Below are 56,712 nucleotides of genomic sequence, written 5' to 3' on the forward strand. Positions count from 1 at the left end.
GCACAGCACGACGTCGGTTCCGGCGATCACCGGCTCGACCCAGGTGCCGTCGTGCAGCACGTACTGCAGGCCCTGGTCGGACGGGGGAAGCTGGAGGCCGAGCATCTGGATGCCGGAGTGCTCGTGGGCCAGCACCTCGCGGTCGCCGACGTCCCGGTAGTGGATCACCCGCAGGTTCGTCGCGTCGTGCGAGAGGTCCAGCTCGGGCGTGCCGGGCGGCATCATGCCCCGGACGACCTCGCCGAACAGCGAGATCAGCCGGAAGGCGAGGTCGAACACCTCGGCGGCGCGGGCGCCGAAGGCCGGGAAGGCCCGCAGCACGTCACCCGCCCCGGGCGGCTGGTCGCCGATCATGGCGCCGCTGACGTGGATGAACTCCTTCGGGTCGGGCACGCCGTTGGCCAGGCGCGGGATCTCCGAGTTGTACGGGAAGAACCCGTGCGTGCCACCGACGGCGAGCTGCGGGACGACGTCGTAGGCGTAGTCGGACAGGCTCGGCCCGGTCGCCCGGCAGGCCGCGGCGAACTCGTTCATCATGGCCTTGACGCGCTCGCCGATGCCGGGCACCTCCGCGGCCATGAAGCCCCATCCGGTCAGCTGCGACCTGATGGCGTCGGTGGCGGCGGCCATGTCGGCCTCGATGTCATGCAGCCTGACGACGGGGGCGCGGCCGCTGAGTTCCATGAGAGGGACGTCCATTGTCACTCCGTTTCTCGATGACCGTTCGGGGATGGTTCGTCGTACGTGCTACGTGCCGGTGCTGCTCAGGTGGCGCGGGGTGCGGACGGCGGGATCGAGGCCGAGACGCTGGGCGACCAGGGCGACCTCGGTGCGGTTGGAGCAGTTGAACTTGACGAGCAGGTTCGAGATGTGGCGCTTGACGCCGTGGATGGAGATGCCCATCGAGCGGGCGATCTGGTGGTTGCTCATGCCGCGCAGCAGCAGCGCCAGCACCATGTGCTCGCGCTCGGTCAGGCGGCCGAGCAGGTCGGGGCCGCCCCCGGACGGGACGGGCGCGTCGCCGCGCAGCAGCCGATCGAAGGTGCCCGACAAGCCGGCGACATTGATCTCGTCCCACAGCAGGCAACCGGCCAGCCCGTAGCGCTGGGCGACGCAGGGGGCGAGCTCCTCCCCCTGACGCACCATGGCCAGGATCTGCGGGCGGGCCCGGCGGGGGCGTCCGCCGAGCACGTCCGGCAGGACGGCGAGCGGGATCACCGCCACGTCGAAGTCCTCGCCGGCCAGCAGCAGCCGGGCCTCCGCGCAGCTGCGCACGACCGCGACCCCGGCCACGTTCGACACCTTCATCAGCAGCGGCGGGAGCCCGTAGAAGGAGACCTCGTCCTCGGCGAGCCAGAAGACGGACAGCCTGGAGCACCTCGCCCGGAGGCTGGAAGGGGAGGCCGGGATCGGCTGGCCGGCCTCCAGCGTGATGGCACTCATCGCATGATCCTCTCTGCGTCGGCGAACGGCGGTCGGTCGGTACGCGGCGACGGCTCGCTCAGTCGCGGCGTCTCACCAGGTGGAAGGAGAAGTCGGTGCCCCTGTGGTAGTCCTGCGAATACAGCACCGGCCGTCCGGCGCTGTCGTGGTGGGTCTGGAGGAGCAGCAGCCAGGCGCCGCCGTCCTCGTGGGTGCCGATGCGCTCGGCCTGGGCGTGGCTGAGGGTCACCGCGCGGACCTGGGCGACGGCGTAGGCGATGGTGTGGCCGTGCTCGGTGAGGAGCTGGAACAGCGAGCCGGTCCAGTCCACCTCGTCCATGGGGCGGCCGATGAGCGAGCGCGGGAACAGGTCGATGGAGTACAGCAGCGCGTCGTCCCGGTGCCGGCGCAGGCGTTCCAGCCGGACGATGGCCTCGCCGGGCGGCAGTTGCAGCAGCTCGCGCTGGTGGCGGTCCGGCTCGGTCGCCATGACGTCGAGGACGGTGTTGTCGGCGGTGAACCCGCGGCTGGCCAGCATCTCGGTGACGCCTTCGAGGCGGGTCAGCGGCCGGTCCAGGCTGGGCTGCGAGGTCAGGTAGCGGCCGTCGCCGTGCCTGGCCTGGATGAGCCCTTCCTGCTCCAGCAGCTTGAACGCCTCTCTGATGCTGGTGCGCCCGACGTCGAAGCGGGTCATGAGCTCGTTCTCCGACGGCAGCCTGTCACCGGGGCGCAGCCCCTGCTCGACGATCAGGGCGTGCAGCCGGTCACGGATCTGGATGGCCAGGGTGGGATGACGTCGTGTCACGCGGGTCTCTCCTGCACGGACGGACCGCGGAGCGGGGCGATGCCGAGCTCGGCGGCCGATGGGTAGCTGGGGGCACAGAACCGGCGCGTGACCGAGACGGTCGCCACCTGGCAGGCGAGCCGGACGCCGCGCACCAGGCCCGTGCCGGCGCAGAGGGCGGCCGCCAGGGCGCCGGTGAAGGCGTCACCCGCGCCGGTGGTGTCCACAACGCGCACGCTGGGGACGTCGATCAGCATAGTGCCGCCGTCGTCGGCGATCTCGGCGCCGTGCTCGCCGCGGGTGACGACGACGGTGCGTCCCCTGGTCCTGCCGCGCAGGTCGTCCAGGTCGCCGGGGGTCTGGCCGGCCAGCGCGGCCAGCTCGCCCTCGTTGAGCACCAGCACGTCGGCGCGGGCCAGCAGCTCCTTCCCCGTCCCCTCCAGGAACGGTCCCGCCGGGCTCGGGTTGAGCAGGACGCGCACGCCCGGCGGCGCCGCCGTCGCGGCGGCGAGGGAGATCTCCAGCGGGATCTCCCCCTGCAGCACCAGCACGGACCCGGCGGGCAGGCCGGCGGCGACGGCGGCCGCCTGGGCGGGCGGCAGCAGGTCGGCGGCCCCCGGCCAGGTCATGACGAGCTGCCCGCCGCCCGCGTCGACGTAGACGAAGCTGCGCCCGGTCGCGACGCCGACGGCCGTGGTGCACTCGCCGACCCCGATGCCCTCGGCGCGCAGCTCGGCCAGCGCCACCGGCCGGGCGGCGTCGTCGCCGAGGCAGCCGACGAACCGGGCGGCGGCGCCCAGCCGGGCCGCGGCGACCGCCACGTTCGCGGCCTTGCCGCCGTGCGCGGTGGCGTAGTCGGCGGCGTTGACGCTCTCGCCCGGCTCCGGCAGGCGGTCGCCGAACATGTAGAGGTCGACGATGTAGGCCCCGACCGCGACGACGGTCACGAGCCCAGCCCCAGGGCGCAGGGCGCGATGCTGTCGGCGTCGACGGTCACCCGCACGTCGGGGTGGTGGTGGGCGAAGGTCACCGGGAGCAGCACGTCCGGCTCGGTGGTGAGCAGCAGCACCCGGACGATGTAGCGCTTCCAGGCGCCCCCGTCGGTGATCAGGTGCAGCCGGCGGGCGGAGAGGATCTCCGACATGCCGACGGTGATCGCCATCCGCGGGATCGCCTGCGTGTAGCCGCCGGTCACCCGGTGGGAGTGGGCCACGATCGTGTCGTCGAGCAGCGGGACGACGCGCGTGGTCGAGGCGGCGAACTCCGCGGCGGTGTACTGGTGCCAGCGCGTGGACGGCGGCTCGTTGAAGGCCAGGTGTCCCCGGTAGCCGAAGCCCGCGTAGCAGGTGTCGGCGCCGCCCTCGGCGCGCAGGCGCGCGCCGAACGCGTCCGGGTCGAACACGTCGGGGAAGACCACGTTGCCCGGGTGGGGCCGCAGGTCGGGGTCGAGGAGCTGGTAGAGGTTGCGGTCGCAATAGCCGCGGAAGCTGAACGGGTGCGAGGGGTCGACCGGCCGGCCCTGCCAGTCGAGGAACTCGTCCATGTGGAAGGCGAACACGTCGGCCCAGCTGATGCGCTCCTCGTTGCAGATGCGCGCCAGGATCGGGTACTGCGCCTTCGGCCCCACGGGCAGGATCCAGCGGGTGGGCTCGCCGCGCATGTTGCGGGCGCGTAACTCGTCGGCCATCTCCCGGGCCAGCCGGTAGTAGAGCTCGGTGGTGTCGGGGTAGACGGTCAGCGGGTGGCGGGCGATGGCCGCCAGTTCCTCGGCCGGCATGGACAACATCTCGTCGGTCAGCTCGGCCGACGTGCGGGGATAGGGGTAGTCGAGGTGCCTCGCGCTCGCGGTGGTCACGTCACTCCTCCTCACAAGCTGCGGGTTGCAGGAATCGGGACAGGACGTTTCGGGTGATTCGCCTGATGTCACCGTCACAGCAGGCGAGGCTGGTCACCCAGTTGACGGATCCGGCGGCGAACACCGCGCCGCCGGAGCCGAGCAGTCGCAGGGTCATGTCGGCGCGTACGGCCTGCGCGCCCGCACCGGCCTCCTCGGTGGGGGGCCGGTAGTGGTGGCCGTGGCCGCCCGCGGAGGTCGCGAGCACCAGGGTGTCCGGCGGGGTGCCGAGCTCGGGCGCGGCCCGGTCGATCTCGTCCCCCGCCGCCCCGCCGAGCGCGAGACCGCAGCAGCCCACCGGGTCGGTCCCGACGCCCTCGAACACCCAGGACGCCTCCTCCCGGTGGCTGTCGGGCAGGCGGGTGTAGCCGGGGGCGGGCCCCCAGCCCTGGGCCGCGAAGCCGACGCCGAGCAGCTCCTGCGGCGCCAGGCCGCGGTGCCGCCAGAGGCCGCCTGGCTCGCCGGTGGAGGTCAGCACGTCCTCGCCGGGCTCGTCGTCCCACCAGTCGCCGACGTGGCCGCGGCGGACCTCGATGGCGTGCGGGTGCCGGGGGTCGACGCCGGTCACCCAGTAGAACCCGTTGCCGCCCAGGTACATGAGCCGGCCGCCGCCGGAGACGTACGCGGCGAAGGCCGCGCGTTCGGGGGCGGTGACGTACTCGGGGTGGCTGCCGGTCAGGACGACGCGGTAGGCGGACAGCAGGTCGGCGCCGCCGTCGTGCACGTCCTCGTCGGCCAGCACGTCGAAGGCGAAGCCCGCCGAGCGCAGCCAGCGCAGCAGCAGCAGGTCGGCGGCGAAGTGGCGCGGCGCGCCGGTCATCCACCAGCGGTAGTCGGGGGTGAGGTTGAGCACCGGGCGGCGTCTGGAGGAGTGGGTGACGTGGCCGCCCTCGCGCCGCTGGTCGTACAGCGACAGGCCGAGCTCGCGGTGCTCGTTGAGGTAGGCGTCCACCGGGGAGAGCGTGATCACGCGGTCGGTGACCTGCCGGTAGTCGCCGAAGTACTCGGCCTCGCTGGACTGCCGGTGGTTGGCGTAGGCGAGGTAGGTGAACGTGGGCAGGACGACCGCGACCGGGCTCCGGCGCGCCGCGTCCGGGCGCACCACCACCGGCAGCACGCACGACTGCCCCGCGGTCCGCAGGCGGACGCCGAGCACGGTGGAGCCGGCCTCCCGCGGCACGGCCGGCTCGCAGGTCACCGGCCAGCGGGCGTCGTCGAGGTCCTCCGGGCTGACCTGGAGCGCGGTGCGGGCCGCGCCGCCCGGCCCGAGCAGCCCGGCCAGCGGCCGGTTGACGGCGCTCACGTGGTGCCCGTTGCCGCTGACGTCCGGGACGACGGGCGCGCCGGGGCTCGCGGACGGGTCCCACAGGGCCAGCAGCTCGGCGCCGAGGTGTTTGACCAGCTCGGGCCCGGTCGTCAGGTCGGGCAGCGGCACGCGGCCGGGCATGGTGAGCGAGCCCTCGGTCAGCATGGGCAGCGCGATCCGGCCCGCGTACGGATGCTCGTCGCCCGCCCCGACCCGCAGCTCGCCCGACGGGGACGGCAGCGGCAGCCGGGCCCGCCCGGCGCTCACGCCCGCGGTGCGGAAGTCGTTCAGGTGCAGCACGGTCATCAGCGGCGCCGCCTCCCACGCCACGGCCAGCAGCGACCACTCCCCCGCCGGGACGGCCGAGCGCAACCGGCAGCCCATGCTCCCCGACGGCGTCAGCACGGTCGCCTCGGGCCGGCCCTCCTCGTCGAGGGCGAGCAGCAGCCGCCATCCGGCGCCGCCCAGCCGGGCCACGACCTGGCGCGGCCCGAGCCGCTTCGGCCGGATCCAGAGTGCCAGGCCGCCCCTGGCGGGCGTCGGCACCGAGGCCGCCTCCAGCCGGGAGCCGGGCCGCAGGGGCCGCGGCGCGATCGTCACCGGCACGGCCGGGGTCAGGTCGCTCTCCCCGACGAGGTCCACCAGGGTGACGTCCGCGTCCCCGTCCGGGCCGGAGGCGTGCACGGCCAGCCGCTCCCCGGGCGCCGCGGACCAGCGGTCGGCGTACCCCATCAGGCGGGGTTCCCGGTCGACGGCCATCACGCTTCTCCTCGCCGGTAGGGGATGCCGACGTAGGCCGGCATGCGGAGCCGTTGGGCGACCGTGACCAGCACCAGCAGCGTGGTGAGGTACGGCGTGGCGTACACGAGCTGGGTGGGGACCGAGTCGGTGCCCTGGAAGACCGCGAAGGCGGCGGCGCCGAGCAGCGCCAGCGTCGCGGCCAGGCGCAGCCGCGTACGGACGAGCGCGACCGCCGCGACCCAGGCCAGCACGGCCCCGAGCAGCAGCAGCACGTGCACCGCGCTCGCCTGGCGCAGTTGCAGCGCGTCGGCGTAGCCGAACAGCAGCGCCCCCGCCGCCGTGCCGGACGGCCGCCAGTTGCCGAAGATCATGGCGGCCAGCCCGATGAAGCCCCGGCCGCCGGTCTGGCCCTCGCGGTAGACGGTCGAGGAGACGGTGACCAGGTAGGCCCCGCCGAGCCCGGCCAGGCCGCCGGAGACCAGCACGCCGTAGTACCGCATGCGCAGCACCGGGACGCCGAGCGAGTCCGCCGCCGCCGGGTGCTCGCCCGCCGACCGCAGCCGCAGCCCGAACGCGGTACGCCAGAGCAGCACGAAGCTGAGCGGGACCAGCGCGACGGCGACCACGGTGAGCAGCGAGACCTCGTGCAGGAACCCCCGCGCGATCCCGGCCAGGTCGGACACCAGGAAGAACCGGCCGCGCTCCAGCGCGCCGAGCAGGTCGGGCGTGCCCCCACCGCCCGCCAGGACGGGCACGCTGACCGTGCCGATCGACCCGCTCACCGGCGGCGACTGCGTGGCCCCGGCCCCCGGCAGGCCGCTGAAGGCGATGACCGACATGAACCGGGCCACGCCCACCGCCAGGATGTTGATCGCGATGCCGCACACCACCTGGTCGACCCCGAAGGTGACGGTGACGACCGCGTGCAGCAGCCCGGCCGCGACCCCGCCGAGCGTGCCGGCCAGCACCCCGGCCCAGACGCCGAACCCGTACCCGGCCCAGGCCCCGCAGACCGTGCCGATGATCATCATGCCCTCGATGCCGAGGTTGGCGACGCCCGCCCGCTCGCTCCACAGGCCGCTCAGCCCGGCGAGCCCGATCGGGACCGCCAGCCGCAGCGCGGCCCCCACGACGCCCGACCCGGTGAGCTCGTCGGCGCCGGTGAACACCCTGACCACCGACATCGCCAGCAGCAGGACGAGCGCGGCCCGCCACCACCGGTACCGTCCCGCGCTCATACGGACGGCTCCAGCGCCGGGGACGCCTGCTCCCGTACGAGCCGCTCGGCCCGCCTGCGGTCCATCCGCCGCGCCACCTCGTAGGCCACCACGACGCTGAGCACGATGACGCCCTGCATGATCGTGACGATCTCCTTGGGGACGCCCTCGATGTCGAGGATCAGCGCCGACCGTTCCAGGAACCCGAAGAGCAGGGCGGCCAGCGCGATGCCCACGGGCGTGTTGCGGCCGAGCAGGGCCACGGCGATCCCGGTGAAGCCCGCGCCGGAGGGGAAGTCCATGCCGTACCGGTAGGTCTGGCCCAGCAGGTCGGGCAGCCCGGCCAGGCCCGCCAGGCCGCCGGACAGCAACATCGTGACCAGGATCATCCGGCGCGGGTCGATGCCCTGGACGCGCGCCGCCACCGGGTTCAGGCCGCCGGCCCGCAGCTCGTAGCCGTAGCGGGTGCGGGTGAGCAGCACGTGCACCGCCACCCCCAGCACGACCGCGCCCAGCGCGGCCGAGCCGAGCTGGTCGCCCGACGGCAGCGTGAGCTGCGGCAGCCGGGCCGACGGCGGCAGCTCCTGCGTCGAGCCCGAGGTGCTGCCGGCGGCGAAGACCTCGGCCAGCAGGTAGGCGACGACGGCGGTGGCGACGTAGTTCAGCAGCAGCGTGGACAGCACCTCCGAGACCCCGCGCCACACCTTGAGCACCGCGGCGATCCCCGCCCAGAGGGCTCCGGCCAGCACCGCGACCAGGCAGACGAACGCCAGGTGCAGCGGGCCCGGCAGCCGCACGGCCGCCCCGGCGACCGCCGCGAACAGCGCGGCCACGTGGTACTGGCCCTCGACCCCGATGTTGAACAGCTTCATCCGGAAGGTGACGGCCACGGCGAGGGCGGCGAAGAAGTAGACGGCCGCCCGGTTCACCGCGGAGACGAGCGAGTCCGGCCGGACCCCGAACTCCAGCATCGTCAGGTACGTCCGCCCCGGCGCGGCCCCCACCGCGGCCAGCAGCGCGGTGGCGACCGTGAGCGCGATCAGCAGCGCGAGCGCCGGGACGGCGAGCACGCCCAGCGCTTCCCGGCCCGCCGCCCGCGCCCGGCTCACCGGCTCTCCGCCGGCCTGGCGGGCACCTTGATCTCGCCCGAGACGATCCGCTTGCGCAGCTCCTCCAGCCGCGGCTGGATGTCGGCCAGCTCGCCGCCGCTGGTGGCGTAGCCGACGCCGCCCTCCTTGAGCCCGAACTCGCGCACCCCGGCGATCGGCCGGCCCGCCACCGCGTCCCGGACGATGCTCAGCACCGCGACGTCGAGCTGCTTGGTGGCGCTGGTCAGGATCACCCCGGCGAGCCCGGGATCGACCGTCTTGCGCTGGTCGACGTCGACGCCGATCGCCCACTTGCCGGCCGCCTTGGCCGCCTGGAAGACGCCCAGCCCGGACGCCCCGGCGGCGTGGTAGACGACGTCGGCGCCGCCGTCGTACATGCCGCGGGCCGCCTCCTGGGCCTTGTCGGGGGCTGAGAAGCCGCTGAAGTCGGGCGGCTGGGACATGAACACGCTGGAGAGCTGGATGCCGGGTTTCACCGCGCGGGCGCCGGCCGCGTACCCGGCGAGGAACTTCTCCTGCGGCGGCGTCTGCACCCCGCCGACGAAGCCGATCCTCCCGCTGGCCGACTTGAGCGCGGCCGCCGCGCCGACCAGGTAGCTGGCCTGCTCCTCGCGGAACACCACGTTGGTGACGTTGGGCAGCTTCACGGTGGCGTCGTCGATGATGACGAACTGGGTGCGGGGGAAGGCGGGGGCGACCTTCGCCAGCGGCTGGGCGTAGAAGAAGCCGACGGCCAGCACCGGGTTGTGGCCGGTCTGGGCCAGCAGCCGCAGGATCTCCTCCAGGTCGGACCCGGCGGCGTTGGGGCTGAGCTCCTTGGCGGCGACGCCCAGCTCGGCCTTCGCGCGGTCGACGCCGGCCCCCACCGAGTCGTTGAAGGATCTGTCGCCGCGCCCGCCGCGGCTGAAGGCCACGCCGACCGAGGTGGCGCCCTTCTTCTCGGCGGCGGGGCTGACGGCGGTGCAGGCGGCGAGCGAGCACAGCGCCACGAAGAGCGCGAGGACGCGGACGAGCACAGGGGCAACGGCTAATCGGGGCACTGGGGGCACCTCTCAGACGGGACGCCCGCGCCCGGCGCGGGCCCTGGCGGCCTGCCTCCGCAGGCCGATCCTGGCCGGTGCGTTCCCGGCTCCAGCGACCATCATGAATACTCGTCAGACAAGCGTCAATACTTCTCTGAGAAATCGGCCGTGGCGTGCCGTTCGAGCCACGCGGCCACCCCGTCGTCGTCGTTGGAGGCGGTCACCTCGCCCACCGCGCCGAGCACGGCGGGATGGGCGTTGGCCACCGCCACCGCGGTTCCGGCCCAGGTCAGCATGGGGATGTCGTTCGGCATGTCGCCGAAGGCGATCACGTCGGCGCTGCCCAGCCCGAGCCGGGACGCCATCGACTCCAGGGCCGCGGCCTTGGTCACGCCGGATCGCATGACCTCGCAGAACACGTCGGCCGAGATGGTCACCTCGCAGCCGGTCAGCAGTCCGCGCACGGTCTCGTAGTACTGGCGGGCGGCGCCTTCGAGCTGGACCATGAGCTTGCCGACGTCGTGCCGGTCGATCTCGTGCTCCAGGCGGGGCACCCGGCGCGCGTCGCGGGCCAGCGGCTCGGGCAGGTGGAAGGCGTCCTCCAGGAGCAGTTCGAGGCGGCACTCGGCGCCCAGGCGCACGCCGGGGAACCGGTCGCGCAGCAGCGCCAGCGTCGCGGCGAGCGGCTGCCGGTCCAGCGGGCGGTAGTCGACCACCTCCTCGCTGCCGAAGTCGAAGGTGATCGAGCCGTTCCCGCAGACGGCGACGGCCGCGTGGTCCAGGGCCGCGGCCACCGGACGGGTGTCGCGGACCGGCCGCGCGGTCGCGATGACGAACACGTGCCCGGCGGCGCGGGCGCGGCGCACGGCGGTCCTGGTGCGCTCGGAGACCTGGCCGCGGGAGTCCAGGAGCGTCCCGTCGAGGTCGCACACGATCATCCGGCGGCTCACGGCGTGACGTCCTTCCCGACGCGCGACTCGATGACGTCGAGCGCCCCGGCGGCCAGGATGCCGCCGATGGTCTCGGCCAGGCCGCGCCGGGCCGCCAGCCCCTGCACGACCACCAGGCTCCCGGTCAGGCCGGTGCCGGCCCGCCAGGACCGCTCCGGCATCGACCCGGCCACCCGCGGCAGGTCGCGCGTGGTGGTGCGCACGGTCAGCAGCACGTGGGCCGCTCCCCCGTCGACCGAGGTCAGCAGCCGCGCGACCCGCTGGATCGCGGCGCGCCTGCGGGCGTCCCGCCAGGCGGCGGGGCTCGCGACGACCTGCGGGGAGCAGGTGCGCAACGTGGCGACGACCCGCAGGTCGTGCTCGTCGAGGGCGGAGCCGGGGCCGTCGGTCTCGACGACGGCGTCGGCCAGCTCGGGGACCTTGGCCTCCGTGGCCCCGAACGACGGGACGATCCTGACGGGCAGCGGCACGCTCTGGAAGAACTGCCGGGAGATCTTCGGGAACCCGGTCGCGATCCGGGCCCCGGCGGGCAGCCCGGCGGCGTCCACGGCCGGATGCCCGGAGGGGACGGCGAGCACCAGCCGCCAGGGCGGCACGCACCGGCTCTCCTCGACCAGCTCGACCTTCGCGCCGGTCTCCTCGATCCAGTCGGCGCCGGTCACGCCGAAGTCGAAGACGCCTCTCTCCACGGCGAGCGGGATCTCGCGCGGCTTGTGGAAGGCCACCTCGATGCCGCCGTCGTAGGCGATGCCCGCCCGGTAGCTGCGCTCGGACGGCCGGCGCACCTCCAGCCCGGCCGCGGCGAACAGGTCGAGGACGGGACGCTCCAGGAACGTGCCCTTGGGCAGCGCGAGCGAGACCATGCAGTCCTCCTCGGAACAGGGGGACCGGCCCCCGGCGACTCGGCGTGCGGCGCGCACCGGCAAGCGTCCCCGTCCGGCCGGGCGGCGGCAAGTGAACCATGGTGGTGGCCGAAGGTTGACTTCGATTCCTGACCAGTGTTCGCGATGATGGAAAAGGGGGGTTCACGGGAGAGGAAACGACGAGTGTCCACATGCCTGACCCTCCTGCCCGCCGTCGACGTGCGCGGCGGCCGGGCCGTCCGCCTGCTGCGCGGCGAGTCCGGATCCGAGACCTGGTACGGCGACCCGCTCGACGCGGCGCTGGGCTGGCAGGACGCGGGCGCCGACTGGGTGCACCTGGTGGACCTGGACGCCGCCTTCGGCACCGGCTCGAACCGGGCGCGGATCGCCGAGGTCGTCGGCGCCCTGGACATCCCGGTCGAGCTGTGCGGCGGCGTGCGCGACGACGCGAGCCTGGCGGCGGCGCTGGCCACCGGCTGCGGCCGGGTGGTGCTCGGCACCGGCGCGCTGGAACGTCCGGCGTGGGTGGCCGAGGTCATCGCCCGGCACGGCGACCGGGTGGCCGTCGAGCTGGACGTCTGGGGCACCACCGTGCGCAGCCACGGCTGGACCCGCGACGCCGGCGAGCTGTACGACACCCTGGCCCGCCTCGACGCGGCCGGCTGCGCCCGGTACGTCGTCACCGACATCGCCAGGGACGGCACCCTGGGCGGCCCCAACCTGAAGCTGCTGCGCGACGTCTGCGCCGCCACCGGCCGGCCCGTCGTGGCCTCCGGCGGCATCGCCAGCCTGGACGACCTGCGCGCCGTCTCCTCCCTGACCCCGCTGGGCGTCGAGGGCGTCGTCGTGGGCAAGGCGCTGTACGCCGGCCGCTTCACCCTGCGCCAGGCCCTGGACGCGGTACGCAAACCGGAGCTCTAGACCGGCCGCATGGCCAGCGCGCGCAGGGCCAGCTCGACCATGCCCGAGCCGGGCGACTCGGCGGCCAGGCGGCGCAGGGCGTCGCCGTCCAGCCAGCGGGCCTCGTCGAACTTGTCCTGCTCGATCGCGGGCCTGGTCAGGTCGCCCTCGACCGTGGCCAGCACGTCGATCTCGCGCCGCAGGCCGCCGTCGCCGCCGGTCCAGTCGAAGACGTCCACCAGGCCGCCCACCCGCAGCAGCCGCCAGCCGGTCTCCTCCTCGATCTCCCTGGCCAGCGCCGCGCACAGCGTCTCGCCCCGCTCGACGTGCCCGCCGACGATGTCCCAGCAGCCGGGGAAGAGCCGCACGTGGGCCGCCCGCCGTTGCAGGAACACCTCGCCGAGCGGGTTGATCAGCACGGCGCCGACCACGCAGCGCACGCCCGTGGCGGACGCCTCCCGCTGGATCGGCTCGAACTCCGCCGGATGGGGGGCGCAGGTCATGCGGTCTCCTGGTGCGCGTAGTAGGTGGCGTAGAGCGCCGCGAACGGGCCGTCGCGGCGCAGCAGCTCGTCGAAGCGGCCCTGCTCGGCGATCTCGCCGCCGTGCAGGACGAGGACGCGGTCGGCGCGCCGGATGGTGGACAGCCGGTGGGCGATCACCACGACCGTGCGTCCCGCGCACAGCCGGGCCAGCGCGTCCTGGATGCCGCGTTCGGTCAGCGGATCGACGCTGGCGGTCGGCTCGTCCAGCAGCAGGATGTCCGGCTCGCGGACGAACATCCTGGCCAGGGCGATGAGCTGCCGCTGCCCGACCGACACGCCCTGCCCGCCGGCGGCCAGGCGGTCGTCCAGGGACATCGGCATGCTGCGGTCCCACACGCGGCGGCCGATCCGCTCGACGGCCCGTACGACGTCGTCGCGGCCGGCGCCGGGGCGGCCGTAGGCGATGTTCTCGGCGAGCGTGCCGGCGAAGATGAACGGGTGCTGCGGGACGACCCCCACCCGCCGCCGGTAGGCCCGCAGGTCCAGGGTGCGGATGTCGCGGCCGTCCACCAGCAGCTCGCCGCCCTGGAAGTCGTAGGCGCGGGCGATCAGCTTGGCCAGCGTGGACTTGCCGCCGCCGGTGTGCCCGACGACCGCGACCGTCTCGCGGGCCGCGAGGCGCACGTCGAAGTCGCGGAACACGGCGGCGCCCGAGCCGTACCGGAAGTGCAGGCCGCGCGCCTCGATCGCGCCGGTCAGCGCGGTCACCGGCTCGTTGCCGCTCTGGACGACGGCGTGGTCGCTGTCGATCAGCGCGAACACCCGCTCGGCGGCGGCCAGCCCCTGCTGGAACAGGCTCCAGAACGAGGCGGCCTGGGTGACCGGCTGCCAGAGCATGCCGAGCGCCTGGAGGGCGAAGTACCACTCGCCCGCCGACAGCCTGCCGATCGCCGCGAACCGCCCGCCCTGGTACAGCACGACCGCCGTGGCGAGGCCCGCCAGCAGCGTCAGGACCGGCAGGATGACCGCGTAGATGAGGCCCTGCCGGACGTAGACCCGGTACGACAGCCGGTTGACGTCGTCGAAGTCGTCGTGGACGGCCCGCTCGCGGCCGAAGCTCTTGGCGACCGCGATGCCGAGCATGGTCTCGTGCACGTTGGCGTTGACCTTGGCCATCACCCGCCGCGTGGCCGCCGCCGCCGTGCGGGCCACCCGGCGGAAGGCCAGGGCGGTGCCCAGCAGGAACGGCAGCGCCGCCAGGATGACCAGGCCGAGGCCGGGGTCGATCCAGAACACCACGCCGCCGAGCAGCACCACCAGGAAGAGCTGGCTGATCAGGTTCAGGGTGAGGGTGAGCACCGAGCCGAAGCCCTCGGTGTCGCCGGTGACCCGGCTGAGCACCTTGCCGACCGAGTTCTCGTCGTAGAAGGCGACGTCCTTGGCCAGGGCGGCGTCGGCGGCCTCGCACTGCAGCCGGTAGACCATGCCGCCCACCAGCCGCGCGGTGATCGCCTGGCGGGCCCAGTTCATCGCCCAGGCCAGCACCGCCGCCGCCACCACGAACAGGCACAGCAGCAGGCCGGGGCCGCTGCCGCCGCCGGCCTGGTCGATCAGGCGGGAGACGACGATCGGCACGGAGGCGGTCAGCAGCACCGAGCCCGCGACGAGCAGGGCCGAGCCGATCATGCCGGCGCGGTGGGCGCGCAACTGCCGCAGGATGCGGGCCAGCAGGCGGCGGTTGCCGTACACGCGGTCGTAGGCGTCGGCGTGCAGGCCCGCGAACAGGTCGCTCACGGGCGCCGCCGATCCTGGGCGTCAGCCACTGTAGATCTCCCGGTAGAGCGCGCAGCGCGCCATCAGTTCGTCGTGCGAGCCCTGGTCGACGACCCGGCCGCCGTCCAGCAGCAGGATGAGGTCGGCGCGGCGGATCTGACCGGGGCGGTGCGAGACCAGCACCGTCGTGCGGCCCGCCGTCGCGCGCTCGATCGCCTCGGTGATCGCCGATTCGGTGCGGGCGTCCACGGCGCTGGTCGCGTCGTCGAGGGTGAGGATGCGCGGCTCGGTCAGCAGGGCCCTGGCGATGGCCAGCCGCTGCCGCTGCCCGCCGGACAGCGTCGTGCCGCCCTCGTTGAGCACGGTGGCGTAGCCGTCGGCCATCCCTTGGACGAACTCGTCCGCGCACGCCTGCTTGGCGACGCGCAGGACGTCCTCGTACCCGGCGGCGTGCGGGGCGCCGAAGGCGATGTTGTCCAGCACGCTCTTGGAGAACAGGAAGATCTCCTGGTCCACGTGGCCGATCTGGCGGCGCAGCGCGCCCGGCTCCCACTCGCGCACGTCACGGCCGTCGATCAGCACCCGGCCCTCGGTGGCGTCGTACATGCGGTTGACGAGTTTGATCAGCATGCTCTTGCCGCTGCCGGTGGGGCCGACGACGGCCAGGGTGCGGCCCGCGGGCAGGTGGAAGGAGACCTCGCGCAGGATGTCGCGGCCCTCGTGGCGCAGCGACACCCGGTCGAAGGTGATCGTGCCCTCGACGGCGGCCGTGGTGCCGCGGGTGTCCTCGCGCTCGCCGGGGGCGCCGTCGATGATCTGCCGCATGCGCGCGGCGGCCGCGAAGCCCTCCTGGATGACCGGCACGGCCTGCTCGGACATGGTGACGGGCTGCGCGAACAGCAGCAGCCAGCCGAGGTAGGTCACCACCTGGGACAGCGCCAGCTCGCCCTGCGAGTAGAGGTAGAGGGAGTGCAGGGAGCCGGTCACCATGGCCAGGGCGAAGCTCAGCGCGGGCAGGTAGACCGCCTGCGCCCGGCCGCGCCGGACGAAGGCGTCCCGGTAGGCGGCGGCGGCCGATCTCAGGGCGTGCCGCTCGAAGTCCTCCTGCGTGGCGGCCTTGACGGTGGCGATGCCCGACAGCGTGGTGGAGAAGCGTTCGTTGAGGTCGGCGAAGGTCTCGCGGGTGCGCATGACCAGCGGGTAGAGCCGGCGCAGGTGGTAGCGCAGCGCGTAGGCGAACACCAGCACCAGCACGCCGGGGGCCAGCAGCAGCCGCGGGTCCAGCGAGGCGATGAACAGGATCGGCACCAGCAGGGCCAGCACGCCGTTGGCGGCGGTGGCGGCCCCGGGGCTGAGCATGTAGTCGACGAGCCTGGCGTCGTTGATGGCGCGGGCCAGGATGTCGCCGATGCGCTGCTGGTCGTGGAAGGCCATGCGCTTGGTCAGCAGGCTGCGGTACAGCTCGTCGCGCACGTCCCGCTTGACGCGCTGGGCGACGACCTCCATCGAGCCGTTCGACAGCAGGTCGGCGACGAACCGGCCGACCGCCAGCAGCGCGGCCGCCAGCGCCGCCACCCCGACCGCGCCGAGGTCGTGGCGGGGGCCGGTGGCCTCGGCGAACGCCGCGCCGATCTGGACGGGGACGAGCGTCGAGCACAGGCTCGCGGCCGCGGCGGCCACGGTGAACAGCAGCAGCGACGGCCGGTGCCGGCGCAGGTGACCCGCGATCCACCGGCCCACCCCCCGCGACCCGGCCGGATCCCGTGCGGCGGCCGGATCAGGCGACCCGGACGGATCCCGCGACGCGACCGGCCGCCCGCCCGCGGCCGGTCGCGCCCGCTCGGTCATTCCTCCCCCTCCTCGTCGGCGGCCCGGCCTAGGCCGAGGCCCGGACGGACCCGGTCAGCAGGCCGAAGCCGTTCGTCGCGGCGGTGTTGAGCTCGGCCATCACCCGGTCGCACAGGGCGGAGGCGGCCAGCGCGTCGGAGACCGACGGCACTCCCTTGACCGGAGGACGGCCGCCCGTCTGGGGCTCGGCCGACCGCTGCGCGCAGGCGTCCACGAACGCCTGCAACTCGGGCCCGAAGCCGCTGCGCCCCCACCCGTGGTCCAGGTTGCGGGTGGCGTGCAGCTCCTGGCCGTACGGCACGCCGTCGGACAGTTCGAGCGTCACCCGTTCCAGCGACGGCGCGCTGTACCGGCTGCCGTCCATGCCCTGGACGGTGACGCCCACCATGAACCGCTTGACGTGGTTGCCCATGCGGAGCGTGGACAGCGAGCCGTCGTGGTGCCGCAGGAACAGGTTGATCTGGAAGCGGTCGGCGTCGCTGGCGATGGCGTGCGCGTCCACCTGGACGACCGGCGACGGGACGAACCAGCGGGCCAGGTCGAGGGCGTGCACCCCGTTGTGCCGGATCCACGCCTCCAGGGTGGTGTCCACCCCCCACTGCGGGGCGGACGGGTGGCGGCTGTAGAAGTCGATGGTCACCGAGCACGGCGTGGCCCGGATCCCCTCGCTCAGCTCGTGCAGCCGCTGCAGGGTCTCGGCGTAGCGGAAGTTGAAGCCCACCTGGACGTGCCGCCCGCTGCGGCGCACCACGTGCTCCAGGTCCTGGAGGGCGGGCGTGGACGGCCCGGCCGGCTTCTCGACGAAGCAGTCCACCCCGCGCTCGGCGAGCTGCCGGACCAGCAGGTACGACGGCTCCGGCGGGACGGCCAGCACGGCGGCGTCCACCATCTCCAGGTCGAGCTCGTCCACCGAGGAGACGCAGGTCGCGCCGCCGGCCAGCGACTGCACGTCGGCGGCCAGCGACAGGTCGGGGTCGACGCAGGCCACGACCTGGTGGCCGCGGATGCGTTGCAGGAACGGGAACAGGTTCTGCTGCATCTGCCGGCCGCAGCCGACCAGGGCGAGGCGCAGGAGGTCAGCCACGGCCGGCCCCCGCGGGCGCGCTCCACGCCTCGAAAGCCTGCCGCACCCGGTCGCGCAGGTCGCCCCAGTCGATGTCGCGGTGGGCCAGGCACACGAAGGACGGGTGCCCTTCGAGCAGCAGGATGCCGACCCCGGCCAGCTCGGCCAGCAGCGCCTCGCGACGCTCCTTGTCGCCCAGCAGCCCCACGTCGTGGTAGACGAGCTCGAACATGCCGCCGCCGAGCACCGGACGGGCGCCCACCAGGGCCTCGACCCCGGCGTCCGCCGCGGCCGCGGTGAAGGCGGCGGCCACCTGCGTGCCGATCCGGCCGAGCTCGGTCCAGCCGTCCGGCGAGTCGCCGACGGGCTTCTCCAGGATGTCGCGGGTGGCCAGCGCCGCGTAGACGGCGATCATCTCCTTGGAGAACGTGCCGCTCAGCCGGGCCTTCTCGGCCAGCGCGAGCAGGTCGGCGTCGCCGGCCAGGATGCTCAGCGGGGCGCCGTTGGCCAGCGCCTTGCCGATCACGATCAGGTCGGAGCCGAGGGCGTTGTCGTGGTCGTAGCCGAGGGCCGAGATCCGGCCGCCGGTCTTGGTCTCGTCGAAGACGGTGAGCAGGCCGGCCTCGCGGCACATGGCGACGGCCTGGCGCAGCACGTCGGCCGTGGTGAAGGAGGCCAGGTAGGCGTCGAAGACGAAGCAGCCCAGCCGGCCGCGGTGCCGTTCCAGCAGCTCGGCGAGGGATTCCAGGCGCAGGTCCACCCAGTTGGCCACCGGCTCGGACTCGCCGACGCCGCGCATGCCGTCGGTGTAGCGCAGCTTCTCCCGCAGCGGGGAGTGCAGCGGCTCGTGCCACTTGAGCGAGTCGGCGATCTGGGAGTCGTGCCAGCCGACGTAGCCGCTGCGGATGATGCCGAGCCGGCCCGTGCGCATCGCGGCCAGCCGGAAGGCGGCGGTGACCGCCTCGGAGGCGGTCTTGAAGAACGCGCCGCGGTCGCCGGGCCGCTCGCCGAGCAGCCGGTCGAGGTATTCCTGGTGGAACGTGGTGTAGCCCGGCAGCATGACTCCGTTGCCGAGATAACCGCAGAGAATTTCGTTGAACTGGGCGTCCGCGTGACCGATTATCACTGGGCCATAACCCATGACGAAATCGATGTACGGTACGCCGTTCGCGTCGGACACCTCGCCCCGCCGCCCCCGCGAGAACAAGAGCTGCTGCCCCGCGGACCTGAACTTACGCGTGATCTTCGAGTGAGCTATGCGCTCATATTCCGACAACGATCCTCCCCCCATTGGGATTCTAATTAAGATCGGAATTTCAATTTCTGAAGACAGTACCGTCCGGCCGCCGGGACCCGTCAAGTACTCTTTCTTCCAGTGCTCCCGGCGAGGGCGGACGACATATCAAGACCGCGAGAGCCGCGTCAAGTGCTCCTTTTTCCAGGGTCACGCCGCCTTGACAGCGAGGTGCCCGCAATATCAAGTTGTGTGGGCCATTGTCGGCGGATGGAGGCCACGTGGATAACGGATCAGATCCGGGAACTCCGGCCGGCCGGGGAGAGCCGGATATCGTCGGGCGCAGTAAGCGTCTGTGGCTGCTGCCCGACGGGCGGTGCCTGGTGCAGATAATCCCCAGCCTGCGCAGTTTCACGTACCACCGCGATGAAATCGTCGAGCGCACCGGGCCGCTCCGGCTCGATTTCTACGAAAGGGCGGCGGCCCGGCTGGCCGACGCCGGCGTGCCGTGCGCGTTCCGGGAACGGGTCTCGGCCGACTCGTACGTGGCCGACTACTGCCCGGCGCCGCCGTTCGAGGTGATCGTGAAGAACCGGGCCACCGGATCGACCACCCGCAAGTACCCCGGCCTGTTCGAGGACGGCGCCCCGCTGCCGCGCCCGGTCGTGAAGTTCGACTACCGGACCGACCCCGAGGACCAGCCGATCGGCGAGGACTACCTGCGGGCGCTCGGCCTGCCGGTGGAGGAGATGCGCGAGCTGTCCCTCGCGGTCAACGACGTGCTGCGGTCCTGGCTGCGCCCGCTGGAGGTGTGGGACTTCTGCCTCATCTTCGGACAGACCGCCGACGGCGGCCTGACCGTCATCTCCGAGATCTCCCAGGACTGCATGCGCCTGCGCCACCAGGACGGCTCCCCGCTGGACAAGGACCTGTTCCGGGACGGCGTGGCGGGCGAGGAGATCGTGAACCAGTGGAGCCGCGTCCTCGATGTCATCACATGAGACACGGGCCGCGCTGGTCACCGGCAGCAACCGGGGCAGCGGGCGGGCCATCGCCGAGGAGCTGCGCGAGCGCGGCTACCGCGTCTTCTCCCTGAACCGCTCGCTCGCGGGCGAGGACTGGCTCGGCGAGCACAGGTGCGACCTGGCGGACCCGGCGCAGATCGCGGAGGCGACCGCCCAGGTGCTCGGCGCGGCCGGCCGGCTCGACGTCTGCGTGTCCAACGCGGTGGACCGGGTGCTCGACCCGATCGCCGACCTGCGCGCCCAGGACTGGGAGCGGCTGGTCGCGATCAACCTGAGCGCCTGCTTCCACCTGCTCAAAGCCGTCCTGCCGGCGTTGCGGGCCGCCGGCGGGATGTTCGTCGCCATGGGCAGCCACGCCGGCACGCGGTACTTCGAGGGCGGGGCCGCCTACAGCGCCACCAAGGCCGGGCTGAAGGCGCTGGTCGAGACGCTGCTGCTGGAAGAGCGCCGCAACGGGGTGCGCGCCTGCCTGGTCTCGCCGGGCGCCATCGCCAACCTCGACGGCGACGGCTCGCCGCACAAGATGAGCACCCGGTCGGTGGCCCGCTGCGTGGCCACCATCGTCGACTCCTGGCCGGACGACCTCGTGGTGGGCGAGATCGAGGTGCGGCCGTCGTGCCTGCCCGAGCCGCCCGTCGTCGGCATCGACCGGCTGCTGCACGTGTGACCCCCGCGCCCCCGCCGCGCCCGCCGCTCCCGTCAGGAGGAACCATGATCTCGCTCGCCCTGCCGAAGGGCTCGCTGGAGCGGCGGGCCCTGGAGCTGTTCGCGACCGCGGGGCTGCCCGTACGGCGGCGCTCGGACCGCTCCTACCGCGGCACGGTGGACCACTCCGGCGTGTCGCACGTGGCCTTCTACAAGCCGCGCGAGATCCCCCTGGTCGTCGGGGACGGCACCTTCGACCTCGGGCTCACCGGCGCCGACTGGGTGGAGGAGACCGGGGCCGAGGTCGAGGTGGTGGAGTCGTTCGACTACTCCAGGAACACCGAGCGGCCGTGGCGGCTGGTGCTCGCGGTGCCGTCCGGCCATCCCGCCCGCAGCGCCGCCGACCTCGACGACGGGGTCAGGGTGGCCACCGAGTACCCGAACATCGGCCGCCGCTTCTTCCGCGAGGCGGGACGGCGGGCCGAGGTGGTCGTGTCCTACGGCGCGACCGAGGCCAAGATCCCCGAGCTGGCCGACGCCATGATGGACGTCGTGGAGACCGGCCACTCGCTGCGCCAGAACGACCTGCGCGTCATCGAGACCGTCCGGACCTGCGGCGCGCAGCTCGTCGCCAACCCGGCCGCCTACGCCGACCCGGCCAGGCGCGGCGTGATCAGGAACGTCGCCCTGCTGCTGCGCGCCGCCTGGGTGGGCCCGGCCCACGTGCTGCTGACCGTGCGCGCCCCCGCCGACCGGCTGGCCGAGGTGGCGCCCGCGATGCCGGGCCAGTCGTGGCGCGCGGGCGCCGACCTCGCGGACGGGACCATGGTCGTGCTCCAGGGCGTCCTGCCCAGGCGGGAGGTGCCCGAGACGATCGACGCGCTGCTGTCGGCCGGGGCGGTCAACGTCACGGAGTCGGGCATCGGCATCTTCGCCACGGGGGAAGCGGGTTGATCGGCGCCGCCGGCATGGCGAAGATCGGACGTGGGAACCCCGGCCCGCGAAGCGCAGTGCGAAGGAGACTCATGGACCCCCGGTCGGCGGCAGAGATCACGGAGGCGTCCCCGCGGCGCTCCCCCTGGCTGACGATCCTCCTCGTCTACGTCGGCGGGGTGGTCGGCGCGATGAGCCTCGGCAAGTTCTCCTCGGTCGGGCCGGCGATGGCGGCCCAGCTCGGGCTGTCGCTGTCGGAGCTGGGCTGGGTGATCTCGGCGGTGGTCGGCGTCGGGGCCGCGGTCGGCCTGCCGGCGGGCTATCTCGTCCGCCGCTTCGGCACCGGGCGGTCGCTGGTCACTGGGCTCGTCCTGATCGCGGCGGCGGGCGCGGCGAGCATGGCGGCGAACGACTTCGCCTGGCTGCTGGTCGCCCGCGGCGTCGAGGGCGTCGGCTACGTCCTGGTCACCATCTCCTGCCCGGCGCTGATCCTGCGCCTGGCCCACGAGCGCGACCGGGGCACCGCCCTGTCGGTCTGGGCGACGTTCGTCCCGGTCGGGCTGGGGGCCAGCACGCTGGCCGGCGGCGCGGCCGGCGACGCGCTGGGCTGGCGCGGCTGGACCGGCCTGATCGCCGGGCTGACGCTGCTGGTCGCCGCGGTGACGTGGGCGCGGCTGCCGCGCGGCGGCGCGGCGCAGGCCGCCGGCCCGGTGCCCCGGGCGCGGGCGCTGGCCTGGCCGGGCGTGCTGGCCGCGGCCTTCTGCCTGACCGCGCTGGTGACCATCCCGGTGATCGTGCTGCTGCCCACGCTGCTCATCGAGCAGTACGGCCGCTCGGCCGCCGCCGCGGGCGCGCTCACCTCGGTGATCTCGCTGCTCGGCGTGGCCGGCGGGCTGGCGGTGGGCGTGCTGCTGCGCAGGGGCGTACGGGTCGGCGTGCTGGCCCTGTCCGGCTTCCTCGTCGTGCCGGCCGCCTGGATCCTGTACGCCGGCGGCTCCGCCGGCGGCGCGCTCACCGGCGCGGGCGTCATCTCCATGGAGAACGGCTTCCTCGGCGCCCTCGTCTTCGCCGCGCTCCCCCTCGTCCTTGAGCGCCTCGACCACGCCGACGTCGGCAACGGCGTCATCGCCCAGGCCGGCAGCCTCGGCTCCCTGCTCGGTCCCCCGCTGTTCGGCCTGGTGGCGAGCGAGCTCGACTATCAGGCGCTGATCCCCGTCATCGCCGTCGGCATCGTCGCCGCCGTCGGCGCCCTGCTGCTGATCGGCCGGCGGGCGGCCCGGCCGCTCCCTGCCGCCGACTGAGCCGGCGCGGGGCCGGGAGCCCATCGCGGAGTACGCAGGAAGGTGCGACCATGCGCGGACACGACCCGCTCGACGACACCGAACAGGCCCTGCTGCCCGCCCCGGCCCGGGGCCTGGCGGTCGCGCTGCTGCTGATCGCCGTGGCGGGCGTGTCGATGTCGCTGGTGTTCGGGCCCGGCGCGCAGCAGCCGGGGCATCCGGCGGCGCCGGCCGCGCACGCCGGGGTGCCGCCCGCCCAGGCGATCCTGCGGCTGTTCCTCGCCGTGGCGGTCATCGGCGGGCTGGCCTCGCTGGGCGGCGTCCTGGCGCGCCGGGCCGGCCAGCCGTCCGTGGTGGGGCAGATGGTGGCCGGGCTGCTGCTCGGGCCGTCCGCGCTGGGCTCGCTGGCGCCGGGGGTGTCCGCGCTGATCCTGCCCGGCTGGGTCGCGCCGCAGCTCGAACTGCTGGCCCAGGCCGGGCTGGCGGTCTTCATGTTCACGGTGGGGCGGGAGTTCGACCCGGCCGCACTCGGCCGGCAGCGCGTGGTCGTGGGGGTGGCCGCGCTGGCGATGACGGCCGTGCCGTTCGCCCTGGGAGCGGTCGCGGCGGTGCCGTTCGCCGATGCGCTGGCCGGGCCGTCGGCGTCGGGCACGGCGTTCGTCCTGTTCGCCGGGACGGCGTTGAGCGTCACCGCGTTCCCCGTGCTGGCCAGGATCCTCCAGGAGGCCGGGCTGACCGCCACCCGGCTGGGCTCGCTGGCGATCCTGTGCGCGGGGCTGGCCGACGTGCTCGCCTGGTGCGCGCTGGCCGCGGTGATCGCCCTCGCGCACGCCGGCTCCCCCGCGGGCGTGCTGACCTCGCTGGGGCTGGCCGCCGCCCTGGTGTTCGCCGTGACCCTCGTCGTACGCCCCGCGCTCGCCGCCCTCGCGGCCCGGCACGCCGCCCGCCGGCTGCCCGCTCCGGCCGCGCTCGCCCTGGTCCTGGGCCTGATCTTCGCCCTGGCGGCGGCGACCGACGCCATCGGCGTGCACGCCATCTTCGGCGCCCTGCTGGCCGGGGTCGCCTTCCCGCGCGACGCCCCCGTGCTCGGCGCGGTGCCCGAACGTCTCGGCTCGCTCAACCGCGCGATGCTGCTGCCGGTGTTCTTCGCCTCGATCGGGCTGCGCACCGACGTGCACCTGGCGTTCGGCCATCCGGTGGTGCTGCTGGGCGGGGCGGTGCTGCTGGTGGCCGCCGTCGTCGGCAAGCTGGGCGCGGCCGGGGTGATCGCCTGGGCGGGCGGCATGCCGGGGCGCCTCGCGCTCGGGCTCGGCGTGCTCATGAACGCCCGCGGCGTCACCGAGATCGTCGTGCTCAGCACCGGGCTCGGCATGGGACTGATCGCGCCCGGCACGTTCACGGTGCTCGTGCTGATGGCCCTGATCACCACCATGATGACCGCGCCCGCCCTGCGCCGCCTCGGCCTGTACGCCCCTGCCACGGCCGAGCCGCGGACGCCGCAACCGGCCTGAGCCGGCCGCGACGTCCTCATGGCGGGGCCCTCATGGCGGGGTCCTCATGGCGGGGCCCTCATGGCGGGGTCAGTAGACCTCGCTCCGGTTGTTCACTATCTCGTCGAGCATCGAGGTCGTGTCGGACCAGCGCCCGGCCGCCGCGCCGCCGGGCGGCAGGGCGAGGGTGGCGAAGGCGTACCTGACCGCCTCGCCGACCGTGCGCACCCCGAGCCGCCGCACGAGCGGCGAGTCGAGCCGGGTGCTCGCGTTGACCTGCCGGGCCGCCAGGTCGAGCAGCGTGGCCAGGAGCTGGAACCGGGCCGGCCCCGGCTGCGGGCCGCCGGCCGACAGCGTGGCGAGGGCCTCGGCGTCGCCCAGCTCGCCGTCCCCCTGGCTGTCGAAGCGCTGGTCGGTGGCCTGGACGCGGGCCAGGAACTCGGCCGTGCGCGCCTCCTGGTGCGTCTTCCAGTAGCCGTGCGAGCGCGGGTCGCGGGTCGGGGCGACCTCGGTGACGGTCGTCGTGGCGGACGCCGTGGCCGGCTCGTAGACGCAGCCGTTGGCGTTCCGGTACGCGGCGGCCGCCGTGTCGGGCAGCTCGGCGCCCTTGGTGAACAGCAGGCCGGGCCGGGCCGTGAACCCCACGGACACGTCCGCGCCGGGGGCGAGGGGGCCGAGCGTCCAGGTCAGGGTGGTGGTGCCGTCCGGGTTGCGGGTGACCGTGCCGGGCCGGGGGCCGGTGCCGCGGTCGAGCGCGCTGCTGTAGTAGACCTCCTTGGGCAGCGTGTCGGTGAGGACGACGCCGGTGGCCCCGCCGCTGCCGACGTTGGCCGCCCGCAGCCCCACGGTCATCGCCTCCCCGGCGTTCACCGTGGCCGGGGCGGTCTTGGTCAGGGTGAGCCGCGGCGCGTGCACGGTGGTGGCGGCCTTGGCGGTGTTGTTGCCCGTCTCGGCCTCGGGGCCGCCCGCGGTGTCCGTCGCGGTGGCGGTGGCCGTGTTGGTCAGGACGGCCGCGTCGGCCGTGTCGCACGGCACCGTGTACGTGAACGTCTCGGTCGCGGACCGTCCGGCGCCCAGGTAGGGAACCTGGCGGGCCTGGGCCGGGCCGGTGGGCGGGGTGTCGGTCACGCCGACGTTGGCCGCCGGGCCGGTGCCGACGTTGTCCAGCTTCACCTGGTAGGTGAGGGTGTCGCCGGGTTCGGCGTCGCGCTTGTCCACGCTCTTGGCGGTGACGATGTCGGGGTCGTAGAGGTTGAAGAAGGACATCTCCTGCCGTACGGCGGTGGTGAAGTCGAGCTCCTTCTCCGGCGGCTCGGCGCCCGAGCCGCTGCACGTGGGCGCGGACACGGGGAAGCTGCTGCAGGCCGAGCCCTTGGCGTCGGGCGACTGCGCGGCCCGGTACTTGACGGCCGCCCAGTCGTCGTGGTCGCGCAGGGTCGTGCTGCCGCCGCTGGCGTTGAGGTCCACGTTGACCGTCCCGGTGTCGATGAGCGGGGCGCCGGTGCCGGGGGCGGTGTTGTCGTTCCAGTTGATCGGCGCGTTGCCGGCGGCCGAGCGCAGCGGCCGGAACGTGCTGGTCGGGTTGGCGAGGTTGTCGGTCCACCAGAAGGTGTGGTCGGTGCCGTCGCCGATGCCGGCGGACTCGTTCAGCGTGCCCTCGGCGAGCGGCGGCAGGCGGCCGCTGGAGTAGCCGACCCGGATCGCGCCGATCTTCCAGTCCCTGAGCTGGTTGACCAGCAGCGGCGGCGGGCCCGTGGGGATGCCCGACTGGAAGAAGTAGTTCATGACGCTGAGGTAGTTCGGCTTCCACTGGTCGTTGACGTCGCCGCCGTGCCGCAGGCCCAGGGCGTGCCCGAGCTCGTGCATGATGGTCCCGGCCTGGTCCTGGACGGTGCCGACCTCGGCGTCGTCCCGGCCGGTGCCGACGGTGAGCACCTGCCGGTCGGTCGGGTCCGCGCTGGTGGTGTCGCACGTACGGTCCGGGCCCACGTGGATCTGGGTGCCGATCACCACGTCGTCGCCCGCCGGGGTGGTCTGGAGCCGCCCGTCGCCGCCGTAGTCCACGCCGAAGTCGGCCACGCACATCGTCCGCCACGAGCCGAAGGTGACGATGAAGTCCTTGTTGTTGTCCCTGGTGGGCTCGCAGCACTGCCCCGACGTGCCCGGCGACGGCGAGCTGCCGGTCGCGGTGGTGACGACGAGGTCGTGGGCGAAGATCGCGTAGTGCGCGTACCGGGCCAGTTCGGCGGGGAAGTCGGCGGCGCGCGCGTCGCGGAAGTCGCTGTCGTCGGCCAGGCCCATGTCGGCCTGTTCGGGCAGTTGCGTGCCCTGGAGGTAGACGAAGTCGACGCCGTCCCGGTGCGTCCCGGGGTACGGGCACGGGTTCTCCGCCTTGACCGGCGCGGCGTCGAAGGCGTTCTTGACCAGGGTGATCGCGTCCGGCTTGGGGCGGTGGGAGTGCCTGGCGTCGGCCATGTAGTCGGCCTGCAGCACGATCGTCTTGCGGCACGGGTCCGCGCCGAGCGCCGGGAGGTCGGCGATGACCGCGCCGTTCCGGTCGCGGATCCCGGACAGCTCGACGAGGTCGGGGATGCCGTCGTGGTCGGTGTCGGGCATCACGGTGGAGACGGTGAAGCCGATCCTGGTCTTCCTGCCGTCGTTGTCCCTGGGGAAGCCGTGGTCGCCGTCGCCCTCGGCGCACGTCTGGCCCTTCTGCCGCCCTTGCGAGTCGACGCACGGCGTGCCGAACTGGACGCCGTCGCCCGACAGGGTGCCCGAGCGCACGTCGTAGACGAGGTCGAGGTCGAGGTCGTCGTTCTGGGGGCTGATGTCCATGCGGTCGTCGTTGGTGTTGAGGCCGCCGTCGTAGTCCCAGAGGGCGACGGTGATGTTCACGGTCGGCTGGTCGCCGGGCAGGTCGGACTTGGTGAAGACCCAGCCGTTGGGGGCCTCGGGCAGGCCGAGGGGCTCGAACTCGTCGTCCTCGATGCGCGGGCCCGTTTCGAGCGGGCCGTCGGCGATCTTGACCTTCGGGTAGTAGTCGCCGTCGCCGACGCCTCCGCTGTCCGGGTCCTCGATCTGGCGGAGATAGTCGATGGAGAAGGTCAGCGAGAAGCCGGGGGCCGCCGCCGACGCCGGCGTCGCCAGCGCCGGGATCAAGGCGGCGACCAGCACGCCGATCGCGGCGAACGAGAGCCGCCCGCGCCACCGCGCCGGCCCTTTCCGCCCGGTTCTCATGCCATGTGTGACGCTCACGGTGGTTCCTCCTGGAGTGTCGCTCTGAGGAGGATCGTCCGCGCGCGTTCCCATGACCGCATGAGTAACGGCTACTCAGCCCGCCGCGCGGCGGTGAGCACCAGGACGTCGTAGTGGACGGTGAAGGCGCCGCCCACCGCGTCGATCGCGGCCCCGATGCCGGCCAGCAGCTCCTCGCGCCGCTCCGGCGGCAACCCGGTGACCGGGCCGTGCGTGGGCACCTGCGCCAGCCACTCGTCACGGGTGTAGCCGCGCTCCCACGCGAAGTCCCACCGCTCGGGCTCGCCGAACGCGCCCGCGGCCCGGACGCCGTCGACGATCTTGTCGAGCAGCGACGTGTACATGCCCACGGCGGGGCCGGCCTGGCCGAGCGCCGGCAGGTCGGGCAGCACCCGGCGGTAGACCTCGGCGAAGGCGCCGGCCAGGGCGTCCGGCGTCTGGAAGACGTTCCAGAACAGCGCCAGCCTGCCTGCGGGCCGCAGCACCCGGGCCGCCTTGGCCGCGCCCGCGACCGGGTCGATCCAGTGCCAGGTCTGGCCGGCGACGACCGCGTCGAACGTGCGCCCGGCCGGGTCCCAGGACTCGAAGGCGGCCACGTCCACCTCGATGCCGTCGCGCCGGGCCAGGTCGGCCATGCGCGGGTCCACGTCCACGCCGGACACCCGGCAGCCGATCGCCTGGAACTGGCGGGCCGCGATGCCGGTGCCGATGCCGACGTCGAGCACGTCGGGGCCGGGGCTCGCCGCGGCGATCCGGGCCACCATCTCGTCGGGGTAGCGGGGGCGGGTGCGGTCGTAGCGGTCGGCGTCGGCGCCGAAGGACTCGGCCATCCGCCGGTGCAGGTGCGGCTCGTTCTCTTGAGTGGGCATGCGCCCACTCTAATGGGCGCGCGCCCACTCGTCTACGCTGAACGTGATTCGCCCAGGAAGGAGACCGGCCCGGTGCCCACCGGCATTGCCCTCCGCGACGTGCGCGAACAGCTCTTCGACGCCGCCGAGCGCATCCTGCTCCGCGACGGACCCAACGCCCTGACCAGCCGCGCGGTCACCACCGAGGCGGGCTGCGCCAAGGGCGTGCTCCACCGCCACTTCGCCGACTTCGACGCCTTCCTCGCCGAGCTGGTGACCGACCGCATCCGCCGCGTCGAGGCCCAGTCCGCCGCCCTGCGGGCGAGCGCGGGCACCGGCACCGTCGCGGGGAACCTCACCCTCGCGCTGCTGGAGCTGTTCGGCTCGGTCGCCGTGGCCGTCGTCGGCCTCGTCATCTCCCGCGACGGCCTGCGCGCCCGCCTGCGCCAGGCCGGGTCGTCCGGCCTCCCGCTCCTCGGCGAGGCCACGACCATGATCGCCGCCTACCTCGCCGCCGAGCGCGAGATGGGCCGCATCGCGGTCGACGCCGACGTCGAGGCCCTGGCGCTCACCCTGATCGGCAGCGCCCACCTGCTGTTCGCCGGCCGCGAGGACGACCCGCCCGACGCCGCCGTCGTCGAGTGGATCGTCACCACGGCCATCGCCGACGCCGTCCAGCGCCGCCTGCTCTGAGCCCCCGCCTCACCGGGCCGCGGCCGCCCCCAGGGCGATGGGCCACACGACCAGCAGGTACGCCTCCGACGGCTGGTTCGACGGCGCCGACCGGTCCCGGCGGCGGCCGTGGACGCGCAGGCCGTACCGCCCGGCGCCCTGGGGCGTCAGGTCGATCGGTTCGTCGGCGACGCCCTGGACGCGCATCACGCCGGTGGTGGTGACGAACTCGACCTCCTCGCTCTCCTCCCAGCCCCGCGCCGCCGCCACGGGCGGGCCGTCCTGCCAGTTCACGTGCAGGCCGACGCGTCCGGCGCGCTTGTCCGTACGGATGAGCAGCGAGTCGGGGGCGGCGGCGACCAGCCCGTCCGGCAGCGGCGGCGGGACCGCGGTGTCCTGGAAGGGGTTGACGATCCGGATCCGGTGGTCGGCGGTCCCCACCGTGTCCCGTACCGGAGGCGGCAGCGCGGGCCGCTCGTCCCCGCCCCGCGACCGGCGGCCGCGCTCGGACTGCGGATCGTTGTGCTCGCGCGCCCACCGCCGGATCTCGGCCGACTTGCCGGGCAGCCCCAGTTCCTCGGCGACCCCGACGCCGAGCCTGGCCGCCGCCTCCGGCCCGGTCTCCACCGGCCAGACGGTCACCAGGTAGAACTCGAACGGCACCTCCGGCACCGCGGCGGGGTCGAGGTCCCGGCCGCGGGCCTGCACGCGCATGCCGTACCGGCCCGGCCCCTGGGGTGTCAGGAGGGGCAGGGCGTCCGGCGGGGAGTGCATCATGCCGGACAGGCGCACCTCGCCGGTGAAGGTGACGAGCTCCACCTCCTCGGTCTCGTCCCAGCCCTCGGCGTCGAGGGGCGGGGCGGTCCCGGCCAGCCGTACGGTCACGTCCACGACGCCGGTGTGGATGCCCGTCCGGATCACGGCGGCGCCGGGGGCCGAGGCGGTCAGTCCGTTGGGGACGGTTCCCGGATGGTCGCGGCCCGGCTCGCCGACCACGATCTGGTGACAGGTGACGTGCACGTCGGCCCTGGCTCGGGCGGGAGGTAAGTGGATCATCCCCGGAAGCCTAGGCCCGGGAGGCCGGACGTGGCCCGTGGGAGGGATCTTGGGGCTACGATCTCCCCCGTAGCCCCTTTCGTCCGGAAGGCGTCGCGATGAGCGATCGTTCGCTGAACACCGATGTTCCGAGCCCCGCCCGTATCTACGACCTGTGGCTGGGCGGCAAGGACAACTACGAGATCGACCGGATGGTGAGCGAGCAGATCCTCGCCGCCGTGCCCGACCTGCCGGTGCTGGCCCGTACGAACAGGGAGTTCCTCGGCCGCGCGGTGCGGTACATGGCCGGGGAGGCGGGCATCCGGCAGTTCCTGGACATCGGCACCGGCATCCCCACGGCGGACAACACCCACCAGGTCGCCCAGGCGGTGGCCCCGGACAGTCACGTCGTGTACGTCGACAACGACCCCATGGTCCTGGCCCACGCGCGGGCGCTGCTGCGGGCCGCGCCCGCGGGGACGACCGCCTTCGTCGACGCCGACCTGCGCGAGCCCGGCAAGATCCTGGCCGCCGCCGCCGAGTACCTCGACTTCGACCGGCCGATCGGGCTGACCCTGCTCGGCGTCGTGGACTTCCTCCCCGACACCGGCCAGGCTCGTTCGATCATCGCCGAGCTGCTGGAGCCGATGGCCCCGGGCAGCCACCTGGCCATCTCCCACGGCGTGGTCGGCAGGCAGCTCGAAGAGGGCGTCCGCCACTGGAACGAGAGCGGCGGGGCGCCCATGACGCTGCGCAGCCTTGAGGAGGTCACGAGCTTCTTCGACGGGCTGGAGCTGCTGGAGCCGGGCGTCGTGCCGCTGCCGCGCTGGCGTCCCGTCCCCGAGACGCTGTACGCCGACCGCGAGGCCGTCTACTGCGCGGGCGTCGGCCGCAAGCGCTGACCGTCCCCGGCTTCGCGCCGGACCGGGCGATGCCGCCTTCCCGACCGGCGTACGCCGCCTGGCGGGCCCGCGTACCCTGAGTCCCCGATCGACTTCGCTGAGTGACGGGAGCGGGATGGACGACGGGTTCGGCGCGGGGCTGGGGAGCGAGCGGGACCGGTGCGCGCGGGATCCGTGCCCCTGGCCGCCGGGTCCGTTCACGACCGGGGACGCCAGGTGGTTCTTCGGGCGCGAGCGGGTCGTGTCCGAGCTGGTGGCGCTGCTCGGGGAGCCGCGCGCCGCCCACCCCGTGGTGCTGTCCGGGGCGGCGGGGGCGGGCAAGACGTCGGTGCTGGCCGCCGGGCTGGTGCCGGCCATCCTGGCGGGCTCGCCCGCGGGGGCGACGGAGCGGGCTCGCGCCGGGGTGTTGTGGCGTACGCCCGGCTCGCCGGTCCGGGGCGGGGGGCGGCCGGTGGAGGAGTGCGCGCTGCTGGTGGTCGACCGGTTCGAGGAGCTGTTCACGGCTCGGGCGGGGTCCGGGCGCACGGCGTACGTCGAGGAGCTGTGCGCGCTCGCGGCGGGCGGGCTGCCGGTGGTGATCGGGATGCGGGCCGGCTGTTACGAGCGGTGCCTGGGGTTTCCGCCGCTGGTCGAGGCGCTGCGGGTGCGGTCGCTGCCGCTCGGGCCGATGACCGGCGACGAGCTGCGCCGCGCGATCATCGAACCGGCCCGGGTGGCCGGGCTGTCCCTGGAGCCGGGGCTGGCCGAGACGATCCTGCACGACCTGGGCGTCCGCGACGACGCCCCGGCGGCGGCCGACGCGCTGCCCCGCCTGTCCCAGGCGATGCGCGCCACCTGGCACCGCCGCGACGGCGACACCCTCACCCACGCCGCCTACCGGCACGCCACCGCACCACCCCTCACCCCGGGCCCCGCGCTGCCCTCCTCCGACCGGGAGGAGCCCGCTGGGCCGGTCCTTGACCCCGAGCCGGCGGCTCCCTCCTCTGGCGGAAGGGCCGTGGACCGCTCGTCCGGCTCCGGCGTGGGCGCCAAGGGGTGTCCGGTCGGGCGGAGGGTGCGGGGGCTGGTCGTGGCGCTGGTGGTGCTCGTGGTGGTCGCCGGGGCGGGCGCGGGGCTGGCGTGGCAGAAGAGCGGCCGGGCGAGCGCCGCCCGCGTCACCGCGCTCGCCGAGCGGGCCGCCGTCCAGGCGCGGGCGCTGCGGGCCACGGACCCGGCGCTGGCGATGCAGGTGGCGGTGGCCGCCCAGGGCCTGGCCGACACCCCGGGCACCCGCGGCACGCTGCTCGACACCGCAGAGCCGTACGCCACCCGCCTGCGCTCGGCCGGCGACCGGCTGCGGGCCATCGCCTACAGCCAGGACCACGCCCTGCTCGCGACCGGCGCCGACAACGGCGTGGTCGAGCTGTGGGACGCCACCGACTCGCGCCGCCGCACCCCGCTGGCCACCCTGCCGCGCGCCGCCGGGCCGGTCGGCGCGCTCGCCTTCCGGCCGTCCGGGGGGGACCGCGTCCTGCTGGCGGCCACCGGGCAGGGGGTCGAGGTGTGGAACGTCGTGGACCCCGCCCGCCCCCGGCACGTCGCCGCCCTGCCCGGCGCGGCGACGGCGGCGTTCACGCCGGACGGCCGCACGGTGCTCGCCGCCGCCGCGCACGGCGTCCGGCGCTGGCGGCTCGCCGGCCGCCCGGTCGCCCTGCCCCCGGTACGCGCCTCCGCCCAGGTCACCCGCTTCGCCGTCGGCGACGACACGGTGGTCACCGGCCACGACGACGGCAGCGTGCGCCTGTGGGACCCGGCGCGGCCCGCCGCCCCCGCGGACACGATCGCGACCGGCCTCCAGGACGGCCCCGCCGCGCTCGCGATCAGCCCCGACGGCGGCGCGCTGGCCTGGTCGGCGCCCGGCCGCGGCACCTGGCTCTGCCCCCTGCGCGCCCGCCGCTGCGCCCGGCCCGTCCGGTACGGCGACCCCGCCGGCGCCCTGGCCTTCAGCCCGGACGGCACCGTCCTGGCCGCCGCCGGCGACGACCGCGCGGTCCGGCTGTGGAGCGTGGACACCCGCGCGGAGGTCACCTCGTTCCCGCACCCCGACCGCGTGCTCGGCCTCGCCTTCACCGCCGACGGCCAGGCCCTGGCCACCGGTTCGGCGGCCGGCGCGTTCTACCAGTGGCGTCATCCGGTCCGCGTGCCCGACCCGGTGACCGGGCTGGTCCTGAGCCGGGACCGGACGCTCATGGCCACGACCGGCCCGCGCGGCGGCGCGCTGTGGGACGTCCGCGACCCCCGCCACCGCGTGCTGCTGTCGCGCTGGAACGTTCCAGCAGCCGCCGGTCCGGCGCTGAGCGGCGACGGCCGCCGCCTGGCCACCGTCGAGCGCGGCGTGGCCGTGACCGTGTGGGACATCCGCGACCCCTACCGCCCGGCCCGGCACGCCCGGCTGCCGGTGCGCGGCCTCGCGGTCGCCGCGCTCAGCCCCGACGGACGCGTCCTGGCCACCGGCGACCACGGCGGCCGGCTGCTGCTCTGGGACGTCACCGGCCCGCCCCGCCGCCTGGCCGCCCGCGACGGCTTCGGCGACGTCGGCGCGCTCGACTTCAGTCCCGGCGGCGGCCTGCTGGCCAGCGGCGGCGCCGACCGCGGCGTACGGCTGTGGGACGTGCGCCGCCACGCCCTCGACCAGGTCGCCCACCACGAGGAGCACGCCGACGCGGTGGCCGGCGTGCGCTTCGGCCCGAAGGGCGACGTGCTGGTCAGCACCGGCCACGACCGGACCGCGCGCGTCTGGCGGATCGCCGACCCGGGCCGCGCCCCCCGTCCGGCGGTCCTGCGCGGGCACGGCGACACCGTCCTGATCGCCGGGTTCAGCCCCGACGGCGCCGCCCTGGCCACCACGGACGCCTCCCGCACCACCCGCCTGTGGGACCTGCGCTCCCGCCGGCCGATCGCCGAGCTGTCCCACCGCGACCTCGGGACCGTCCTGTACGCCGACGACCACACCCTCGTCTCGGCCGCCGGGCACGACCTGCGGCTGTGGGACCTGCGACCGGAGTCGGTGGCCGCGCGCGTCTGCGAGGCCGCCGGGATGCCGCTCACCCGGGCCGAGTGGCGGCGCTACTTCGACGACCTGCCCTACCGTCCGCCCTGCTCGTGACCTCCGGCAGGGCGCTGACAGAGATCTGGCAGCGGTACCTGGCACGGTCCCCTCATGACGGACAAGACGGACGTGCTCATCGTCGGCGCCGGGCCCACCGGCCTCACCCTCGCCGTGGAGCTGGCCCGGCGCGGGATCGCCCATCGCGTCGTCGAGCGGGCGGCGGCGCCCTCGGCGGGCTCGAAGGGCAAGGGCCTCCAGCCGCGGACGCTGGAGATCTTCGACGACCTCGGGATCGTCGACCGGGTCCTGGCCGGGACGACGCCCTACCCGCCGATCCGGGTCAGGATCGGGCGGCTGCCGGTCTACCGGGGCCGCATGCACCGGCCGGCGGCGGCGAGCGAGCAGGTGCCGTACCCGATGGTGCGGATGCACCCGCAGTGGCGCACCGAGGCGGTGCTGCGGGAACGGCTGGCCGAGCTGGGCGGCGCGGTCGAGCACGGCGCCGAGCTGACGGGCTTCGCGCAGGACGCGCACGGCGTGACGGCCCGGCTCGGCACCGGGACGACGCTGCGGGCCCGCTACCTGGTCGCCGCCGACGGCGGCAGGAGCACGGTGCGCAAGGCGCTCGGCATCGGGTTCACCGGCCAGACCCGCGAGGAGGAGCGCATGGTCCTCGGGGACGTGCGCGTCGAGGGGCTGGACCGCGAGCACATCCACGCCTGGGTGCGTCCTGGCAGGGGGATGGTGGCGCTCCATCCCATGGCCGGCACCGACGCCTTCCAGTTCATGGCCCCGCTCAGGCCGGGCGCGACGCCGGACCTGACCCTGGCCGGCTTCCGGCGGATCTTCGCCGAACGCTCGATGCTGCGCGCGGTCCGCGTCACCGAGCTGCTGTGGTCCTCGCTCTACCGGGTCAACATCCGGCTGGCCGACGCCTACCGCGCCGGGCGGGTGCTGCTGGCCGGGGACGCCGCCCACGTGCACTCCCCGGCGGGCGGCCAGGGGCTCAACACCGGCGTCCAGGACGCCTACAACCTGGGCTGGAAGCTCGCCCGCGCGCTGTCCGGCGGGCCGGCGTCGCTGCTGGACAGCTACGAGGAGGAGCGCCGCCCGGTCGCCGCCCGCGTGCTCGGCCTCAGCACGGACCTGCACGACCGGAAGTCGTACAAACGGGACGAGGAGACCTACCAGCTCCGGGTCGGCTACCGGGGCGGCTCGCTGGCCCGCGCGGGCGGCGAGCGGGTGCCCGACGGGCCGCTGCGGCTGGCCGACGGCTCCCGGGCGCGCCTGTTCGACCTGCTGCGCGGCCCGCACTTCACGCTGCTGTCGCCGGACCCCGCGCCCCGCGTGCCGGGCGGGCCGCAGGTGCGGGCGTACGCGCCGGCCGAACCGTACGGCGGGGTGCGGCACACGCTCGTGCGCCCGGACGGCCACGTCGGGATCGCCACGGACTCCGCCGCCGAGCTGGCCCACTACCTGACCCTGGTGTGAGCCGCCCTTTGTAGTGAGCCTGTAGTGGATCTCTTGCGCCCCCGCACATCCTTGGATCTCAGCGGGCGCCACCCGTGCGCCCCGAGCAACCAGGGAGATCCTCATGGTCAAGACCGCTCGCCGTTACGCCAAGTACGCCGTCAGCGCCCTGTCCACCGCCATCTTCGTGCTGAACGGCTGATCACCCTCGCGTGCACCCCCGGGGGACCGGGTCTCCCGGGGGGCCACCCCCACGAGCGGAAGGACGAGGCGTGTTCGGCACCGCGGTACGCCAGCTCGGTTATGCCTGGTCGATGATGTCGGGCCGCAGGTTCCGCCTGCGGGACGTGAACGCGCTGGCCGACGACATGCGCGTGACCCTGGAGACGTTCGGGTCCCCGGGCGAGGGCGCCGACGACATGCTCGCGGGCAGCGACCCCGAGCTCCAGGAGGACCTGACCCGGCGGCGGCTGCGGCGCACGGTCCGCCACGCGGCCGCCGAGAGCCCCTACTACCGGCGCTGGTTCGGGACGAACGGCGTGGACCCCGGCTCGATCACGCCCGCGACGCTGTCCGCGATCCCGCCCACGTCCAAGGCCGACCTGCGCGGCATGCCCGCCGCCTTCGTCTCCGACCGCGCCCGCCCGGTCGTGCTCGCGCACACGACGGGGACGACCGGGACGCCGACCATGGTGTGGTTCTCGGCGTACGAGATCGAGCTGATGTCCTCGATGTCGGCGCTGGCGCTGATGCTCGCCGGCAACCTGCGCTCCGCCGACCTGTGGGCCAGCGCGATCAGCTCGCGGTCCATCGCCCAGATCCTCACCGAGCGGGCCGTCACGCGGACCGGGGCCGCGTTCGTGCACCTGGGCGCCGTCGATCCGGCCGTCGCGCTCGACCGGCTGGCCACCCCGATGCACGTACCGGGCAAACACCCGCAGATCACCCAGCTCAACGTGACCGCCTCCTACCTGGCGGCGCTGGTCCAGGAGGCCGAGCGGGGCGGCTGGCAGGCCGGCGACTTCGGCCTGAGCACGATCTGGTCCGGCGGCGAGGTGCTGACCGACGCGTTGCGCGTGCGCGCCGAGCACACGTTCGGCGCGCAGGTCCGCGACGGCTACTCCATGACCGAGATCGCCCCCGTGGGCGGCCGGGTCTGCGCGGACGGCCACCTGCACCTGCCGGCCGACCAGGGGCTGGTCGAGATCCTCGACCCCGTCACCCTGCGGCCCGCCGAACCGGGGGCCGTCGGCACGATCGTGGTCACCCCGTACTCCAGCTACCGCGACACCACCCTGCTGCTCCGGTACGTCACCGGCGACCTGGTCAGGGTCCTGCGCGCGGACGAGCAGCCGTCGTGCGCGCTGGCCGCGCTGCCCGCGACCTCGCGCGTGCTCGGGCGGGTCTCCCCCGGCGGGCTCACCACGCGCGACATCCTGGACGTTCTCCAGGCCGAGCACGCGCTGCCGCTGCCCACCCGCTGGTCGCTGGAGGGCTCCCTGCTGTACGTCGTGGCCGGCAAGTCCGACGCGGGGCTGCTCGGCCGCCTGGAGGAGCGGGCGCACGGGCTGCCCCTGGACGGCATCGTCCTGGTCGAGACCGCCGACGACCTGCCCACACCCTGCCGGCTCCGCGCCGACCTGCTGGAGCTCAGCTTCGAGCGAGGACTGTGATGACCCCGTACGTGCCGGCGCTGTACGCGCTCGTCGCCCTGACCGTCGCGCTGACCGCCGCCTACCTGGGCCGCTACGTCATGGCCAGGCCGCCGGTCGGCCGGATGGCGGGCTCCGACATCGCGGTCATGGTCGCCGCGCTGGTGGTGATGCCGTTCGCGTACCTGCACCTGCCGACCGGCGTCGTGGTGTCGGTCTTCGGGCTGGTGGTGCTGACGCTGGGGCAGCTCACGCTCGCGCCCGTGCTGGGCGGCCGGTGGGCGACGGCGGCGGTGCTGCTGCTGTGCGCCGCCGACGTGGCGGTCTACCTCGCCGGATGGCCGGCGGGGGTGCTGGCGGTCAACGACGTGCTGCTGATGCTGCTCGTCGTCGGCGCGGTGAACCTGTGGGTGCAGGCGGCGGTCACGCCCGGCCAGGTGGCCGCGCTGGCGGTGGCGCTCACCGGCTACGACACGCTGGCCACCGGGCTGTCCTCGCTGACCCTCGACTTCGTGCAGCGCATGCAGGGGCTGCCGTTCGCTCCCGTGCTGGCCACCTCCTACGGCGAGAACCCGTCACTGATCGGCCTCGGGGACTGCCTGATGCTGTCGCTCTGGCCGGCGGTGGCGGTCCGGGCGTACGGGAAGGCGGCGGCGTGGTGGGCCGCGGGGCTGGAGGCGGTGCTGCTGGCGGCCTCCATCGCCGTCGTGCTGGGCGGCGGGCGGCCGATCCCGCTGCTGACCGCGCTCGGCCCGCTGATCCTCGTCCAGTGGCTGTACTGGCGGCGGTGGCTGGCCCGGCGCACGCCCGCGCCGGTCCGGCCCGCGGTGAACCGGGCGCTGGACGTCCCGGCCGGCGCGCCGGAGGGAGTGTGGGCCGCGCTGGACGACGGCGGCGCGCTCGTCGGCGAGGGCGCCACCCCGGGCCAGGCCCGCCGCGAGGCCCGCCTGGCGGGCGCGCCCGGCACCCCGGTCGTGCGCTTGCTCCAGGACTGACCGCCCGGTCGGGAGGCTCGGGGCCGAGCAGAAGGCCCGCGCCCGGTCCGGGGGCGGTCAAGAGGCTCGGGGCCGAGCTCAAGGTCCGCGCCCGGTCCGGGGGCGGGGGTCACGGTTCGTCGTGGGGCTGGTTCTTCAGGCAGGCGGCGACCTGGCGGCCCTCCGGGGTGTCGCCGAACAGGGTCAGGGCGTGCCGCCAGGCGGCGGCCGCCTCCTCGTGCCGTCCGAGGCGGGCGTGGGCGCGGCCCATCTCCGTGAGCGTGCGGGCCCGCCACACCTGCGGGCCGTCGCGGCCGAGCCGGTCCAGCGCGGCGGCCAGGTGCCGCAGCGCCTCGCGCGGGTCGCCCTGGCGCAGCCGGACGACGCCCAGCGCGTGCCCGCTCAGCGCCTCGCCCAGGACGTCGCCGCATTCCACGAACAGCCGCAGGCTCGCCGCCAGCGTCTCGGCCGCCTCCTCGAACCGGCCGAGCGCGCCCAGCGCCTCGCCGAGCCTGCGCAGCACCTTGCTCATCTCGACCCGGTCGCCGACGGCCTGGGCGGTCAGCAGGCTCTCGCGGTAGCACGCGACCGCCTCGGCCGTCTCGCCCGCCTGGTAGCAGGCGGTGCCGAGGGCGCGCAGCAGGTTGCCGCGGGTGCCGTGGTCGTCCTCGCCGGTCTCGGTCAGCCGGGCACGGGCGATCTTGACGGCCTGGTCGTACTCGCCGCGTTCGATGTGGATCCAGATCGGCCACGTCCAGGCGTAGGCCAGGCCGGCGGCGTCGTCGTGCGCGGCCAGCAGCTCGATCGCCGCGTACGCGTCGGCCAGCGCCTCGTCCAGCCGGCCCGACCCGTGGCGGTCGGCGGCCCGGCTGATCAGCGCGTACGCGGCCCCATGGCGGTCGCCGACCCGCTCGAAGGCGGCCAGCAGCTCCCCGCACGCCTCGTCGGCGGCCGGGTAGCGGCCCCGCTCGATGTCCATGTTGACCAGCAGCAGCCTGGACCGCAGGGCCGTGCGCTCGTCGCCCGCCGCGGTCGCCGCCGCGATCACCGCCTGCTGGACGCGTTCGGCGTCGGCCAGGAAGCGTTCCATCGTCAGGTAGCCGGTCAGGTGGTGGGCCAGCTCGGCGGCGGTGGCGACCTGCCCAAGCTCGGCGGCGGCGGCGGTGACGGCGAGCACCAGCGTGCGCCGCTCGGCCGACAACCACACCATGCCGGCCGTCGTGCCGGCCGTCGTGCCGGCCGTCGTGCCCGGGCCGGGCTCGCCGCGCTCGTAGGGCGGGGACAGCGGGATGGGCAGCCCGCGGGTGGCGGCCCTGGTCCTGCGGAGGCTTTCCAGCGCGAGCCGGGTCAGCGCGGCGTGCCGCTGCCCGGCGGGCTCCTCGGCCTCGGCGCGCTCCCTGGCGTAGACGCGCAGCAGGTCGTGCAGCCGGTAGCGGGGCTGGCCGGCGGCGTCGATCTCGGTGGAGGTGAGCATGCCGCGCGCGACCAGCGTCTCCAGGACGGCGTCGGCCTCCCGCGCGGGCAGGCCGAGCAGGGCGGCGGTGGTCCACTCGGCGACGCTGTCCAGCCCGGACAGCCCGAGCAGGCGGAAGGCGTGCCTGGCCCACTCCGGCAGCGCCGCGTAGCCGGGCTCGAACGTCGCCCGCACGTCGAGGCCGCCGACGACCAGCTCGTCCAGGTCGTGCCCGGCCAGGCGGGTGGCCAGCTCGCGGACCGGCCAGACCGGGCGGATGGCCAGACGGGCCCCGGCGACCCTGAGCGCCAGCGGCAGCCGGCCGCAGGAGCGCAGGATCTCCTCGGCGGCGTCCGGCGCGGCGCCGATCCGGTCGCGCCCGGCCACGCGTTCGAGCAGCAGCCGGGCGTCCCGCTCGCCGGGCAGGTCGAGCGGGAGCCGGACGGCGCCCTCCAGCGCGGGCAGCGGCGAGCGGGAGGTCACCAGGACGGCGCCGCGCGGCGTGCCCGGCAGCAGGTGGCGGAGCTGCGCCTCGTCCACGGCGTCGTCGAGCACGACCAGCACCGCCTGGTCGGCCAGCCGCTGGCGGAGCAGCCCGGCGCGCTGCTCGGCCGAGGCGGGGATCATGGCGCCGTCCAGGCCGAGTGAGCGCAGCAGCACGTCGAGCAGCTCGGCGGGGTCGCGCGGGCCGCGGGCGTCCTGGCCGAGCCGGACGAAGAGCTGGCCGCTCGGGTAGTCGGCGCGCAGCAGGTGGGCGAGGTGCACGGCGAGCGTGGTCTTGCCGATGCCCGGCAGCCCCGACAGGATCGCGATCGGCGGGCTGAGCCGGTCCGGCCGCGCCCGTAACAGCGACAGCAGCTCGGCGATCTCCGGCTCCCGGCCGACGAAGTCGGCGGTGTCGGCGGGAAGCTGGCACAACGCCTGGAGCGGGCCGCCCGCCTCGGTCGCCACCGGCCGCCGGTCGAGGTCGGGGTCGCCGGCGAGCAGCGCGGCGTGCAGGCGGCGCAGCTCCGGGCCGGGTTCCAGGCCCAGCTCGGCGACCAGCAGCTCGCGGGCCTCGCGGAACGCCTCCAGCGCCTCGTCCCGCCGCCCGCCGCGGTGCAGGGCGACCACGAGCTGCTCCCACAGCCGCTCGCGCAGCGGGTGGGCGGCGATGAGGGCGCGCAGCTCGGCGACGACGTCGTCCTGGGCGTCCCGGCCGGCGAGCCGGACGTCGATCCACTCCGACCGGGCGACCGCCAGGCGCTCCTCCAGTTCGAGGAGCCGGGGGGCCATCGCGCCGGTGAGCGGCACGTCCTCGGCGGGCGCGCCGCGCCACAGGGCGACGGCCCCGGCGTAGGCGCGCTCGGCCGCGGCCAGGTCGCCCGCCGCCCGCTCGCGCCGGGCCAGCCGCAGGGTGTCCTCGAACACCAGCAGGTCCAGGCTGCCCGGCGGGACCTCGCAGACGTAGCCCGAGCCCTCGGTGCGCACCAGCAGGCCGCTGCCCTCCAGGGACCGCCGGAGCTGGTGGACGTAGGTCTGGACGTTGGCCAGGGCCGAGCGCGGCGGGTCGTCCCAGACGGAGGAGATCAGGCGCTCCCTGGAGACCGTCGCGCCCGGATGGAGCAGCAGGACGCCCAGCACGGCCCGCTGCTTGCGGCTCAGGCGCACCCGCCCGCCGGGGCCGTTGACCCGGAGCGTGCCGAGGATCGCGAAGTCCACCGTGCCTCCCTCGTGGCCGAACGGAAAGATCGGCTTTCCGGTCGGCAGTACATCCCCCGCGACGGCGTTTTGACAATCCCGGGTGAGGGACCCTGACCCGGTCCCGCGCGCGTCAGCCGCAGACGGGCCGGTAGGGCAGCGCGGGCACGTACGTCCGCCACTCGCGCTCGGTCAGCGCCCGCCCGGCGCGCGCGCAGACCGTCCTCGCCACCAGCTCGGCGGCGGCCGGGACGCGCCCGATGGTCCCTCCGGCGTCCACCGTCAGGACGTGCGAGCCGTCGGGCGTGAAGGCGATCGACAGCAGCTCGCCCTCGTCACGGTCGAGGCCGCCGCCCGGGTCGGCGGACAGGCCGAGGTCGCCGCCCGTCCTCGGGTCGATCAGGCGGACGCGGCCCTGCCCCGCGTTGACCGCGACGAGGTCCTCGACCGGCGAGTACGCCGGCGTGCCGATGACGGGAAAGCCCTCGGTCGCCTCGGTCAGCCGCCGGCCGCCCGCGTCCCAGGTGCTCAGCCGGCCGCGCGAGTCGAACACGGCCAGCCCGTCCCCCGCGTGGGTGAACCTCACCCACGAGCCCAGGACGTCCCTGCCGAAGACGCTGAACGGCGAGCCCGCCACCCGGCCGTCGGCCGCCCGCAACACGCGCACGTCCAGGCCGGTCACCGCCAGCCGCCCCCCGTCGGGCGCGAACGCCAGGTCCACGACCTGGCTCAGAGGCGTGCTCCACAGGCGGCGGCGCGCCCGCCAGTCCCACAGCTCGACGGCGTCCTCGCCGGTTCCCGGGCCGTCGAGCACGAGCGCGAGCCGGCCGCCGTCCGGGCTGAAGCGGACGAGCTCGGGCTGCGCCCGCCCCGCGCCGGCGGCGAACCCGCCCGCGGGCTGCCTGGTCGCGGTGTCCAGCACGCTGACGTCATGGCTCGACAGCAGCGCGAGGCTCCGGCCGTCGCGGCTGAAGGCGAGCGCGTGCGCGGCGGGCAGGCGGCCGGACGTCCCGCCCCCGACCTGGCGGAGCGCGCCGTCCACGACGAGGTGCAGGCCGTCCTCGCCGAGGTCGGCCCGCTCGTGCGGCGGGCCCTCGACCGGCTCGTTGACCAGGTCGGCGACGTCCACGGCGAACACCTGGTCGCCGACGAGGTAGCGGAAGGTCGTGCCGTCGAAGGCGGCGGCCGGGCGGGCGCCGGCGTCCACGTCCCCGCGCACCGGGACGGCGCTCAGCAGGTGGCTGTCGGGCAGCCGCCAGAACTGGACGGTGGCGTCGGTGACGGTGGCCAGCAGCCGGCCCGCCTGGTCGAAGACGGGATCGCCCTTGTTCCAGCCGCCTTCCGTGCCCTCGCCGACCTCCTCGGTCCAGCCCTCCTGCCGGTGCCTCAGGGTCAGGGTCCCGTCGCCGGACGTGGCCAGCCACCGGCCGTCGGGGCTCAGCGTGCCGCGCCGGGCGGCGGGGTCGGTGACGTTCCACTGCCGGCTGTCGCCCGGCTTGACGATCACCTTCCGGCCCTCGTGCCGGCGGACGACGTCCTGCCAGCCCTCGATCAGGTCCCTGGTCCGGTTCGCCGGCCAGGCGCCGACCGGGCGGCCGGTGGCGGCGTCCCAGGCGCGGGCGCGACGCGTGGTGGCGGCGACCAGCGTGCGGCCCGACGGGGACAGCCCGATGTCGGACACCGGGTCGCGGCCGAGGCCCAGGCCGGAGATCAGCGTGACGCGCCGGCCCGTGCGCAGGTCCCACAGCCGCGCCTGGTCCTGGCCGACGCTGAGCAGCGCGCGGCCGTCGGCGCCCAGCGCCCGCAGGGTGCTGCGGGCGCTGGCCGGGTCGCGGAACATGCCGCGCTCGCGCTGCGCCAGCGCCGCGGTCAGCGCGGCCCTGGCCTGCGGCGTGGGCCGCAGCCGCCAGGCGGCCACGGCGAGCAGCCCGGCCAGCACCGGATCGCTGCGCCTGGCCGCCTCGGCGCGCGCGGCCAGGCGGGTGGACTCCGACGTCGTCAGGCGGTCCTGCAGCTCGTCGGCGCGGGCGGCGGCGAGCCTGCCCTGCTGGACCGCCAGGCCGCCCGTGACCAGCGCGACGACCAGCAGCCCCGCCAGGCTCAGCGTCAGCAGCCGGGCGCGGCGGACCCGGCGTCTGGCCAGCCGCGCCGACGAGTCCAGGAAGTCGCGCTCGGCCTGGGACAGCCTGATGTCGCGGCGGGCGGTCGCCGCCCAGCTTCGGGCCTCCTCCAGCATCGTGCCGTGGAACAGGCCGCCGTCCCTGCGGCCGCCCTCGTCCCAGCGGCGGACGGCGGCCAGGATCGGGCCGTGGACGGCCAGCCCCTCCCTGTTGGCCTCGATCCAGCGGCGCAGCCGCGGCCAGGCGTGCGGCAGGGCCGGACGGGCGAGCCAGACCTCCCGGCCGTCGCGGCCCAGCAGGTACGCGAACACCTCCAGGATCCTGGTGACCGCCGCCGTCTCGGCCGCGGGCCGGCCGGCCAGCAGCTCGTCCAGGGCGGCCTTCCGGGTGTCCAGCTCGCCCATGCCGTCGACGGTGAACAGGCGCAGGAACACCTCGGGCGCCAGCTCCCGCTCGGCGGGGGTCAGCAGCGTGTAGGAGTCCTCGGCCAGCGTGCCGAGCGCCGGGTCGGCGACGGTCCCGGCGACGGTCCCGGCGACGTGGGCGGCCTGTCGCCCGCGTTCGAGCAGCCGGGCGGTGTCGAGCCCGCTGTCCCCGCTGATCAGCGCGAGCAGCAGCCGGCGGGCCTCGGGACGCCGGCCGGGCTCCTTGCTCAGCGCCGCCGACACCAGCGGGCGCAGCGAGTCCGGCAGCGCGGCCAGGTCGGGCGTGGCCGACAACACGCGGTGCATCACCCCGCCCAGGCTCCCGGCCTCGAACGGGTCGGCGCCCGTGGCCGCGTACAGCACGACGCAGCCCCAGGCGAACACGTCCGCGGGCGCGCCGGCCCGCCGTCCGCCGAACACCTCGGGCGCCATGTACGTCGGCGTGCCGGTCACCAGGCCGGTCGCGGTCAGCGACATCTCGGCGGTCCGCGCGATGCCGAAGTCGATGACCCGCGGGCCGTCCGGGCCAAGCAGCACGTTGTCCGGTTTGAGGTCGCGGTGCACCACGCCGGCCTCGTGGATGGCGGTGAGCGCCGTCGCCACCGCCGTGGCCAGGCGGTGCAGGTCGCCGCCGCGGAAGCGGCGTCCGCCGGCGACCGCCTGGCGCAGGCTCGGCCCGGCGACGTACTCGCTGACGATGTGCGGGCGCGGGCCGTCCAGCTCGGCGGCGAGCACGCGGGCCGTGCAGAACGAGGCGACCCGCCGCGCCGCCTCGGCCTCCCTGGCCAGCCGTCCTGCCCCGTCGCCGTGCAGCACCTTGATCGCCACCCGGGCGCCGTCCTCGGCGTAGGCCTCGTAGACGACGCCCTGACCGCCGGCGCCCAGCCGTCCGGCGAGCCAGTAGCCGCCCAGGCGTTGCGGGTCGTCGGGGGTCAACGCGTTCACGGCTGGTTGGATGCGGTGATCACCGGCAAAGTTGCGGGCGATTTTCCCCGGCCCGTCGGTGCTTGACATTCCGGCGGCGTCAGGATCTAGGATCGCCGCCGTGCTCATGACCTTGACGCTCAGCGCGGCGCTCGTCCTGGCCGGAACGCCCGCACAGGCCACCAAACCCGTGTCGTTCCGGGGGTTCACCATCCAGATACCGGTCTCCTGGAAGGTGAAGAAGGACCCGGTCGGCGGGCTCGACGTGGTCACCGGGGCCTGCTCCAAGCGGGCGACGGAGTGCCCCGGCTTCTCCCTCGGCGGGCCGCGAGCCGTCTCCTACGCCTCCGAGGGCGGCACGTACCGGCCGGGGCAGCCGTACCACCCCAGCACCGGGGTGGTGGAGTGCGTCCCGGACCGGCGCTACTGGGAGGGCGTCCCGCCCGTCCGGCCGTCCCGCGCCGCGACCGTGCAGGTGGGGGCGGGGCACCGGGCCCGCTTCACCGAGTGGAGGCTGGGCTGCCAGACGAAGACCGGCAAGCCGGCCCCGGTGTCCTTCACCCAGCGCATCTGGTATCTGCGCAAGGAGAAGGTGCTGGTCGTCGACCAGTGGAAGACCCCCGGGCTGGGGAACATCCTGGCCAGGGCCGTCTGGAAGTGACCGGGTTGCCCGCGCGCCCTGCGGGCAGGAGATCGTCATGCGCAGCAAGCGGCTCTCCACCGTCGAGGAGCAGACGTACGCGGTCGTCCTCGACCCCGGTGACGAGGTGGTCGAGAGCCTGACGGCGTGGGCGGCCGACAACGGCGTCCGCGCCGCCCGGCTGACCGGCATCGGCGGGTTCCGGCAGGTCACGCTGGGCTTCTTCGACCCGGAGGCGCTCCGCTACGAGCCGATCCCGGTCGACCGCCAGACCGAGGTGCTCTCCCTGATCGGCGACTTCGCCATGCCCGACGACGACGTACGGCCCCACCTGCACGCCCATGCGGTCGTGGGCCTGCCCGACGGCACGACCCGCGGCGGCCACCTGCTGGCCGGCCAGGTGTGGCCGACGCTGGAAGTGATCGTCACGCAGTCCCCCCGCTACCTGCGGCGCCGCCACGATCCCGCCACCGGCCTGGCCCTCATCGACCTGCGCTGACCTCCGGGCCTCCCGGGGCCCCTCAACCGCGGCGGCGGTCACCTCTCGGCCCGCGCCGCCCCCCGCCCGGTCGCCGGCCCGGCCCGCTCCCGCCCGGCCGCCGGGCGGCGGCGGTCACTCGAAGGCGGTCACTCGAAGTCGTCCGGGTTCAGTTCCTTCAGGCGTTCGAAGCGCTCGCGTTCCTCGTCGTAGTCTTCCTCGTCCTCGGGGCCTTCGAGGTCGGCCGCGGGCGTCTCTTCGTCCTCGGGCTCTTTGCGTCGCATCGTCATCCCCTCCCGGCGGACCGGGCACGGGGCTCCCCCGCGCCCATCGCTCCGGCTACCCCTCTGACCTGCGGGCAAACGATCGCGGGCGGCGGATGTTGACCGGCTCTTGTGCGGGCTCGTGGGGGCGCTTGGCGCGCCGGAGGGGAGGTTTCCGGGCGATTGTTCCGACTATCTGAGGAGATGTACGTGCCCACCAAACGTACCGCCAAGCCGACCCGGTCGAAGGCCGACAGCCAGCCGTGGCTGCACGTGAACGGCGTGGAGATCCAGGAGTACGGCACCGTGCGGATGTTCCCGCTCGGCCTCTCCCGCGACGCCCGCGAGTACTCCTGCCAGCGCCTCAACCAGATCCTGGCCGACACCCAGATCCTCTACAGCCTGTACAAGAAGCACCACTGGCTGATGCGCGGCCCGACCTTCTACCAGCTCCACCTGCTGCTGGACAAGCACGCCTCGGAGCAGATCGCGCTGGTGGACGAGATGGCCGAGCGCGTGCAGACGCTCGGCGGCGTCGCGGTGGGCGACCCCCGGCACGTGGCCGAGATCACCGTGATCCCGCGCCCGCCGAACGGCTGCGAGGAGGTGCCCGCCATGCTCTCGCGGCTGATCGAGGCGCACGAGACCATCCTCGTGGCCGCCCACGACGCGGCCGCCCGCGCGCAGGAGATGGGCGACGACGGCACCAACGACCTGCTGGTCTCCGACGTCATCAGGACGAACGAGCTCCAGACCTGGTTCCTGATCGAGCACCTGGTGGACACCCCGCTGGTGGAGAAGCCGGACAGCTGACCGGCCCCCGATGTCCGGTAAGCCGGAAATCGACGCCAGGTGAAGGAAATGTCTGGATTTAGGCGGACATCGCACACCGGGCGTAACGGTTCATACCGGGCGCGGTAAGGCGCCGCATCGAGCCTGCGCCGCCGGGTACGGGAGGGATCGCGGGCCTTCGGGGCCGCCGGCGACCCGCCAGAGCGCGCCGCCACGAAGGCGTGCCTCACCAGCGGGACGCCCTCTGACCAGGGCCGGCCCCGACCGGGCCGCCCTGACGGGGGCTACTTCTGACCGGGAGCGACGGAGAACGACATGACCGAACCGCTGACCTCACCGCCCGCCCCCGCCCACGGCGTCGCGGGACGGGAGCGGCGGCCATGAGCCTGTCGGACCGCGAACGCCGCATCCTGGCCGAGATCGAGCAGGATCTGCGCTGGCAGGACCGCGACTTCGCGTGCCGCATCGACGCGCTCAACGCCAAACCGGCCCGGCGCCGCCGCTGCCCGGTGACCCGCAGGGAGATGGCGTTCATCCTGGTCATCGTGGTCGCGATGACGCTGCTGTCGGCGGTCGTGTTCGTGGCGGCGGGCCGCCCGCGCACCCCGCCCGCGCCGCGCCCCACCCGCGAGGTGGTGACCACCTCGCCCCAGGTCACCCATCCCTGACCGCCGGCCGCCCGCTCAGGGCGGCGGCGGCGCGACCGAGGCGCGGGTGACCAGGCGCGAGCGCAGCGTGTGCACGTCGTGCCGCGGCTCGGCCCCGTCGAGGACGTCGAGCAGCACCTCGGCCGCCTTCGCGCCGAGCTGGTGGACCGGCTGCTCGATCATCGTCAGCGGCGGGTCCATGACGGCCGCCCAGGCGCTGTCGTCGAAGCCGATGAGCGAGATGTCGGCCGGGTAGGACAGCCCGGCGGCGCGCACGGCCCGCAGCGCCCCGGTCACGGCGTCGGTCTCGGTGCAGAACAGGGCGGTGGTGCGGTCGGGCAGCGCCAGCATGCGGGCCACCTCCTGGGTGGCCCACTCCTCGGTCTTCGGGCCGGTCATGACCAGCTCGGGATCGAAGGGGATGCGGGCGTCGTCGAGGGCGTCGAGGTAGCCGCGCAGGCGCTCGCCGTCGGTCCACACGTTGCGGGCCTTCTCCAGCAGCGCCCGCCTGGTCACGGGCGGATCGACCGACGACGGCCCCCACACGAACCCGATGCGCCGGTGACCGGCCGCGATCATCACCTCGACCGCCTCGCGGGCCGCGCCCCGGTTGTCGATGACGACCGTGTCGAGGTCGAGCGGCGCGACCGCGCGGTCGACCAGCACGATCGGGATGCCCCGGCCCATGGCCGCCCTGATGTGCTTGACCTCGTCGCGCCCCACGGCCGCCGAGGCGATGATGACGCCGTCGACCCGCTTGTCGATGAGCACGTCGGTGGCCGCCACCTCCTCGTCGAGCCGCTCGTACGTGCTCAGCACGATCGTGTCGAACCCGCGGGCGCGCGAGGCGTCGGAGATGCCGCGCATGACGCCCGCGAAGAACGGGTTGCCGATGTCGGCCAGGATCACGCCGAGCGTGTGGCTGACCCCGGTGGACATACTGCGGGCCAGGGCGTTGGTGCGGTAGCCGAGCTTCTCGGCCGCCGCCAGCACCCGTTCGCGAAGCTCCGGGCTGACATAGCCGTAGCCGCCGAGGGTGCGGGCCGCGGTGGCGCGGCCGACGCCGGCCTCGGCGGCCACCTCCGAGATCGTCGGCCGGCCCGACTGGCTCCGGTCGGCTGCCATCGAACGGGTTCCTCGTTTCTGGGGGGTCGCGGGCACGCCCATGCTAGCCGCGCGGGGCCGGCCTGCCGAAGCCGAAGGCGCCTTCGACGAAGCACTGGTCGTAGGCGGTCTCCGCGCCGGCCAGCAGCGCGCGCAGGAGCGGCCCGCGGCCGGGCGCGGCGCCCTTGCGCCAGCCGTCGCGCAGCAGGGAGACCGCGAACCCGGCCAGGAACGCGTCCCCGCAGCCCATGGTGTCGACGATCTTCCCCGGGTCCTCGACCAGCCGGGCGGGGGCGGCGACCAGGTCGTGGCCGTCGTAGGCCATCGCGCCGTCCACGCCCCTGGTGCCGAGGGCCAGGCGGGCGCCGCTCGCCACGGCGCGGGCCAGCAGGTCTCCGGTGCCCGTCTCGTCCAGGTGGGAGCAGGACAGGAGCACCAGGTCGGCGTGCGGGCAGACGCGGTCCAGGTAGGCGGGGGTGCGGTAGTCGTCCTCGCTGGACAGGTCGAAGCTGACCAGGGGACGCAGGCCGGCCAGGCCGGGCAGCTCGTCCTCGCTGCCGGAGTAGACGCTGGAGTGCACCAGGTCGAACGAGCCGGCGTAGGCCAGCAGCTCGCCGGTCAGCGCCAGCGGCTCCCGCACGGTGACGCCGCCGCCGTTCCAGCCCAGGAAGACCCGGTCGCCGTCGTCCACGCGCAGCCGGGACACGCCGCTCTCGCCGGGACGCACCACGCAGCGGTCGACCGCGACGCCCTGCGCGGCGACGGCCTCGCGCAGGAACCCGCCGAGGTCGTCGTCGCCGAAGACCCCGAGGTAGGCGGCCTCGACGCCGAGGCGGCCCGCGTAGACGGCGACGTTCACGCTGTTGCCGCCCGGATAGTCGATGCCCCGATCGACGAACCGGTCGACGATGTTGTCGCCGAAGCCGAGGACTCTCATGTTTCTCCTGTGCCGAGGGGGTTCGGGGTGGGCAGGCCGGGGCCGCTCCCGTCCCGGCGGGCGGGAGCGGGAGCGGGGGTGGCGGCGGCCTAGTAGTCCATGACCCGGTAGTAGCGGCGCAGGTCGAGCGAGTGGTCGCGGACGCGTTCCAGGTGCTTGCTGACCCGGCCCAGCACCGTGTCGAGCACGAGCGGCGCGAGCAGCCCGCGGAACTCGGGGCTGATGCCGTCCAGCGGGTAGTCGCGGGTGTCGAAGACGGTGACGTCCTTGGAGATGCGCCGGGCGAAGGCTTCGGCACGGTCGGTGAGCGGGCGCGTCTCGTCCTCGCCCTGGAAGATCAGCACGCTCGTGTCCTCCTCCAGCAGCTCCAGCGAGCCGTGGAAGAACTCGGCGCTGTGCACCCTGGTGGTGCGCAGCCACTGCATCTCCTCAAGGATGCACATCGAGTACAGGTAGGTGAATCCCCACAGGTTCCCGCCGCCGATGAGGAAGTGGTAGTCGGTGTCCTTGTGGGCCTCGGCGAACGCGGCGGCCACCGGCTCGGCCTGCCGGGCGACCTCCAGCAGCACGCCGGGCAGCCCGGCCAGCTCGCCGGCCAGCTTCTCGTAGCCCTCGAACTCGCCGCGGCGGGACAGCAGGCGGCCCATGAACAGCAGCATCTGCTGGTCGAACGGCCACGCCTTCGGCTCCGAGACCAGCACGGCGTCCACGGCCTTGGCGATCGGCGAGTCGGGGTAGCCGGTGAAGCCGACCGTGTACGCGCCCCTGTCCTTGACGTACTCGATCGCGCGCAGGCTGTCCTCGGTGGTGCCGGAGACCGAGGTGAAGATCGCGACCGTGCGCTCGCCGAGCCGGGCGTCGCCCGAGACGACCAGCTCGGCCGCGATGGCGGCGCGCACGTCGAGCGTCGAGCTGCGCCTGGCCAGGTGCTCGTAGGGCCACATCTGGGCGTACGTGCCGCCGGCGCCGACGAGCAGGAGGGTGTCGAACCCCTGGTCCACGAGCCGATCGACGAGCTCCTCGATCTGGGGGCGCAGGGCCACGGTGCTGGCCAGCTGCGACAGGAATTCCGGCTCGTTGAATCCGAGCATCTTCGCGTCCTTTCGGGAAAGCTTGCGGGCCGGCGGCGTCCAGCGGCCTGATACCGGTATCACGCGGAGGTCACGCTGACACAGGATCCGGCCGCGCGTCAACACCCCACCTGCGAGAACCGACTGCATGCTGCTGTTTCATCGCAGAAAAGAGCCCGCCGGCAGGCGCTCGGAAAGAAAATCTTGCTTCGCGCTCTGGTACCGGTATCAGTTCATCTGTACAGTCAGCCAACACCCCCACCGCGGACCGGCAGGTCCCCCTCTCCCTCCGAGAGAAAGGAAGCCCATGCGCCCTCGCGCAATGACGTCGTTCGCGGCGCTCCTCGGGACGCTCGCCCTGGCCGGCTGTTCCGGCGGCGGCGACGGAGCGGCCAAGGCCCCCGCCGCCGACCTGTCCGCCAAGCCCGACTTCTCCGGCACGCTGAGCATCCTCACCAAGTTCGCCGGCGACCCGCTGCAGCCGTACTTCGAGGACCTGGCCGCGGCGTACCAGAAGCAGCACCCGGGCGTGAAGGTCGAGCTCATCCAGGAGACCGACCAGAGCATCAAGGACAAGACCAAGACGCTGACCGCCTCCGACGCGCTGCCCGACGTCTTCTTCACCTGGAGCGGCAACTGGGCGGAGAACTTCGTGCGCGGCGGCCGGGCCGCCGACCTGAGCAAGGTGATCGGCCCGGACACCGAGTGGGGCAGGACGTTCAGCCCCGGCTCGCTGTCGGCCTTCGCCTACGACGGCAAGTACTACGGCATCCCGCTGTACGGCAACGGCAAGTTCATGGGCTACAACAAGACCGCCTTCGACAAGGCCGGCGTCAAGGTGCCCGGCACGTTCGAGGAGCTGGTCGGGAGCTGCGCGGCGCTGCGCAAGGCGGGCTACGAGCCGATCGCCTTCGGCAACAAGGACGGCTGGCCCGCGCTGCACTACCTCCAGCAGCTCTTCGCCTACGACGTGCCGGCCGACGTTCTGCAGGCCGACTTCAGCCCGAAGACGGCCAAGCTCGACAACCCGGGCTACGTGACCGCGCTCAACCGGTTCAAGACCCTGGTGGACACCTGCACCGACACCGGCAAGGGCACCAACGGCGTGCTCTACAGCTCGGCGCAGCAGGCCTTCCACGACGGCAAGGCGGCCATGTACTACCAGGAGGTCCTGGAGTTCGACAACGCCACCGACAAGAACGGCCTCAAGCCGGACGACTTCGGCATCTTCCAGCTCCCCGTCCCCCGGAACGCGGCCGGCGACCCCAGGACCATCGAGGGCGCGCCCGAGGGCTACCTGATCAACGCCAGGTCGCCGCGGGCCGCGCTGGCCGTCGACTTCATGAAGTTCGTGACCTCCACGCAGAACGCCAAGACCCTGTCGGCGCCCCCGTACGGGCAGCCCAGCACGGTCGTCGGCGCGGTCAGCCCCGAGACCTCCAGCAAGGCCGTCTACGAGGGCATGGAGCAGGTCAACAAGGCGCCGCGGCTGGCCGCGTGGCTCGACACCGTCACCGTGCCCGAGGTCGCAGACGCCTGGCTGGCCGGCGGCGAGGCGCTGATCAGCGGCGGCTCGACCCCCGACAAGGTGCTGGCGAGCGTCCGCGAGGCGTCGGAGTCGGCGAAGTAGGCCGGGCGGCCGGAGGGAGAGCATGCCGGTGCGTGCCATACGTCAACGGGCGCTCGGCCTGGCGTGGGTGGCTCCCGCGCTCGCGCTGGTCGTGGTGTTCGTCTACCTGCCGCTGGTGCAGAACTTCCAGTTCAGCACCCTCAAGTGGGACATCTACAGCGGCACCCAGGAGTACGTCGGGCTCGACAACTACCGCAAGCTGATCGACGACCCGGTCTTCTGGTCCTCGCTGGGCAACAACGTCCTGTACGCGGTGGTCTCGATCGTCTTCCAGGTGTTCGGCGCGCTGCTGCTGGCCGCGCTGATCGAGGGCGTGCGCAGTGAGCGGTGGCAGCGCGGCCTGCGGGCGGTGTACTTCATCCCGTCGGCGATCTCGATGACCGTCGCCGGCCTGCTCTTCTACTTCATCTACGAGCCCAACCTGGGCCCGCTCAACCACCTGCTCAGGGCGATCGGCCTGGACGGACTGGCCCAGGCGTGGCTGGGCCAGGAGAGCACCGCCATGTCGGCGATCATCGCGATGAGCCAGTGGCAGGGCTTCGGCTACTCCACGCTGCTGTTCGCGGTCGCGATCCAGCGCATCCCGCGCGAGATCTACGGCGCCGCCGCCATCGACGGCACCGGCCCGGTCCGGCGCTTCTTCCACGTGACCGTGCCGCTCGTGCGGGAGATGACCGGGCTGATGATGATGGTCACCGTCTCCGGCGCCTTCCAGGTGTTCAACGAGGTCATGGTGATGACCAGCGGCGGCCCCGACAACTCCAGCCAGGTCCTGGGCACCTGGCTCTACCGCAGCGGCTTCGTGCGCAACAACTTCGGCTACGCCGCCGCCATCGCGACGGTGATCTTCGTCATCACGCTCGGCATCGCCGTGGGACAGATGTGGGTCACCCGTAAGAGAAGGGTGGAATGGTGAGTCGCCGCGGCTTCCTCGGCGTGATCGCGCGCGTGTTCCTCTGGGCGTTCCTGCTCTGCCTCGCGGTGGTCGTGCTGTATCCCCTGCTGTGGATGGTCCTCAACGGGTTCAAGTCCAACAGCGAGCTGTTCGGCAACCCGTTCGCGCTGCCGTCGAGCTGGAGCTTCGAGAGCTATCAGAAGGCGTGGAACCGGGGGGTGAGCGACTACCTGACGACGAGCGTGCTGGTCACGCTCACCTCCACGGTCGCCACCGTGTTCGTCAGCGCGTGGGCGGCCTACGGGCTGACCCGGGTGAACATCCCGCTCAACCGGTTCGTCACGATGGGCATCCTGGGCGGGCTCATGCTCGCGCCGACCGTGGCGCTCGTGCCGCTGGTCAAGATGTTCCAGGCCATGGGGTTGTACAACAGCTTCTGGGCGCTGCTGATCCTCTACACCGCGTTCCGGATCCCGTTCACGACGTTCCTCATCCGGGCGTACATGATCGACCTGCCGCGCGAGGTGGACGAGGCCGCCGAGATGGACGGATGCGGCCGCTGGACCGCGTTCTGGCGGATCATCCTGCCGATGTGCAAGCCGATCCTCACCTCGACCGTGCTGCTGCACATCCTGTTCGCCTGGAACGAGTACCTGTTCGCGATGGTCTTCACCAGCGGCGCCGGCGTGCAGACGCTGCCGGTCGGCCTGACCAGCCTGATGAGCAAGCACGGCACGGACTTCCCCGTCGTCTTCGCCGGGATGGTGATCGCGGCGCTGCCCGTGGTGCTGCTGTTCTTCCTCGGCCAGCGCTACATCGTCAAGGGCCTCGCCGACGGGGTCGGGAAGTGAGTCCGATGTCGTTGTCACTGCGTCAGATCACCGGTTCCAACTTCGCCTACCAGCACCTGCCCTTCGACCGCTTCCTCGACGACGCCGCCGCGCTCGGGCGCGAGCACCTGGAGCTGTGGGGCGTCGCGCCGCAGCTGCACGTGCCGTGGCTGAGCGACGCCGGGGCGCGGGCGATCCGCCGGCGCGCCGCCGGGCTGGGGCTCACCGTCCGCTGCCTGACGCCCGAGCAGGTGGCCTACCCCGTCAACCTGGCCTCGCCGGACACCCGGCTGCGGGCCGCGAGCGTGGCGACGTTCCGCCGGGCCGCCGAACTGGCCGCCGAGCTGGGGGCCGAGCTGCTGCTGCTGACCCCGGGCCGGGGCTTCGAGGACGAGCCGGTCGCCGCCGCCTGGCGGCGCTCGGCCGACGCGATCGGCGAGATCTGCGCCTACGCCGGGACGCTCGGCGTCTCCTGCGTGCTGGAGGCGTTGCAGCGGGTGGAGTCCAACCTGGTCAACGACGCGCCCACGCTGGCCCGCATGATCGACGAGGTGGGCGCCCCGAACCTGGGCGCGGTGCTGGACACCGTGGCCATGGCGGCGGCCGGGGAGGGCGTGGACGACTACTTCGACGCCCTCGGCGACCGGGTCAGGCACGTGCACCTCATCGACGGCTCCCCCACCGGGCACCTGGCCTGGGGCGACGGCGAGCTGCCGCTGGCGGAGTACCTGGCCGCGCTGGACCGCAGGGGCTACCGGGGGGCGATGACGTTCGAGCTGTTCGGGGCCGGGGACTACGCCTTCGACCCGCGTCCCGTGGTGGAGCGCTGCCTGGCCTCCGTACAGGCAGCGCTCCCGGGAGCCTCATAGGCCGCCGGCGGCTCCTGGCGTGACCAGCTGGGCCCTGGACCGGCCGGGATAGCCGGCCACCAGCTTGGCCCGGCCGGTGCGGACGTCCACCGCGTAGGCCCTGGTGTCCTGCCCGACCTCGGCGATCAGCGTGACCTCCGACGGGCTCCGCCAGATCGTCGTGCCGTCGATGCCCGCCCGCCCCGGCAGGCCCTTCACGGAGACCTTCCGCAGGGTGCGGCCGGTCTTGGCGTCGAGCACGGTGAGCCTGCGGGTGAGGTACTCGGGCCGGGCCGTCCTACCGGGCGGGAACTCGAAGGCGACCACCGTGCGGCCGTCCGGGGCGAGCTCGCTGAACATGATGAAGACGCCGTCGAAGCGCACCGGCCTGCCGCCGCCGGCGACCGGCATGAACAGCAGGTCGGTCCTGCGGTAGCGGACCAGCTCGGCGACGCCGTCCTTGATGGCGACCGGCTCGTACACGCCGGGGACGGACACCGTCCCGCCGGTCCGCACGTCGATCAGCAGGCCGGGGTCCTTGGTGCCCTCGCGCGGGTCGAACGCCAGGTGGCGGCCGTCGTCGGAGACCACCAGCATGGAGCCCGTGCCGAGGCGTTCCTCCGCCACCTTCGCGGCGGAGACCGTCTCCACGCCGGTCACCATGTCCCGGACGACGTGCGCCCCCGCGTCCTTGTCGTAGTAGGCGAACATGCGGCCGTCGCGGCTGAGGGCGACGGGCACGCGGTCCTTCCTGGCGGTCGTCCCGAGCGCCTGGGGCACCCGGTACGTCCTGCCGTCGCTGGTGACCACCCGCCATTCGTCCTGCGCGCAGCCGGGCGGCGCGCTCTTCCCCTTGGCGGTCAGGCAGGTCTCCCGGTAGGCGTGGCTGAGCGTCCCCACCTTCCCCGCGGGCAGCACGGGCACGGCCGCCGTCTGCGGCGCGGCGGACTGCACCCGTCGCGGCCCGGCCACCAGCACGGTCGCCGTCACCCCGGCCAGCACCGCGATCGTGGCGGCGGCCGCCAGCGTCGCCGAGGCCCGGCGTCTGCGCCGGAACCCCGCCACCGCCACGTCGGCCAGGTTCACCGAAGGCGCCTCCTCGGCCATGCCGTTCAGTGCGTTCCGCAGTCTGGTCATCGGGCCGCCTCCTGAGCGGTTCGCGAGTCCACGAGGTCGGGGGCCAGCGCGCGCAGGCGCGCCAGCGCGTGATGGGTCTGGCTCTTCACCGTGCCGACCGCGCAGCCGAGCGCGTCCGCGGTCTGGGCCTCGGTGAGGTCCTCCCAGAAGCGCAGGACGATCACCGCGCGCTGCTTGCGCGTCAGCTTGTCCAGCGCCTGGCGCAGCACGATCCGGTCGAGCGCGTCCTCGTCGTAGGTGACCGCGCGCTCGGGCGGGTCGGCGCTGGGCAGCTCGTGGTTCGGCCGGCGCCGCCACGAGATGTACTGGTTGACCAGCGCCTTACGCGTGTACGCCTCCGGGTTGCCGTCCCGCGCCAGCTTGTGCCAGTGCCGGACGACCTTGACCAGCACGCTCTGGAGCAGGTCCTCGGCCAGGTGAGGGTCGCCCACGAGCAGGTAGGCGGTCCGCATCAGCGCCTGTTGCCGGGCGATGACGAACTCGCGGAAGCCGTCATGAGCGTCCAATGTGGTGATCTCCCTTCGCCCGTTCCAACGCGACCGGCCGGGCGGAGGGTTGCAGGGATTCGTCCCGGAATTTTCTCCTGCCTCACCGGCCCCGCTGGACGGGACGGCGGCCCCAGGTGGCCCAGCGCCACAGCCATTCCAGCGGGCCGAAGCGGTACCGGCGCAGCCACAGGGTGGACCACGCCCACTGCAGAGCCAGGATGACGGCGGCGATCCCCACGATCGTGGTCAGCGTCCAGCTCTCCGGGGGGCCGCCGGCCAGCCTGCCGAGGACCAGGACCAGGACGGTGGCGCTCAGGTAGTTGGTCAGCGCCATGCGGCCCAGCGGGGCGAAGACGGCCCGCAGCGCCGGACGCAGCGGGGTCCTGAGCAGGACGAGCAGGACGCACACGTACAGACCGGCCATGAGCAGCCCGGACGCGGCCATCGGCAGGGGGACGCCCGTGGTCCCCGC

Annotated in this window: 48 protein-coding genes (2 of these 48 only partly in view); 20 read left to right on the plus strand and 28 right to left on the minus strand. The window is 74.1% G+C overall.

Annotation, left to right across the window (positions count from 1 at the left end; all coding sequences use genetic code 11):
* From ACIBQ8_RS18830 to hisG (ACIBQ8_RS18880), 11 genes are all read right to left on the minus strand, one after another.
* Window positions 1-699, minus strand: partial view of a 2OG-Fe(II) oxygenase family protein gene (locus tag ACIBQ8_RS18830; RefSeq protein WP_397169951.1) — the 5' portion only. 234 nt of this gene lie to the left of the window's left edge; 699 of the gene's 933 nt are visible here — the first part of the coding sequence; it begins with the start codon at window positions 697-699; the stop codon falls past the left edge of the window.
* A gap of 48 nt (window positions 700-747) precedes the next feature.
* A complete protein-coding gene (locus tag ACIBQ8_RS18835) occupies window positions 748-1,443 on the minus strand; it encodes a response regulator transcription factor (protein ID WP_397192554.1) in 696 nt (231 codons plus the stop codon).
* Window positions 1,444-1,501: 58 nt separating this feature from the next.
* Window positions 1,502-2,227 (minus strand): GntR family transcriptional regulator, encoded by a 726-nt coding sequence (locus ACIBQ8_RS18840; protein ID WP_397169954.1) that lies wholly within the window; start codon window positions 2,225-2,227, stop codon window positions 1,502-1,504.
* Complete coding sequence (locus ACIBQ8_RS18845; RefSeq protein ID WP_397192555.1) at window positions 2,224-3,153, minus strand: PfkB family carbohydrate kinase; 930 nt, start codon at window positions 3,151-3,153, stop codon at window positions 2,224-2,226. Before ACIBQ8_RS18845 ends, ACIBQ8_RS18840 begins: the two co-directional genes overlap by 4 nt.
* Entirely contained in the window at window positions 3,150-4,061 is a 912-nt protein-coding gene (locus ACIBQ8_RS18850) for a 6-phosphogluconolactonase (protein ID WP_397192556.1), read from the minus strand. Before ACIBQ8_RS18850 ends, ACIBQ8_RS18845 begins: the two co-directional genes overlap by 4 nt.
* Before the next feature lies 1 nt (window position 4,062).
* Window positions 4,063-6,165, minus strand: coding sequence for a N,N-dimethylformamidase beta subunit family domain-containing protein (locus tag ACIBQ8_RS18855; protein ID WP_397192557.1), 2,103 nt, complete (start codon window positions 6,163-6,165; stop codon window positions 4,063-4,065).
* Window positions 6,165-7,385: an ABC transporter permease gene (locus tag ACIBQ8_RS18860; protein ID WP_397169961.1), complete on the minus strand. Its 1,221-nt coding sequence runs from the start codon at window positions 7,383-7,385 to the stop codon at window positions 6,165-6,167. The genes ACIBQ8_RS18855 and ACIBQ8_RS18860 overlap by 1 nt, the downstream gene beginning before the upstream one ends.
* The gene (locus ACIBQ8_RS18865; protein WP_397192558.1) at window positions 7,382-8,473 is read right to left on the minus strand and encodes an ABC transporter permease; all 1,092 of its coding nucleotides are present in this window, start codon (window positions 8,471-8,473) and stop codon (window positions 7,382-7,384) included. Before ACIBQ8_RS18865 ends, ACIBQ8_RS18860 begins: the two co-directional genes overlap by 4 nt.
* Complete coding sequence (locus ACIBQ8_RS18870; RefSeq protein ID WP_397192559.1) at window positions 8,470-9,489, minus strand: BMP family protein; 1,020 nt, start codon at window positions 9,487-9,489, stop codon at window positions 8,470-8,472. Before ACIBQ8_RS18870 ends, ACIBQ8_RS18865 begins: the two co-directional genes overlap by 4 nt.
* 149 nt (window positions 9,490-9,638) lie before the next feature.
* A complete protein-coding gene (locus tag ACIBQ8_RS18875) occupies window positions 9,639-10,445 on the minus strand; it encodes an HAD family hydrolase (RefSeq protein WP_397169966.1) in 807 nt (268 codons plus the stop codon).
* Complete coding sequence (hisG, locus tag ACIBQ8_RS18880) at window positions 10,442-11,308, minus strand: ATP phosphoribosyltransferase (RefSeq protein ID WP_397192560.1); 867 nt, start codon at window positions 11,306-11,308, stop codon at window positions 10,442-10,444. Before hisG (ACIBQ8_RS18880) ends, ACIBQ8_RS18875 begins: the two co-directional genes overlap by 4 nt.
* A gap of 183 nt (window positions 11,309-11,491) precedes the next feature.
* Here hisG (ACIBQ8_RS18880) and priA point away from each other — a divergent pair, with 183 nt between their 5' ends.
* Complete coding sequence (priA, locus tag ACIBQ8_RS18885; RefSeq protein WP_397169969.1) at window positions 11,492-12,229, plus strand: bifunctional 1-(5-phosphoribosyl)-5-((5-phosphoribosylamino)methylideneamino)imidazole-4-carboxamide isomerase/phosphoribosylanthranilate isomerase PriA; 738 nt, start codon at window positions 11,492-11,494, stop codon at window positions 12,227-12,229.
* Here priA and ACIBQ8_RS18890 read toward each other — a convergent pair.
* From ACIBQ8_RS18890 to ACIBQ8_RS18910, 5 genes are read right to left on the minus strand one after another with little or no spacing between them, the layout of a single operon-like run.
* The gene (locus tag ACIBQ8_RS18890) at window positions 12,226-12,711 is read right to left on the minus strand and encodes an NUDIX domain-containing protein (RefSeq protein WP_397169971.1); all 486 of its coding nucleotides are present in this window, start codon (window positions 12,709-12,711) and stop codon (window positions 12,226-12,228) included. The genes priA and ACIBQ8_RS18890 overlap by 4 nt on opposite strands.
* Window positions 12,708-14,486, minus strand: a complete 1,779-nt coding sequence (locus ACIBQ8_RS18895) for an ABC transporter ATP-binding protein (protein WP_397169973.1) — start codon at window positions 14,484-14,486, stop codon at window positions 12,708-12,710. Before ACIBQ8_RS18895 ends, ACIBQ8_RS18890 begins: the two co-directional genes overlap by 4 nt.
* Before the next feature lie 21 nt (window positions 14,487-14,507).
* Window positions 14,508-16,313, minus strand: coding sequence for an ABC transporter ATP-binding protein (locus ACIBQ8_RS18900; protein ID WP_397192561.1), 1,806 nt, complete (start codon window positions 16,311-16,313; stop codon window positions 14,508-14,510).
* Between the two features lie 28 nt (window positions 16,314-16,341).
* Window positions 16,342-17,397, minus strand: coding sequence for a Gfo/Idh/MocA family protein (locus ACIBQ8_RS18905; protein ID WP_397169976.1), 1,056 nt, complete (start codon window positions 17,395-17,397; stop codon window positions 16,342-16,344).
* Window positions 17,390-18,667 carry an aminotransferase class III-fold pyridoxal phosphate-dependent enzyme gene (locus ACIBQ8_RS18910; RefSeq protein ID WP_397169978.1) on the minus strand — a complete coding sequence of 426 codons (1,278 nt, stop codon included), beginning with the start codon at window positions 18,665-18,667 and terminating at the stop codon, window positions 17,390-17,392. Before ACIBQ8_RS18910 ends, ACIBQ8_RS18905 begins: the two co-directional genes overlap by 8 nt.
* Window positions 18,668-18,891: 224 nt before the next feature.
* Between ACIBQ8_RS18910 and ACIBQ8_RS18915 the strand changes: the two genes are divergently transcribed.
* From ACIBQ8_RS18915 to ACIBQ8_RS18935, 5 genes are all read left to right on the plus strand, one after another.
* Window positions 18,892-19,611, plus strand: a complete 720-nt coding sequence (locus ACIBQ8_RS18915; RefSeq protein WP_397169980.1) for a phosphoribosylaminoimidazolesuccinocarboxamide synthase — start codon at window positions 18,892-18,894, stop codon at window positions 19,609-19,611.
* Window positions 19,598-20,302 carry an SDR family oxidoreductase gene (locus ACIBQ8_RS18920; protein ID WP_397169982.1) on the plus strand — a complete coding sequence of 235 codons (705 nt, stop codon included), beginning with the start codon at window positions 19,598-19,600 and terminating at the stop codon, window positions 20,300-20,302. The genes ACIBQ8_RS18915 and ACIBQ8_RS18920 overlap by 14 nt, the downstream gene beginning before the upstream one ends.
* 44 nt (window positions 20,303-20,346) lie before the next feature.
* The gene (gene hisG, locus ACIBQ8_RS18925; protein ID WP_397169984.1) at window positions 20,347-21,234 is read left to right on the plus strand and encodes an ATP phosphoribosyltransferase; all 888 of its coding nucleotides are present in this window, start codon (window positions 20,347-20,349) and stop codon (window positions 21,232-21,234) included.
* Between the two features lie 71 nt (window positions 21,235-21,305).
* Window positions 21,306-22,514 carry a CynX/NimT family MFS transporter gene (locus ACIBQ8_RS18930; RefSeq protein ID WP_397169986.1) on the plus strand — a complete coding sequence of 403 codons (1,209 nt, stop codon included), beginning with the start codon at window positions 21,306-21,308 and terminating at the stop codon, window positions 22,512-22,514.
* A gap of 50 nt (window positions 22,515-22,564) precedes the next feature.
* Window positions 22,565-24,004: a cation:proton antiporter gene (locus tag ACIBQ8_RS18935; protein ID WP_397169988.1), complete on the plus strand. Its 1,440-nt coding sequence runs from the start codon at window positions 22,565-22,567 to the stop codon at window positions 24,002-24,004.
* A 69-nt stretch (window positions 24,005-24,073) separates the two neighbouring features.
* Here the strand turns inward: ACIBQ8_RS18935 and ACIBQ8_RS18940 are convergent, their stop codons facing one another.
* Both ACIBQ8_RS18940 and ACIBQ8_RS18945 read right to left on the minus strand, forming a co-directional pair.
* Window positions 24,074-27,238, minus strand: coding sequence for a hypothetical protein (locus ACIBQ8_RS18940; RefSeq protein WP_397192562.1), 3,165 nt, complete (start codon window positions 27,236-27,238; stop codon window positions 24,074-24,076).
* Window positions 27,239-27,309: 71 nt separating this feature from the next.
* A complete protein-coding gene (locus tag ACIBQ8_RS18945) occupies window positions 27,310-28,107 on the minus strand; it encodes a class I SAM-dependent methyltransferase (protein ID WP_397192563.1) in 798 nt (265 codons plus the stop codon).
* A gap of 72 nt (window positions 28,108-28,179) precedes the next feature.
* Here ACIBQ8_RS18945 and ACIBQ8_RS18950 point away from each other — a divergent pair, with 72 nt between their 5' ends.
* Complete coding sequence (locus ACIBQ8_RS18950) at window positions 28,180-28,779, plus strand: TetR/AcrR family transcriptional regulator (protein WP_397169993.1); 600 nt, start codon at window positions 28,180-28,182, stop codon at window positions 28,777-28,779.
* A gap of 9 nt (window positions 28,780-28,788) precedes the next feature.
* Here the strand turns inward: ACIBQ8_RS18950 and ACIBQ8_RS18955 are convergent, their stop codons facing one another.
* Entirely contained in the window at window positions 28,789-29,814 is a 1,026-nt protein-coding gene (locus tag ACIBQ8_RS18955) for a hypothetical protein (RefSeq protein WP_397192564.1), read from the minus strand.
* 98 nt (window positions 29,815-29,912) lie between these two features.
* On the opposite strand from ACIBQ8_RS18955, the gene ACIBQ8_RS18960 reads away from it, so the two are divergent.
* The 5 genes from ACIBQ8_RS18960 to ACIBQ8_RS18980 all read left to right on the plus strand — a co-directional run bounded on the left by ACIBQ8_RS18960 (window position 29,913) and on the right by ACIBQ8_RS18980 (window position 37,900).
* Window positions 29,913-30,695, plus strand: coding sequence for an SAM-dependent methyltransferase (locus ACIBQ8_RS18960; protein ID WP_397169996.1), 783 nt, complete (start codon window positions 29,913-29,915; stop codon window positions 30,693-30,695).
* Between the two features lie 115 nt (window positions 30,696-30,810).
* A complete protein-coding gene (locus tag ACIBQ8_RS18965; protein ID WP_397192565.1) occupies window positions 30,811-33,840 on the plus strand; it encodes a hypothetical protein in 3,030 nt (1,009 codons plus the stop codon).
* A 54-nt stretch (window positions 33,841-33,894) separates the two neighbouring features.
* Complete coding sequence (locus tag ACIBQ8_RS18970) at window positions 33,895-35,274, plus strand: FAD-dependent monooxygenase (protein ID WP_397192566.1); 1,380 nt, start codon at window positions 33,895-33,897, stop codon at window positions 35,272-35,274.
* 251 nt (window positions 35,275-35,525) lie between these two features.
* A complete protein-coding gene (locus tag ACIBQ8_RS18975) occupies window positions 35,526-36,926 on the plus strand; it encodes a phenylacetate--CoA ligase family protein (RefSeq protein ID WP_397192567.1) in 1,401 nt (466 codons plus the stop codon).
* On the plus strand, window positions 36,926-37,900 hold the full coding sequence (locus ACIBQ8_RS18980; protein ID WP_397192568.1) for a hypothetical protein: 975 nt from the start codon (window positions 36,926-36,928) through the stop codon (window positions 37,898-37,900). Before ACIBQ8_RS18975 ends, ACIBQ8_RS18980 begins: the two co-directional genes overlap by 1 nt.
* Window positions 37,901-38,009: 109 nt before the next feature.
* Here the strand turns inward: ACIBQ8_RS18980 and ACIBQ8_RS18985 are convergent, their stop codons facing one another.
* Window positions 38,010-41,033 (minus strand): AfsR/SARP family transcriptional regulator, encoded by a 3,024-nt coding sequence (locus tag ACIBQ8_RS18985; RefSeq protein WP_397192569.1) that lies wholly within the window; start codon window positions 41,031-41,033, stop codon window positions 38,010-38,012.
* Window positions 41,034-41,145: 112 nt separating this feature from the next.
* The gene (locus ACIBQ8_RS18990) at window positions 41,146-44,502 is read right to left on the minus strand and encodes a WD40 repeat domain-containing serine/threonine protein kinase (protein ID WP_397192570.1); all 3,357 of its coding nucleotides are present in this window, start codon (window positions 44,500-44,502) and stop codon (window positions 41,146-41,148) included.
* 100 nt (window positions 44,503-44,602) lie between these two features.
* Here ACIBQ8_RS18990 and ACIBQ8_RS18995 point away from each other — a divergent pair, with 100 nt between their 5' ends.
* Together ACIBQ8_RS18995 and ACIBQ8_RS19000 are read left to right on the plus strand one after the other, a co-directional pair.
* Window positions 44,603-45,142: a hypothetical protein gene (locus tag ACIBQ8_RS18995; protein ID WP_397192571.1), complete on the plus strand. Its 540-nt coding sequence runs from the start codon at window positions 44,603-44,605 to the stop codon at window positions 45,140-45,142.
* A 37-nt stretch (window positions 45,143-45,179) separates the two neighbouring features.
* On the plus strand, window positions 45,180-45,620 hold the full coding sequence (locus ACIBQ8_RS19000) for a PPC domain-containing DNA-binding protein (protein ID WP_397170012.1): 441 nt from the start codon (window positions 45,180-45,182) through the stop codon (window positions 45,618-45,620).
* A 128-nt stretch (window positions 45,621-45,748) separates the two neighbouring features.
* Here ACIBQ8_RS19000 and ACIBQ8_RS19005 read toward each other — a convergent pair whose 3' ends face one another.
* The gene (locus ACIBQ8_RS19005) at window positions 45,749-45,883 is read right to left on the minus strand and encodes a hypothetical protein (protein ID WP_397192572.1); all 135 of its coding nucleotides are present in this window, start codon (window positions 45,881-45,883) and stop codon (window positions 45,749-45,751) included.
* A 183-nt stretch (window positions 45,884-46,066) separates the two neighbouring features.
* Between ACIBQ8_RS19005 and ACIBQ8_RS19010 the strand changes: the two genes are divergently transcribed.
* Both ACIBQ8_RS19010 and ACIBQ8_RS19015 read left to right on the plus strand, forming a co-directional pair.
* Window positions 46,067-46,675, plus strand: a complete 609-nt coding sequence (locus ACIBQ8_RS19010) for a Dps family protein (protein WP_397170016.1) — start codon at window positions 46,067-46,069, stop codon at window positions 46,673-46,675.
* Between the two features lie 359 nt (window positions 46,676-47,034).
* Complete coding sequence (locus ACIBQ8_RS19015; RefSeq protein ID WP_357970689.1) at window positions 47,035-47,322, plus strand: DUF3040 domain-containing protein; 288 nt, start codon at window positions 47,035-47,037, stop codon at window positions 47,320-47,322.
* 15 nt (window positions 47,323-47,337) lie between these two features.
* Here ACIBQ8_RS19015 and ACIBQ8_RS19020 read toward each other — a convergent pair whose 3' ends face one another.
* The 3 genes from ACIBQ8_RS19020 to ACIBQ8_RS19030 all read right to left on the minus strand — a co-directional run bounded on the left by ACIBQ8_RS19020 (window position 47,338) and on the right by ACIBQ8_RS19030 (window position 50,433).
* On the minus strand, window positions 47,338-48,426 hold the full coding sequence (locus ACIBQ8_RS19020) for a LacI family DNA-binding transcriptional regulator (RefSeq protein WP_397192573.1): 1,089 nt from the start codon (window positions 48,424-48,426) through the stop codon (window positions 47,338-47,340).
* Between the two features lie 43 nt (window positions 48,427-48,469).
* Window positions 48,470-49,342, minus strand: a complete 873-nt coding sequence (locus tag ACIBQ8_RS19025; protein WP_397192574.1) for a PfkB family carbohydrate kinase — start codon at window positions 49,340-49,342, stop codon at window positions 48,470-48,472.
* Window positions 49,343-49,431: 89 nt separating this feature from the next.
* Entirely contained in the window at window positions 49,432-50,433 is a 1,002-nt protein-coding gene (locus ACIBQ8_RS19030; protein WP_352349568.1) for an SIS domain-containing protein, read from the minus strand.
* Between the two features lie 286 nt (window positions 50,434-50,719).
* On the opposite strand from ACIBQ8_RS19030, the gene ACIBQ8_RS19035 reads away from it, so the two are divergent.
* Genes ACIBQ8_RS19035 through ACIBQ8_RS19050 form a run of 4 tightly spaced genes read left to right on the plus strand, consistent with a single transcriptional unit; the run spans window position 50,720 to window position 54,636 of the window.
* Window positions 50,720-52,042, plus strand: coding sequence for an ABC transporter substrate-binding protein (locus ACIBQ8_RS19035; RefSeq protein ID WP_397170019.1), 1,323 nt, complete (start codon window positions 50,720-50,722; stop codon window positions 52,040-52,042).
* A gap of 28 nt (window positions 52,043-52,070) precedes the next feature.
* A complete protein-coding gene (locus ACIBQ8_RS19040) occupies window positions 52,071-52,958 on the plus strand; it encodes a sugar ABC transporter permease (protein ID WP_357970638.1) in 888 nt (295 codons plus the stop codon).
* Window positions 52,952-53,788 carry a carbohydrate ABC transporter permease gene (locus ACIBQ8_RS19045; protein ID WP_397192575.1) on the plus strand — a complete coding sequence of 279 codons (837 nt, stop codon included), beginning with the start codon at window positions 52,952-52,954 and terminating at the stop codon, window positions 53,786-53,788. Before ACIBQ8_RS19040 ends, ACIBQ8_RS19045 begins: the two co-directional genes overlap by 7 nt.
* Window positions 53,789-53,793: 5 nt before the next feature.
* Window positions 53,794-54,636 (plus strand): sugar phosphate isomerase/epimerase family protein, encoded by an 843-nt coding sequence (locus ACIBQ8_RS19050; protein WP_397192576.1) that lies wholly within the window; start codon window positions 53,794-53,796, stop codon window positions 54,634-54,636.
* On the opposite strand, the gene ACIBQ8_RS19055 is transcribed toward ACIBQ8_RS19050, so the two are convergent.
* The 3 genes from ACIBQ8_RS19055 to ACIBQ8_RS19065 form a co-directional block, all read right to left on the minus strand.
* Complete coding sequence (locus ACIBQ8_RS19055) at window positions 54,631-55,752, minus strand: hypothetical protein (protein ID WP_397170022.1); 1,122 nt, start codon at window positions 55,750-55,752, stop codon at window positions 54,631-54,633. The two genes, ACIBQ8_RS19050 and ACIBQ8_RS19055, sit on opposite strands and share 6 nt — an antisense overlap.
* Entirely contained in the window at window positions 55,749-56,258 is a 510-nt protein-coding gene (locus ACIBQ8_RS19060) for a SigE family RNA polymerase sigma factor (RefSeq protein ID WP_397170024.1), read from the minus strand. Before ACIBQ8_RS19060 ends, ACIBQ8_RS19055 begins: the two co-directional genes overlap by 4 nt.
* An 82-nt stretch (window positions 56,259-56,340) precedes the next feature.
* On the minus strand, window positions 56,341-56,712 hold the 3' portion of the coding sequence (locus ACIBQ8_RS19065; RefSeq protein ID WP_397192577.1) for a DUF418 domain-containing protein. Its footprint extends 660 nt past the window's final position; only the last 372 of its 1,032 coding nucleotides appear in the window; its start codon lies beyond the right edge, outside the window — the gene reads right to left on this strand; the stop codon is at window positions 56,341-56,343.

Source organism: Nonomuraea sp. NPDC049646 (genome assembly GCF_044465525.1).
Taxonomy (GTDB): Bacteria; Actinomycetota; Actinomycetes; order Streptosporangiales; family Streptosporangiaceae; genus Nonomuraea.

Bases quoted from the DNA above. Each gene is read 5' to 3' on its own strand.
- ACIBQ8_RS18980 (WP_397192568.1), top strand. From the start codon at position 36,926: ATGACCCCGTACGTGCCGGCGCTGTACGCGCTCGTCGCCCTGACCGTC.
- ACIBQ8_RS19050 (WP_397192576.1), top strand. From the start codon at position 53,794: ATGTCGTTGTCACTGCGTCAGATCACCGGTTCCAACTTCGCCTACCAG.
- ACIBQ8_RS18965 (WP_397192565.1), top strand. From the start codon at position 30,811: ATGGACGACGGGTTCGGCGCGGGGCTGGGGAGCGAGCGGGACCGGTGC.
- ACIBQ8_RS18910 (WP_397169978.1), bottom strand. From the start codon at position 18,667: ATGGGGGGAGGATCGTTGTCGGAATATGAGCGCATAGCTCACTCGAAG.
- ACIBQ8_RS18900 (WP_397192561.1), bottom strand. From the start codon at position 16,313: ATGACCGAGCGGGCGCGACCGGCCGCGGGCGGGCGGCCGGTCGCGTCG.
- ACIBQ8_RS19035 (WP_397170019.1), top strand. From the start codon at position 50,720: ATGCGCCCTCGCGCAATGACGTCGTTCGCGGCGCTCCTCGGGACGCTC.
- ACIBQ8_RS18955 (WP_397192564.1), bottom strand. From the start codon at position 29,814: ATGATCCACTTACCTCCCGCCCGAGCCAGGGCCGACGTGCACGTCACC.
- ACIBQ8_RS19025 (WP_397192574.1), bottom strand. From the start codon at position 49,342: ATGAGAGTCCTCGGCTTCGGCGACAACATCGTCGACCGGTTCGTCGAT.
- ACIBQ8_RS18935 (WP_397169988.1), top strand. From the start codon at position 22,565: ATGCGCGGACACGACCCGCTCGACGACACCGAACAGGCCCTGCTGCCC.
- ACIBQ8_RS18890 (WP_397169971.1), bottom strand. From the start codon at position 12,711: ATGACCTGCGCCCCCCATCCGGCGGAGTTCGAGCCGATCCAGCGGGAG.
- ACIBQ8_RS19055 (WP_397170022.1), bottom strand. From the start codon at position 55,752: ATGACCAGACTGCGGAACGCACTGAACGGCATGGCCGAGGAGGCGCCT.
- ACIBQ8_RS19000 (WP_397170012.1), top strand. From the start codon at position 45,180: ATGCGCAGCAAGCGGCTCTCCACCGTCGAGGAGCAGACGTACGCGGTC.
- ACIBQ8_RS19015 (WP_357970689.1), top strand. From the start codon at position 47,035: ATGAGCCTGTCGGACCGCGAACGCCGCATCCTGGCCGAGATCGAGCAG.
- ACIBQ8_RS19020 (WP_397192573.1), bottom strand. From the start codon at position 48,426: ATGGCAGCCGACCGGAGCCAGTCGGGCCGGCCGACGATCTCGGAGGTG.
- ACIBQ8_RS19010 (WP_397170016.1), top strand. From the start codon at position 46,067: ATGTACGTGCCCACCAAACGTACCGCCAAGCCGACCCGGTCGAAGGCC.
- ACIBQ8_RS18945 (WP_397192563.1), bottom strand. From the start codon at position 28,107: ATGCCCACTCAAGAGAACGAGCCGCACCTGCACCGGCGGATGGCCGAG.
- ACIBQ8_RS19030 (WP_352349568.1), bottom strand. From the start codon at position 50,433: ATGCTCGGATTCAACGAGCCGGAATTCCTGTCGCAGCTGGCCAGCACC.
- ACIBQ8_RS18860 (WP_397169961.1), bottom strand. From the start codon at position 7,385: ATGAGCGCGGGACGGTACCGGTGGTGGCGGGCCGCGCTCGTCCTGCTG.
- ACIBQ8_RS18855 (WP_397192557.1), bottom strand. From the start codon at position 6,165: ATGGCCGTCGACCGGGAACCCCGCCTGATGGGGTACGCCGACCGCTGG.
- ACIBQ8_RS18920 (WP_397169982.1), top strand. From the start codon at position 19,598: ATGTCATCACATGAGACACGGGCCGCGCTGGTCACCGGCAGCAACCGG.
- hisG (WP_397169984.1), top strand. From the start codon at position 20,347: ATGATCTCGCTCGCCCTGCCGAAGGGCTCGCTGGAGCGGCGGGCCCTG.
- ACIBQ8_RS19005 (WP_397192572.1), bottom strand. From the start codon at position 45,883: ATGCGACGCAAAGAGCCCGAGGACGAAGAGACGCCCGCGGCCGACCTC.
- ACIBQ8_RS19045 (WP_397192575.1), top strand. From the start codon at position 52,952: ATGGTGAGTCGCCGCGGCTTCCTCGGCGTGATCGCGCGCGTGTTCCTC.
- hisG (WP_397192560.1), bottom strand. From the start codon at position 11,308: ATGGTCTCGCTCGCGCTGCCCAAGGGCACGTTCCTGGAGCGTCCCGTC.
- ACIBQ8_RS18960 (WP_397169996.1), top strand. From the start codon at position 29,913: ATGAGCGATCGTTCGCTGAACACCGATGTTCCGAGCCCCGCCCGTATC.
- ACIBQ8_RS18835 (WP_397192554.1), bottom strand. From the start codon at position 1,443: ATGAGTGCCATCACGCTGGAGGCCGGCCAGCCGATCCCGGCCTCCCCT.
- ACIBQ8_RS18970 (WP_397192566.1), top strand. From the start codon at position 33,895: ATGACGGACAAGACGGACGTGCTCATCGTCGGCGCCGGGCCCACCGGC.
- ACIBQ8_RS18930 (WP_397169986.1), top strand. From the start codon at position 21,306: ATGGACCCCCGGTCGGCGGCAGAGATCACGGAGGCGTCCCCGCGGCGC.